Here is a 54471-nt window from a genome sequence, read left to right on the forward strand (position 1 = left end):
CGCGCTGGAGGCGCAGTGGGACGCGCTGATCGCCAGCGAAGGCCGGCATCGCACCGCGGTCGCGCCGGTGCCGGCCGCCACGCGCCGCATCCCACTGGCGCAGCACCCATGAGCGCGCAGGCGCCCGGCCAGGCGCAACGGCCCTGCTCCGCCGATGTCCCCGCCGCCACCCCTGCCGCGCAGCCGCCGCTGAAGCGGATCGGCGCCGGCTTGCGCCTGGCCACGGAAACCCTGGCGCAGGAACTGGCGCGTCCAGGCAACGCGATGCCGCAGTGGAGCCGGTTGCAATGGCAACTGGCCGCGGCGGCGACGGCCGCGCACGGCATCGCGCCGTTGCTGAGCCGCTTGTCGGTGTGGCCGGACCGCGACTGGAGCGCGTTCCTGGCCGAGCAACGCGCGCATGTGGGCGATCGCTACCGGCGCATCGCCGGCTTGCTCGAGCGCATCGATGCGCTGGCGCAGGATGCCGGCGTGGCGATCGTGCCGCTGAAGGGCGCGGCCCTGCACGCGAACGGCCTGTACCTGGCCGGCGACCGGCCGATGGCCGACATCGATCTGCTGGTGCGCGCCGAAGACGCCGCGCGGGTCGGCGCGTTGCTGCAGCAACTGGGCTACGTCGCCGAGTTCGCGCAGTGGAAGCACCAGACCTTCCGCCCACTGCACGCGCAAGCGGTGGCCGGCCTCGGCGAGCATCGCGATACGCCGATCAACATCGAACTGCATGCGCGCATCCAGGAGCGGCTGCCGCTGGCCACGGTCGATATCAGCGAGCGGGTCTTCCCGCGCGACAGCCGGCCTGGGTTGAACGCGTATCCGTCCAACGGCGCGCTGATGAGCCATCTGCTGTTGCACGCGGCCGGCGGCCTTTGCAGCCGCAGCCTGCGGTTGATGCATCTGCACGATATCGCGCTGCTGGCCACGCGCATGAGCGGCAAGGACTGGCAGGTGCTGTGCGACGACGCCGACGGCGCCCCATGGTGGGCGCTGCCGCCGCTGCGGCTGGTGCTGCGCTACTACCGCAACGCGATTCCGACGGCGGTGCTGGCGCGGCTGCGCGCGCATTGCCCGCCGCTGCTGCGACTGGCCTCGCGGCGATTCGATCTGACCCGGGTCTCCTGTTCGCAGCTGTGGCTGCCGGCATTGCCAGGGATCGAATGGGCGCGCTCGTTCGGCGAGGTGGCGCGCTACCTGCGGCAGCGGCTGCGGCCCTCGGCGGAGAGCCGGCAGGAGCGCGCCGACATGATCCGCACACAACTGTGGTTGCAGGGCCAGGCGTGGGTCACGCTGCCGCAACGGCGGCGTCTGCTGCTGCGCCTGCTGCGGCCGGTGCCACGGATGGATGCGCTGTATGCGGTGCGCAGCGCCTTGCAGGGGTATGCGGTGGAACCACGTAACCTCCTGTAGGAGCGGCTTCAGCCGCGACGCTTTCTCGGCAAGACCCGGTCGCGGCTGAAGCCGCTCCTACAGGGAATGCGTGCGTTCGAACGCCGCCGGGCACAGCCGCCGATATAGCGCGTTGAAGCTGCGTGCGGTGTGGTCTGCATCCTCGCGCACGGCAATGCACTGCGCCGACCAGGCCAGGCGCAGGCGCAGGCCGTCGTCGGCCAGCACCTGGCGCAAGGCCTCGGCCAGGCCGGCCCAGTCGCCGGTCGGCACCGCCAGCGCCGCCGACGGCGCCCACTCCTGCAGGTGTCCGACCGCGGTGCCGACGGTCGGTACGCCGGCCACTGCCGCTTCCAGCAGCACCATCGGCCCGGCTTCGTGCAGTGACGACAGCACCAGCAGGTCGGCGGCTTCCACCAGCGGACGCAGGTCGCGCTGGGTCTTGAAGCCCAGGAAGCGGATCCGCTGCGACAACCCCAGGTGCGCGGCCAGGCGTTGCATCTCGCCATCGAGGGTATCCACGCCGACGATATCGAGATCGAACGCCACCCCGGCCCGCGCCAGCGCCGCCAAGGCGCGCAGCAAGGTCGGCTGGTCCTTGACCCGGTTGAGGCTGGCGACGTGCAGCAGCCGTGCCGGGCCGCCGGTGCGCGGGCGCGGTGCGCGCTGCGGCCAGGCGCGCAGGTCCACGCCCAGCGGAACGCGGTCGGCGGCGATGCCCAGCGCCTGCAGCGAGGCGACGATCGGGGCGCTGGCCGCGGTGACCGCATCGGCCAGTCGCAGCACCAGCGCCTCGCGCAGCCGCCCCTGCCACTTGCGCCGTCCGCCATAGCCGATCGCGTGCAATGCGACCAGTTCGCCGCCGGCGATGTGCACCGCGCTCGGCCGCCGCAACAGGCGTGCCGCGGCCACCGCGATCAGGCTGCAATGGCCGGAAAAGATCGACTGCACCAGGTCGAACGGCGCCCGCCGGTGCTCGGCGCGAATCGCGGCGACGGCGCGTCGCCGGGTACGGCCGTCGCCGATGTTGTGGATGTGCGCGCCGAGCAGCGCCCAACGCGCCGGTACCGGTTCCTGGTGCAGGACGAAGACGTGCACCTCGTGCATGCGCGCCAGGCGTTCGATCAGGGTCAGCAACACCGGGATCACCCGGTACTCGCCGCTGCGATCGACCCCGCCGGGCACCACCAGCGCCAGCTTCATGCGCCGCTCCGCGCAGGCTGCTCCAGCAACTGCGCATAGGCGCGCGCCCAACGCCGGCCAACCGCCGCGAACGACAGTTGCGCGTCGAAATGGGCGCGAACCCGGGCCGGCGCCGGCAGTTCGCTGGCGGCGTGCACCAGTGCCTCGGCGAGCAGGCCGGCGTCGCCGCACGGCCACAGTTCGCCGATGCGGCCGCAGTCGGTGAGCGCGCGGAACGCCGGGATGTCGGTGAGTACCGGCGGCGTGCCGCAGGCCAACGCCTCCAGCGCCGCATAGCCGCAGCTCTCGGACAGGCTGCCGGACACGAACAGGTCCGCCGCGCGCATCAGCGTCTGGATCTGCGCATGCGCGACCTTGCCCAGCAGGTGCACACGGCCGCGCAGGCGTGGATCGCGCTGTATCCGGTCCTCTACCGTCTCCCGCATCGGGGCGCTGCCGAACGCGCAGAACAACTGCAGTCCGGGCAGCCGTGCGGCGGCGCGGGCCACGCCGTCGAGCACGGTCAAGGGATCCTTGCCGGCGCTGAGGTGCCCGACCCACAGCACGCAGGGTGCGCCGTGCAGGCCGCTGTCGCGCCGCGCCTGCGCCTGGTCGCCCGGCATGAAGCGGCAACTGGATTCGGGAATCGCGAACAGGCGCGTGGACGGCGCGAACAGGCCGGCCTGCACGAAGCCGCGCGCCAGCTCCAGCGAGGTGAAGGCGATCCCCGCGGCGGCCGCGTACCACTGCCGCCACTGCCCGCGGCGCCACCAGCGCGGCGGACGATTGGCGTGGTCCTGCAGCAGGATCGGCAGCCGCGGCAACCGCCGCGCCATCGCGCAGGCCTCGCGCGCGAACTCCAGGCCGTGCACGTGCACCACGTCGGCGCCCAGCGCCCGCACCATGCCGGCAACATTTCCCACGCGGCGGTCTTCGTCGTCGCCTGCATCGGCGAAGTGGTACTCCACGCCGTTGCGCAGCAACTGCTCCGTGCCGTGCGCGGCCTGGATCACCGACACGCGGGTGCCGGCGCTGGCCACCGCCTCGGAGATGTCGCCCAGGGATGGCCAGTGCGCGAACACCTGCGCCGGCGCCAGTCCAGGCGGCGTGCGGACGAAATTGATCTGTGCGACGTGCATGCTGTCGTGGTCGTGCGGCGGGCCTAGATGCCCGACACCTGCGGGCGGCGCAGCTTCACCAGCCAGTTGGCCAGGTTCAGTTCCCACGGCCGGTCGTAGCGCCGGTAGCGGTAGCGCCACGCCGCCATCGCGCTCAGCCCGCGCTTGGCCCAGCGCGGCGAACGCAGGTCCTGCGCGGTGGGATAGCGGCAGCCGAGCACGGTGACGAAGTCGCGGATGCGCTGGCGCAGGGCGTCGTCCAGCCAGGGCGCGTCGGCGTGGCAGGCGTAGTCCACCCACTGCGGCTGGGTCCATTCCTCGGGCGTGCGCGGGAACACCACCGGTGCGCCGTGCAGGTCCAGCAGCGGCATCGCCGCGCGCTTGCCGCGGTCCTTCTCGTGGCGGCTGGTCTCCGGCAGCGGCGTGTACACGTAGACAATGATTTCCGACTGGGGATTGATGCGCTTGAGTTCGCGGATGAACTCGAAGGTCTGCTCGGTCTCGCGCACGCTGTCCTGCGGCGGCGCGACCATGAACGACAGTTCCGGGATCACCCCGTTGCGCCGGCACAGCTCGGCCACCTGCAGGGTCTGGTCCGGGCGCGTGCCCTTGCGGATTTCCTTCAGCATCGCCCCGCTCGGCGATTCGGCGCCGATGTAGGCCATGCGCAGGCGGCTCTTGCGCACCAGCGCCCAGGTGCTCTCGGACAGGTTGAGCAGCGCGTCGGCGCGCGCATAGCACCACCAGGGCATCTCCAGCTTGGCCATCACCTCCAGCAGCGGGATCATGTCCGCCTCGCGGTCGAAGAAGTTGTGGTCGAAGAACTGGATCGAGTCGGCGCCCAGTTCCTCCTTCAGGTAGCGCAGTTCGCGCTCCAGCCGCGCCGCGGTGGGCAGCGCGGTGGCGCCGCCGAACATCGCCGCCACGCCGCAGAAGGTGCAGCGGAAGCGGCAGCCCAGCGCGGCCTGGTGCGAGGCGGTGCGGCGGCCGAGGAAGCTGCGGCCCAGGTACTGGCGCGGGTCGCCGAGCTTGGCGTACGGCAGCGCCGGCGCCGTCTCGCCGCGGCTGAAGCCGCGGTTGCGGTTGTGCACCACCTCCCCGTCGCGCTTCCACGACAGGCCGTCGATCCGCGCCAGTTCCGGACCCTCGCCGCGCAGCGCCGCGACCAGTTCCGGCAAGGTGTCCTCGCCCTGCGCGCGGATCGCGTAGTCCACGTAGGGCGCGCTCAGCGCGGTGTCGGTGTACAGCGTGGGGAAGTAGCCGCCCCAGACGATCGGCATCGCCGGAAAGCGCTCGCGGATCGCCGTGGACAGCGCGATCGACGGCGCGATCTGCGGCCCGCCCATGACGCTGATGCCGACCGCGTCGTAGCGCTGTTCCTGCAAGGCCCGCAGCGCGGTGTCGATGAAATCGCGATCGACGTTGCCGTCGATGATGCGGCTGTCGCCCTGGCGGTCCAGGGCCGCGGCCAGGTTCAGCAGCGCCAGCGGGAAGCGCGCGTTGCCGCGCGAGGTGATGGTCGGGTTGACCAGCAGCGTGTTCGGGGTGGAAGGCATGGTGGCGGACCGCAGGGCGAGGCTCACGGCAGGCGCCGCAGCCGGAACACCAGCGCCACCGGCACCTGCAACGCGGCAGGGTCGAAGTGCGCGCCGGCGGGAATGTCGACGGGATCGAGCATCGGTTCGTGCACCGCTTCGATCGCCAGCCCCAGCGCGGCGCAGGCCGCATGCCAGTGGCTGTAGAGGTGCTGGGTGTGGCGCACCGCGTAGTGGCGGCCGTCGGCCTTGAAATCGCGGCGCCAGCCCAGTGCATGGCCGATCGGGTGCACGTCGCTGCACAGCAGGCTGCCGCCCGGGCGGGTGGCGCGGCGCAGTTCGGCCAGCGCCGGCAGCAACTGCGGCAGGTGGCCCAGCACCAGTGCGCAGATGCTCAGGTCGGCGTCGGCATCGGCCACCGGCAGGGCCTCCACGCTGCCCTGGCGCAAGCTGTAGCGCGCGTGGCCGCCGGCGGTCTCCAGTTCCTGCGCGGCACGCGCGAGCATCTGCGGCGACAGGTCCACGCCGGTGGCATGGCCCGCGCCGCGCGCCAGCGCCTGCAGCAGGTAGCGGCCGCTGCCGCAGCCGGCATCGAGCACGCGCTGACCGTGCAGCGCCGGCGGCAGCAAGGCCAGCATGGCGCGCTGCTCGGCCTGCATCACCGGATTGTGCGCATGCGCGGGATAGCTCGCCGCCCACAGCGCGTAGGCGTCGAACGGGTCTAGGGTCGGTACGGCGCTCATGCGTTGCACGCCTGCATGGCCTCGGACGTCGCGGCGCGCGGTGCGTGGCGGCGCGGTTCCAGGCCGGGTTCGAGCGCGAGCAGCGCCGGGTCGGCCAGGTCGGCGGCCAGCAGCTTCGGCACGCCGTCCAGCGTGACCGGCACCGCCGCCACCCCGGTGGCGGCGAACCAGTCGACGAAATCCGGATCGGCGATGCGCGGGCGGCCATCTCGCACGACGGCGCGCAGTTCGCTGCGGCGCAGCCCGACCAGGCTCTGCGCCGGATCGCCGCCGCGGTCGCCGACGACCACCAGGTCCGCGGCGGCGCCGGGCGTCAGATGGCCACGCCCGCGCAGGCGCAGGATGCGCGCCGCCGCGGTGCTCGCCAGCGCCAGCGCCTGTCCGGCCTCCAGGCCGTGCTCGGTGGCCACGCGCAGTTCCTCGAGCAAGTCGCGCGCGCCGCTCAGCCGCGAGTCGCTGCCCAGCGCCAGGCGCCCGGCCGCGTGCAGTCGGCGTGGATCCAGGGTGCGGCCGAGCAGCGCCAGGTTGCTCGACGGGCACCACACCACCGCGGCGCCGCAGGCGAGGATGCGCGCGATGTCCCCCTCGCCCAGGCCGACGCCGTGGATCAGCACGCTGTTGGCAGCCAGGCAGCCAAGCCGCGCCAGGTCGTCCAGTTCGCCGGCGGCGACCGCATCGGTGCCTTCGGCCAGGTGGATCATCCACGGCTGCTCGGACGGCGTCGCGGCGAAGCTCTGCGTCACCGGTGGGCCGTAGGCGGGACCGTGCAGGGCGTAGCTCCAGCCGAACTCGCGCAACAGCGCGACCGGGAAGTCCGCCGCATCCAGTTCGGCGTGCCAGGGGTCGTGCTGGGCCACGCAGGTGACGCCGGCAAGCAGATTCTTCAGCGCGCCATGGCGCAGCCGCAGCGCCTTGGGCACTTGCAGGGCGGCCACCACCGCCGGGTCGCGAAAGTGCGCGGCGAAGGCGTCGATCCAGGCATAGCTGTTGGCGAACGGCGCGGTCTGCGGCAGCGGCGGCACCGCGTTGACCTGCAGGTGCTCGTGCGCATTGATCAGCCCGGGAAGCACCAGGTGCCCGTGCAAGGCGATCGGGATTGCGGCGGCGGACGGCGTCGCACCGATGCGCGCGCCGTGCACCGCCAACGGCGCGCGCACGGCCCCGGTCGGGGTGACGATGCGCGCGCCGCGCAGGCACAGATCGACGGCGGCGAATTCGGCGCGCATGGTCAGCGCTTGCGCATCACGATCAGGAAGTGGTCGCCCATGTCGCGCAGCAGCGGCCAGCCGCCGATGCGGTCGTCGAGGCGGCCCAGGCGCTCGCCCCAGCGCGGGTGGCGCCGGTAGTGGTCGACCAGGTACGGCGGCGGCAGGCACAGGCTGAGCGCGCGGTAGGAGTCGAGGTCGAAATGCGCGGCGAAGGCGCGGTAGAACTCGCGCGGCAGGTAGTACCAGGTCCAGATCGTGTGTCCGTTCATGCCCACCGCGGTGGCCCCGCGCGCGGCGCGCACCGCTGCGCGGCGGAAGCGGCCGCGCAGCGCGTAGTGGCCCAGTTCCCACGGGCACAGCCGCCCGATCACCGAGAACACCAGGCGCCCGTCGCGGCGCAGCAGGCGCGCGCATTCGGCGGCGACCGCCGGCAGGTCCGGGGCGCAGTTGAGCGGGCCGAAGTTGGAGTACATGCCGTCGAACTCGCCGTCCAGCCGATCCAGTTGCTGGATGCCGACGTGCGCGGCGCTGAGCCGGCCGTGCAGCGCCGGATCCTGCGCGCGTTGCCGGGTGCGCGCCACCATCTGCGGCGACCAGTCGGTGGCCAGCACGCGATAGCCGCGGCGGGCGAACTCGTGGGCGTCCAGGCCGGTGCCGCAGCCCAGGTCGATCAACCGCGCGCCGATCGGCAGTTGCGTGGCCACCGTGTTCCACAGCGTGCCGCGCATGCGCTGGATCAGTTCGTTGTTGCCGCGCGGGCCGTCGTAGTCGGCCGCGACGCTGTCGAAGGCGCGCTGGGTCTCCAGCAACTGCGCCGGGTCGATCGTCGCCGCGCGCGCCGCGGCGCCAGGTTTGCCATTCGCACTCACATCCACTCTCCACTCGCCAGCCGGCGTCGCCGGGAACCGCCGTGTCGGCCGCAAGCGCGGATCGCACGGTACCCCCGTGAGTGCGGACCGCGCCGCATTTGGTTGAATCGGCGACCGCGCCGGCGATGTGCCGCTGCGCTCAACCTTCGGCGCCAACCGGCACGGCCTGGACGGCGCCGCCGCGACCGCGCCGCCGCAGTGCGTCGCGCACGATCGCGGCGAACACGCCCAGGCCGCCCCCCAGCATCAGCGCCACCGCCAGCACCAGCAGCGGATTGGGGAACGCCGCACGCTCCGGCACGTAGGCCGGCCACGGCGCGGAGGTGTCGTAGGTAAAGCGTTCGCCGAGCCGCGCGAGCAGATCGTCGCACTCGGATTTGAGCCCACGGATCGCGGTGTTCTTCTCCGACAGCAGCAGGTTGCCGAGCAATTGCTGCTCGACGCCGCCCTTGCCCTGTTCCTGCAGCAGGCGCGCGCGGTCGGCCTGCGCGGCGGCCAGCTCGCTCTCGATGTCCTGCAGGCGCTCGCGCGCCTGCCGCAGCGGTGCGGCCTGGATACGGCGATGCAGCGTCTGCAGTTCCAGCGTCGTCGCCGTGGCCAGGGCGCGCGCCTGCTGCGCGGAGTCCGCGCGCAGGCTCAGCTGGATCAGGTTGGCGTAGGGATCGGGGTCCAACTTCAGACTGCTGCGGTACAGCGCGGCCGCGCGCCCGTCCAATGGCAGGCGCAGGCGCCGCAGCACCTGATCCTGGAACAGGCGGGTCTTGATCCGGTCGATCACGCGCTGGAACGGCTCCAGCTTGGGATCGCGTCCGGCCGGGGTCGGGCCGAATTCGCCGACCTGCACCCAGGCGGTGGCCTGCCACTGCCGCGTGGCGACGTGCAGGAACGCGAAACCCAGCGCCAGTGCGGCGAGCAGCGGCAGCAGGCACCAGCGCCATTCGCGGCGCAGGATCCGCCACAGGTCGATCAGGTAGATTTCGTCTTCTTTCATGGCAGCGTGGGTCCGGGGAGAAGGGGGAGCGCCCGCCCTGCCCCGCCCTGCGCCAGCGCGGCGCGGCGGTTCGGCAGCAGCGCGCTGCAGGCGTGCAGGACCAGGCACAGCGCGATGAAGCCGGCGTTGGTCCAGGTGAAGGCCTGCGGCGCGAACGGCGCCATCAGGCAGGCATAGGCGAGGCGCAGGAACACCAGCAGGTTGAACAGGCCGACCGTGGCGCCGAGCAGGCGCACGCTCCACAGCAAGGCCGCATACAACGCCAGCATCGACGCCAGCGCGGCGCCGGCGCCGCCGGCCAGCAGGAACGGGAAGAATTCGGTGCCGACATTGATGTTCGGCGCATCCAGCGGAATGCCGGTGCCGGCGGTGGCGATGGAGCCGCTCAGCGGCACCACCTGGTTGATCAGGAAGCTGGCGTTGACGTACGCCTTGGCCAGCATCGCGCCGAAGTTGTACGGCCCGGCGCCGATGTACAGCAGCAGCCACTTGATGCCCTCCGGCGCGGCGCGGTACAGGGCGCTGAAGGGCAACGTCACCGACTCCAGCGAGCCCGAGCGCAGACTGCCCAGCACCGAGAACACCGTGGCGCCGGCCACCAGCAAGGCGACGATGGGTTTCCACGGCAGCGGCCGTGCCGGGTCGCGGCGCAGCAGCAGGAGCAAGGCGAAGCTGAACAGGCCGGCGAAGATGCGGTTGCGGTCGATCACCAGGATCGGGAACACGAAGCCGGCGACGATCATGCCGTTGCGCAGCGTGCGGTTGCGCACGCACAGCAGCGCGATCGGCGGCAGGATCCAGCACATGTTCGACAGGTGCCGCACGTGCGACTGCGCCGGGCTCAGCGTGGCGTATGCGGACGGATCGGTGAACAGCGGGATCGGGAACAACGCCAGGTCCAGCACGCAGAACACGCCGACCAGCGCGGCCAGGCACAGGGCCACGAAGGATTCGCGCGTACCGGCATAGCGCCGCGCGCGGAACGCCGCCAGCGGCGGCAGGCGGATGCCGTGCAGCGCGTCCGACACCAGCATCGCGGCCGCGGCCGCCGCCAGCAGCGCAATGCCGGCCAGATAGCCCGGCGGCAGGTCGAAGCTGAGCAGGGTCAGCGCGCAACTGAACAGCAACGGCAGGCCGAAGTACGCCGACGGCACGCGCAGCAGCCGGTTCATGCGCGTTCCGCCACCGGCGCCTGCGTCGCGGGTTGCAGCCGCGCCAGCAGCGACAACCCGGCATGCGCCAGCAGGTGACCGCCCAGCGCCAGCGGCTGCCGCCGCAGGAACGCGATCTTGGCCGCGATGTAGTGCGCCTGCGCATGCAGCAGGGTGCGGCACGGCGCATCGAACAACGCGGCGCGGCGCAGCGCCACCCGGCGCGATTCGGCCAGGTTGGCCAGGCGGCTGGGCAGATGTCGGGTACGGCTGGCGTTGGCGCCGTGCAGGCGGTAGGCGCAGACGCCGACGTCGATGAAGCCCAGCGCGTCGCGCGCGACCAGGCGCAGGAAGAAGTCCCAGTCCTCGATGTGCAGTTCCTCGTCCCACGCCACCCGCGCCTGCAGCGCGCTGCGCCGGACCAGGGCCACCGCCCCGCTCACCGCCCAGTGGCGGATCACCGCGCGGCGGATGCCGGCATCGCTCAGGTACAGGCGTTTGTCCACGCCGTGCAGGTCGCGCATGCTGCTTTGGTGCAACAGGCGCCCGTCGGCGTCGACCACCACCGCATCGCCGATCACCGCCTGCTTGTTTGGCGACGCGCGCAGGTACGCGACCTGCGCCGCCAGGCCGCCGGGCAGCAGATAGTCGTCGCTGGCGCCCAGGCGCAGGAACTCGCCGCTGGCCATCGCCACCAGGTGGTTCAGGGTGGCGGCGATGCCGCGGTTCTCGCGCTGCCAGAACCGCACCGGCAGACGCTCTCCATGCTGCGCGATCCACTCGGCGATGCGCGCCGGGGTGGCGTCGCTGGAGCCGTCGTCGACGATCACGATCTCCTTGTTCGGGTACGGATCCTCCAGCACGCTGTCCAGGCAGCGCTGCACGAAGCGTTCGTGGTTGAACGCCGGGATCAGCACCGACACCCGCGGCAAATCGCCATGCACTGCGTGCGCGTCCATCAACGCAACCCTCCCAGATAGCGCCGCACCACCACGATGTTGAACGCCAGGTACAGCGCGTAGTTGACGGCGAACGCGTACGCGGCGCCGATCAGGCCCATGCGCGCGGTGAACAGGTAGACCAGCCCCAGATAGCTGGCGGCGAACACGCATTCGGAGACCACGAACAGCCGCGTCATCGCCTTGGCCAGCATCAGGTAGGACAGCACGAAGGCGGCGATCTTGATCACGTCGCCGACCAGTTGCGGCGCGTACAGCGGCGCGGCGGCGGCGAAGTCGGCGGCGAACAGCAGCCGGGTGACCCAATCGCGGCACAGGTAGATCGCAGCGGCCGCCGCGACCACCGCCGGCAGGACGTAGCGGTAGGCGGTGCGCAGTTCCCGCAGCAGGCCAGCGCGGGCGCGCAGCGCCGCCAGCTTGGGCAGGTAGTAGACGTTGATCGCGGTGGTGAAGAACAGCAGGTAGGCCTCGGAGACCTTGCTCACCGCCTGCCAGTAGCCCACCTGTTGCCAGCCGAACCTGCCGGCCAGGTGGTCGCGCACGCCGATGTTGACCAGCAGCGGCAGCAGCGCCGAGGTCAGCGTCATCACCGAGAACGCGGCCAGGCGCCGGGTCATTTCCGGGTCGAAGCGGATGCGCAGCATCTCGCGGCGGAAGTAGGCGCTGCGCCGCAGCGCCGGCACCGCGGCGCACAGCCACAGCACCTGCCCGGCGACCAGGCCCAGCAGCGCGCCATACAATTGCAGCCAGCGCGACAGCCACAGCACCACCAGCACGCTGAGCACCGCGCCGGCGACCTGGATGAAGGCCAGCCGGCGCACGTCCATGAAGCCGTTGACCACGGCCAGCACGTAGTTGACCAGGGCGATGCCGAGCTGGGCCACGGCCAGCACGCAGATCAGGCTCTGGTAGCGCGGATCGCCGAGCAGGCGCTGCGCGATCTGCTCGCTGAGCAGTAGCGCGACCACGCCCATCGCGCAGGCGGCGCAGCAGGCATAGCCCAGCGCCGTGCCCAGCAGCCGCGCCAGCGCCGGCGCGTCGTCGCGGTACTCGGCCACGTACTTGACGATGCCCGCGCCGATGCCGCCACCGGCCAGCACCGCCAGCAGCGACATCAGGCTGGTGAACTGGCCGAGCCGGGCCACGCCGGCCGGCCCGGCATAGACCGCGACCAGCTTCAGTACCAGCAGCGCGGCCAGCAGCTTGGCCGCGGTGGCCACGCCGCTGTACAGGCCGCTGCGCACGACGTTCATGCCGGCGTCGCCTCGAAGGCCAGGCAGGCGGCGATCACCCGCTCCACCGCCTCCGCGTCCAGGGTCGGCCCGATCGGCAGGCTCAGCACTTCGTCCTGCAACCGCTCGCACAGCGGCAGGCGGTGTCCGCTCAGGGCGGCATACGCCGGTTGCCGGTGCGGCGGCAGCGGATAGTGCACCAGGCACTGGATGCCGCTGGCCAGCAGGTGACGTTGCAGCGCATCGCGCCGCGCGCAGCGCACCACGAACAGGTGCCAGGCATGCCGCGCCTCGTCGCGTACCTGCGGCACCTGGATCCGCGGGTGGACGATGCCGGCGCGGTAGCGCTGCGCGATGGCGCGGCGCCGCGCAATGTCGGCATCCAGGTATTTCAGCTTGACCCGCAGCAGCGCCGCCTGCATCTCGTCCAGGCGCGAATTCACGCCTTGCACCAGGTGCCGGTACTTGATGTCCGAGCCGTAGTTGCGCAGCATCCGGATCCGCGCCGCCAGTTGCGCATCGTCGGTGACCACCGCGCCGCCGTCGCCCAGCGCGCCCAAGTTCTTGCCGGGAAAGAAGCTGAAGCCGGCGGCATCGCCGAAGCTGCCGGCGTGGTGTCCGTGCAGGCGCGCGCCATGCGCCTGCGCCGCGTCCTCGATCAGCAGCAAGCCGTGGCGCCGCGCCAGCGCCTGCAGTGCCTGCATGTCGGCCAGTTGCCCGTACAGATGCACGGCCATGATCGCCCGCGTGCGCGGCCCGATCGCGCGCTCCACGCAGTCCGGGTCCAGATTGAAGCTGTGCGGGTCCGGCTCCACCGGCACCGGCCGCAGGCGGTTCTCGCTGATCGCCAGGAAGCTGGCGATGAAGGTGTTGCCCGGCACGATCACTTCGTCGTCGTCGCGCAGCCGGCCCAGGTCGCGGTAGCCGCGCAGGATCAGGGTCAGCGCGTCCATGCCGTTGCCCACGCCGATCGCATGGCGGTTGCCGCAATACGCGGCGAACTCGCCCTCGAACGCCTCCAGCTCCTCGCCCAGCACGTACCAGCCGGAGTCGATCACTCGCGCCGCCGCCGCCTTCAGTTCGTCGGCGTAGCGGGCGTTGAGCGCGCGCAGGTCCAGGAACGGCACGCTCATCGGAGATCCCAGGCGTAGAAATCGTGGACCACGGCGCGCGCGCCGAAGCGCTCCTTCTGCTCGACCAGGCCGGCGTTGAGTCCCTGGCCCTGCCGTTCGGTGGAGATGCCGAGGCTGAAATAGTCGCGCTGCGCGTAGACGTGCTCGATCAGTTCGGCCAGCAGCAGGCTCAAGGCATCCACGCGGCGGCCCTGCTCGGCGCAGGCCAGGTACTGGGTGTGCACCACGCGGCCGAAGTCGTACAGCAGCGTAGCCGCCAGCAGGGTCTGGCCGTCGCGCACTTCGTACAGCACCAGGTGCTCGGGAAAGCGCCCGCACAGCAGGCGCAGTTCCTGCAGGCTATGCGTCGGGCTGGCGCCATGACGCTGCAGCACCTCGCTCAGCAGCGCATGGAACTGCGTCGGATCGTCGTTGCGCTGCACGCGCAGGCCGGCCTTGCGCGCCTTGCCGACCGAGCGCCGCCGTTCGGCGGCGAAGCGCAGCGGCTCGCGCAAGGCGATCGCCGAGGACAGGTCGCGCCGTTGCAGGCGTGCGCCGAGCCTGTGCAGGGCGTAGAGATCCTCTTCCGCGGGCGAGGCGTGGAACAGGTGCGGCACCGCCTTGTACAGCAGTTCGTGCGCGCCGCGGGCGCGGTAGTGCGCCGCGATCCGCTCGAACGCCTCCAGCGTCGCCGTCGCGCGCAGGCCGTGCGCCGACAACAGCCCGGCATAGCTCAGCCCGGCATGGCTGACCACGCGCGTGCCGTCCAGGTTGGCCGGGAACACCGCCACCAGCGCACCGTCGCGCTCGACCAGCAACGAGGCATCGACGAAGCGTTCGGCGTGGTAGTCCATGTAGCCGCGCCGGTGCAGCAGGTTGCCGTTGCGGGACTCGGCGACCAGGGCGTCCCAGGCCGGCGCGTCGGCGGGCGTGTAGGCTCTAACCGATAACATCGCCGCCCTCGCCTGCGCCGTGCGCGATGGGCGCCACCGCCACGCCGAAACCGTCGTGCCCCATGGCGTTGCCGTTGTAGAACAGCAAGGCGCTGTCGCCGTGCCGGATCAGCGCCGGGTAGCACAACGTGTGCGCGTCCCAGCCGTCGTCCGACAGGGTCAGGCCCAGGGCCGCGTCGCAGCGCTCCCATCGACGGCCGTCGTCGCTGCGCGCGACCCCGGGGAAATAGGCGCCGTCGCGATTGCCGCGGGTGAAGTACATCAGGTAGCCGCGGCCGTGGCGGTACACGCGTGGCCGGCCGATGCGGTATTCGCTGCCCTGCGGCTGCAGGCAGACCGTGTCCTGGCGCGGGATCGCCTGCAGGTCGTCGGTCTCGGCATAGCGGATGTGGTAGCGCGGGAACGGCGCGCCGTCGATCCATTCCCAGTCGTCGCCGACCGCGTACCACAGCCGCCAGCGGCCATCCTCGTAGCGCGCCGAATGCACCGCGGCGATGGTGCTGCGGCCGGGCGCGCGTTCCAGCAGCGGCGTGTCCTGGCGGCGCTGGAAGGTCTCGCCGCCATCGGTGGAGACCGCCAGGCCGGTAAAGGCCAGGAACTTGGCCTTGGCCACGCGCTGGAAGCCGACGTAGAACATGTACAGCCCATCCGGCGCGGCCACCACGTCGCCGAGGATCATGCCGTTGTCGTCGAAGCAGCCGTCGCGGCCGATGTCCAGCACCGGCTGCGCGCCGACCCGCACCACCTGGGTGGGATCGTCGCCGCGCACGTCGACGTAGCCGATGCGGCTGACCCCGGCCGCGTCGCGAAAGCCGGCGTAGACGCGGATCAGTGCGTCGTCCAGGCGGTACGGGGTCGGGGTCAGCGCCGAGTGCCGCATCCAGCCGCCGACGCCGTCGCGTGCGGTCGCGAACACCAGGCCGCGTTTCTTCCAATCGAACATGGACGTCTCAGAGGGTCACGTCGAAGCTGGACTTGCCGGCCACCGCGCGCGCCGGCGCGCCGACATACACCCGGCCCGGCTCGGTGTCGCGGGTGACCAGCGCGCCGGCGCCGATCACGTTGTCCGCGGCGACCTTGACCCCGTCGCTGAAGGTGGCATTGACCCCGACGAAGCTGCCCTGGCCGATCTCGCAGTAGCCGGAAATCACCGCATGCGAGGCGACGAACACATGGTCCTGGATCACCGTGCGGTGGCCCACGTGGTTGCCGCTCCACAGGATGCAGTTGTCGCCGATGCGGGTGAACGGCTGCACCACGTTGCCTTCGAACACGAAGCAGTTCTCGCCCAGCTGCGCGTTGCGCCAGACGAAGGCGCGCGAACTGACGTAGCTGGCCAGCCGGTAGCCGCGCCGCTTGGTCTCGGCATAGAAACGCATGCGCAGCCGGTTGAGGCCGGTGGCGGGAATCGCCACGAACGCCTCCACCTGCGCCGGCGGATACAGCCGCTCCAGGTCCTCGTAGGCCACTACCGGCCGCTCGGCCAGGGTCGGCGCGGCGAGGTAGTCGCGCTCGGCGCTGAACGCCAGCACCTCGTAGTCGCTGTCGTGGCTGAAGTATTCGCAGGCGATCTGCGCCAGCTCGCCCGCGCCGACGATCACCAAAGGCCGTGCCATGCGCCTACGCCTCCTGCCGGTGCACGCCGGCCGCTTCGCGCAGGAACTCGTCGTAGTCGAGGATGTAGTCGGCCGGGTCGTAGGCCTGGTCGGCCAGCACCATCAGCACGCAGTCGTCGCTGAAATCGTACAGGTCGCGCCACACCATGCTGCCCAGCAGCAGGCCCTGGCTGGGATCGTCCAGCACCACCTGCGTCGGCCCGTTGCCGTCGTCGAGCAGGAACGACACCGAGCCGTGCAGGGCCACCGCCAACTGGTTGAGCCGGCGGTGCGCGTGCTGGCCGCGATGCACGCCGTGCTTGGTCGCGAACAGGTAGTAGACGCGGCGGATGTCGAAAGGCACGTCGCGTTGCTGTTCAAGGGCGACCAGCAAGCCGCGCTCGTCGCCATGCGTACGCAACTGGATTCGTTCGATTGCCATGAGTGTGCCCGACACGGACTCCGACGCGGAGTTACCAGGCTGAGTGCCGGCGTACCGCGGAAAGGTTGCGCCCCACCACAGGCCGCGCCGCCGCGCGGCACGCGACGCCACCCACGCAACCTTTTGCCGCGCACCCGGCACCCATCTGCGACCGCTGCCGTGTCGCCGCACCTCGATAGCGGCGACACGCATTCCACCGAGACGACCTGGACAAGGACCCGCCACCATGACTTCCTCCACGCAGGCCGACGACGCCACCGCCCGTGCCGCGGCATCCGCGCCCGAACCGCGCAGGTCCGCCGGCGCCGCGTTGCCGCGGCCGCTGGTGCTGCTGCATTGGCTCACCGTGCTGTGCCTGGTGCTGGCGGCGGGCCTGATCCTGCTGCGCGAGGAAGTGGACGGCCGCGCCGTGCGCCAGTGGTTGCTGGAGGGGCACCGCCATTTCGGCCTGTTCGTGCTCGGCCTGTTCTTCCTGCGCGCGGCGTTGCGGCTGCGCCTGGGCAAGCGCGACGACGCCGAGGCCGGCTCGCGGCTGCTGCGCGCGCTCGCCGGACTCACCCACCTGGCGATGTACGCCTTGCTGTTGACCCTGCCGGTGCTGGGCTGGGCGCTGAGCCAGTCGATGGGCAAGCCGGTGCATCTGTTCGCCGCCACCTTGCCGGAGCTGGTCGCCCCCGATCCGGACCTGGCCGACACCCTCGGCGCCTGGCACGTGTATGCCGCCTGGGTGCTGCTGGGGTTGATCGTGCTGCACATCGGTGCGGCGCTGTGGCACCACTTCGTGCGCCGCGACGATCTGCTGCGGCGAATGCTGCGCTTCCGCCGCGGCTGAGCCGCGCTTCCACGCCCTTCCCTCGTCCGCCGCCGCGCCGACCCGTTCAAGGACCCCTCGCATGCAGACCGCCCAGTCTCCCTCTTCCTTCTTCCGTCCCGGCCCGCTGCGTGGCGCCGAACAGGTCCTGCTGTGGACAACGCTTGGCTCCCTGTTGCTGCTGGTCAGCCCGCGCGCCGCGGCGGTGCCGGCGTTCGCGCGGCAGACCGGTTCCTCCTGCGCGGACTGCCACATCGGCGCCTACGGCCCGGCGCTCACGCCCTACGGCATGCGCTTCAAGCTCAACGGCTACACCGACAGCGACGGCAACGGCACCAAGATCCCGGCCTCGGCGCAGCTCACCGGCACCCGCAGCGTGCCGGTGCGCGGCAAGACCAACAACCAGCTCAGCGCGGCCGACCTGTACCTGGCCGGCCGGGTCACCGACAACATCGGCGGCTACATCAAGGTGTCCACCACCAACAACGGCAAGGACAAGTTCACCACCAAGCTGGACAACGTGGACCTGCGCTTCGTCGCCAAGACCTTCAAGCTCGGCGGCAAGGACGCGCTGGTCGGGGTCAGCGTCAACAACAACCCGGGCAGCCAGGATCCGATCGGCGTGCTGCCCAACGCCTCCGGCCTGGGTCCGGCGTCGGCCTATGCCAGCAGCACCACCCTGCTCAACCAGTCCTCGCTGTCCAACCGGGTGATCGGCACCAGCGTCTACGGCGTGTACGACCGCAACTGGTACGGCGAGATCGGCACCTACAACGCGCTGCCGGTCTCCACCCAGGACGACCTCGGCTACGCGGTCGGCGGCGACCCGGGCAAGCTCAGCGATACCGGCTACCTGCGCCTGAGCTACATGAAGGACATGAAGAAGCAATTCTTCTCAGCCGGCGTGGTGGCCCTGACCACGCGCCGCCAGCTGCCGCGCAGCACCGGCCCGCGCGACGACTTCACCGACCTGGGCTACGACCTGAACTACCAGTTCCTGGGCACCCGCGAGCACATCGTCAAGCTCGGCTATCTGAACATCTACGAGCGCCGCCGCTACGGCAGCGCGGCGATCGACCCGGACGACCCGAGCGTGGCCGGCCTGCGCCGCGGCAGCATCCGCGACCAGTCGATCAACCTCAGCTACACCTACAGGCAGACCTATGGCCTGCTGCTGGCGCACTTCATCAACACCGGCTCGGACGATGCGTTCCGCTACCGCCCGTACGGCGCGCCGGATACCACCAGCAACCTGATCAGCGCCTCGTGGGCGCCGTTCGGCAAGGACGACAGCTACTCGTCGATCTCCAACCTGCGCCTGTCCGCCACCTGGTTCCGTTTCAGCAAGTTCAACGGCACCACCGGCAACGTGTTCGGCGCCCTGCCGGTGACGCGCCCGCACGACCTCAACCAGTTCTCGCTGGCGCTGAGCCTCGCGTTCTGACCCCGCCCTTCCCCCACGCACGGATCGTCATGAAACCAGCCAATCTCCCCTTGTGGTGCACCCTGATGGCCAGCCTGCTGCCGCTCGGCGCCGCGCTCGCCCCGGCCGCGCAGGCCGCCGGCGGCCTGTCCGGCGCCGGCGTGTTCGCCACCGAATGCGCCGAATGCCATAGCGCGTCGCCCGGCAAGAACAAGAAGGGGCCGACCCTGTTCGGCGTGGTCGGCCGCAGCGCCGGCAGCGTGCCGGACTACCGCTACTCGGAGGCGATGAAGAAGACCCAGTGGACCTGGACCGACGACAAGCTGCGCACCTACCTGTCGCAGCCCGCGTCCAAGGGCATTCCCGGCGCCAACATGAAGTACGACGGGCTGGACGACAGCAAGCAGCTCGAGGAGCTGATCGCCTATCTCAAGACCCTGCATTGAGCCTGGCGCTCGGCCGCCGCGGCGTCGAAGCTGAACCCGGCGTCCGTCGCCGCGCGGGCGGCCTGTCGCCGCCGCGCCGCGGTGCCGATAATGGCGGCCCACCGCGGGGCGGGCGGCATCCGACCGCCGCCCCGTCCCCGCGCCCACCCTGCGATCCGATCCGCGAGTATCGAGCGACCGTGCACCAGCGCCCTTCCGCCGATTTCCTGCGCGCTTCCGCCGCCGCGGCGGTCGCCCCCCGGCACCGCCGCGCATGGGCGTTTCCGGCGGCATGACCGGGACCGTGGGCGACGTGGCGGCAGTGGCCGCGCGCAGGGCGCCGCGCCTGGGCGCGGTGGCGTTGGCGGTCGCGCTGTGCCTGCCCGGCGCGACCCTGGCCGCCAGCGTCGGCGGCGCGGTCGGCGTCAGTTCGCAATTGGTCGATCGTGGCATCGCGGTGACCGCCGACACCCCCAGCCTGCAACTGTCCGGCTACTGGCTGCCGGCGGCGGGCTGGGCGGTGGGCGCCTCCGCCAGCACCGCGCTGGACGCGCCGGGCCACCAGATGCTGACCACGGTCGAACTGTCGCGCAGCTGGACCCTGTCCGACAGCTGGCAGATGCAGGCCGGGCTGCTGCGCTACAGCTACCCCGGCAACCGCATCAACCGCCTGCTCAACCGCGACGAGGTCAGCCTCGGCTGGTCCTACCGCGACCGGCTGAGCGCGTCGGTGGCCGCGTTCACGCTGTCCGACAGCTATCCCGGGCGCTGGTACGGCGCCGCCGACCTCACCGTGCACCAGCCGTTGCTGGCGCAGGTCTCGCTGTCGGCCGGGATCGGCATCAGCCGGGCGCCCTCGGCCCTGTACGGGCTGGGCTACGAGAACCACTACAGCTACGGCCACGCCGGCCTGATCTGGAACAAGGGCGCCTGGAGCGCGGAGATCGACCGCGTGTTCAGCGATGGGCATAGCATCTACGCCAGGGGCGGCCGCGGCCTGTGGCCGTGGGTGGTGACCGTCTCCCGCGCGTTCTGATCCGGATGCAACCTTTCCGTGCCGACCCGGCACATACCGGTGCCCGTTGCCAAGCCAGCCTTCCATGAACGACACCGATCCCCTCGGCGATGCCACCGACCGCATGCTGCTCCGGCGCATGGCCGGCGGCGACCGCGACGCGCTCGCCACCCTGTACCGCAATTACCACGGCCGCCTGTGCCGGTTCCTGTCGCGGCTGACCCGGCGCCCGGACATCATCGAGGAGGCGATCAACGACTGCTTCTGGATCGCCTGGCAGAAGGCCGGCGATTTCCGCGGGGACTCGCAGGTCTCGACCTGGATCATGGGCATCGCCTACCGCTGCGGGCTCAAGGCCATCCGCCACCACAGCGACGAGGCGATCGAGGACGGCGTCACCGCCGAGGAGCACTTCTCCTCCAGCGCCGACCCGGACGAGGACCGCGAGCTGCGCGACTGGCTCGGCAAGGGCCTGGAGCGGCTGTCGGCCGACCAGCGCCTGGTGGTCGAACTGGTCTACGGCCTGGGCCACAAGCTGGAGGAAGTGGCGGCGATCATGCAGTGCCCGGTGGGCACGATCAAGGCGCGACTGTTCCACGCCCGGGTCAAGCTGCGCAACGTGCTGCCGGGCTTGGCCGGCGGCGCTTCCCCCCTGATGGAGAGCATGTCATGAAGACAGGCTTCAACGAGCCGGGCAACGAATGCGCGCACGCCTGGGATCTGATGCCGTGGGTGCTGCAGGCCAGCGCCACGGATGAGCAACACGAGTGGCTGATCGCGCATCTGGCCAAGTGCCCGCACTGCAGCGCCGAGTTCGCGCAGCAGAGCCGGCTGCGCATGGCGATGTCGCTGCCCAGCGACGTGCCGGTGGATGCCGAGGCCGGACTGCAGCGCCTGCTCGGCCGCCTCGACGCGCCGGTCGAGCCGCAGCGGCCGGCGGCGCGTCCCCGCGCCAGCTGGACCACGCGGGCGCTGGTCGCCGCCGCGCTGGTGCAGGCGGTGGGCCTGGGCGTGCTCGGCGCCAGGCTGCCGCATGACGACCGCAGCGGCAGCTACCGCACCCTCAGCGACACTCCGGCGGCGACGCCGGCGGCCGGCGCGATCCGCGTGGTGCCCGACGCGCACATGACCCTGGCCGAGTGGGATGCCCTGCTGCGCAAGCTGCACCTGCGCGTGGTCGGCGGCCCCAACGGCGCCGGCGCCTACACCGTGGTCCCGGAACCCGGCGCGGCGACGCAGTCGCAGCGCAGCGTGCAGTCGCTGCGCGCCGCGCCGGGCATTCGGTTGGCGGAGCCGATTTCCGCGCCATGAGCCCGACCCGCGTCTGCCTGCTGCTCGCCTGCCTCGCCCTCGGCGGCTGCGCCCATGGCGCGCGCGGCGCTGCCGACGCCACGCCGGCGGCGCCGGCGCCGACCGTCGATGCCTCGCCGGCCTTGGACAGCCAGCGCCAGATCGTGCTTGCGGTGGCCAACCCGATGGCCGCGCCGGGCCGCCACGCCGGCTCCAACCTGATCGGCTACGCCTCCTCCCGGTACTACGGCGCCGGCACCCAGGCCGTCGCCACGCTCGACGCGCTGACCGAGCGCTACGGCCTGCGCCAGGTGACCGGCTGGCCGATCAAGCCGCTGGGCCTGTACTGCGTGGTGCTGGAGCCGCAACCGGGCGTGGAGCGCGACGCGCTGCTGGCGGCGCTGGCCAAGGACGAGCGCGTGGCCCTGTCGCAGCCGCTGCAGGACTTCGCCACCTACGCCGATCCGGCGCCGGCCCCCGCGGCACCACCGTCGCCGCCCGCCAAGCCCGCGCAACCGCTGCGCTACAACGATCCCTACGTGGACATGCAGCGCGGCTTCGTCGCGACCAACGCCGCCACCGCGCAGACGCTGAGCCAGGGCCAGGGCGTGGGCGTGGCGATCGTCGACACCGGCGTGGACACCGCGCATCCGGATCTGCGCGGGCGCCTGCGCGAGGTGCGCGACCTGGTCGCCGCCGATCCCGGCGCCTTCAACCGCGATCACCACGGCACCGAAGTGGCCGGCATCATCGCCGCCGGCAGCAACAACCATCTGGGCATCGTCGGCATGGCGCCCAAGGCCACGCTCGACGTGTACAAGGCCTGCTGGTATCCGCCACGCGCCGGTGCCGGCGCCGGCTGCAATTCCTTCACCCTGGCCAAGGCGCTGGTGGCGATCGGCGACACCCGCACCCGTATCGTCAACCTGAGCCTGGGCGGCCCGGCCGATCCGCTGCTGCGCAAGCTGCTCGAACAGTTGCTGCGGCAGGGCCGCATCGTGGTCGCGGCGATGCCGCCGGACGGACGCCTGGACGGCTTTCCCGACGGCACTCCGGGGGTGATCGTGGTCAGGAGCAGCAGCCCCACCGCGGCGCCGCCAGGCGTGCTCAGCGCCCCCGGCGAGGACATCCTCACCACCCAGCCCAACGGCAGCTACGACTTCACCTCCGGCTCGTCGATGGCCACCGCCCACGTCAGCGGCGTGGTCGCGCTGGTGCTGGCGCTGGCGCCGCAACTGGACGCGCGCAGCGTGCACGACCTGCTGCAGCGGACCAGCCGCGCGCGCGACGGCCTGCTGCAGGTCGATGCCGCCGCCGCGGTGCAGGCGCTGCCGCGCACCGCCACGCTCGCGCGCTGAGCGACGCCATGGCCAACTGGATCCCGCACTGGATGCATCGGCTGAGTTCGCCGCCGACGTTCTACCGCGTCGCCGGCGCGCTCCGCCCGTGGGCGCTGGGCGCGGCCCTGCTGCTGGGCGCGGTGGCGTTCTACGGCGGCCTGGTGCTGGCGCCGCCGGACTACCAGCAACACGACGCCTACCGGATCCTCTTCATCCACGTGCCCAGCGCCTGGATGAGCCTGTTCGTCTATGCGGCGATGGGCGTGGCCGGGCTGATCGCCCTGGTATGGCGGGTGAAACTGGCGGAAGTGGCGTGCATGGCGTCCGCGCCGATCGGCGCGGCGTTCACCGTCATCACCCTGTGCACCGGTTCGCTGTGGGGCAAGCCGATGTGGGGCACCTGGTGGACCTGGGACGCGCGGCTGACGTCGGAACTGGTGCTGCTGTTCCTGTACCTGGGCGTGATCGGCCTGTACCGCGCAATCGAGGATCCGCGCCAGGGCGCGCGCGCCGCCGCGCTGCTGGCCCTGGTCGGGCTGATCAACCTGCCGATCGTGCATTTCTCGGTGGTCTGGTGGAACACCTTGCACCAGGGCTCCACGGTGCGCGTGCTGGGGCCGTCGAAGATGCCGCTGTCGATGCTGTGGCCGCTGCTGACCGCGGTGCTGGCCAGCAAGTGCTATTACGTCGCCAGCCTGCTCGGGCGCATGCGCACCGACGTGCTGGCGCTGGAGCGCGGCAAGGCCTGGGTGCGCGCGATCGCGCTGGCCGCGCCGGCGCCGGCATCGCCAACGCGCGCGCCACGGGCAACGGAGCGTGCGGCATGAGCGGCTTCTGGGCGATGGGCGGCTACGCGGCCTACGTATGGAGCGCCTACGCACTGTTCCTGCTGGTGCTGCTGGCGGACACGCTGCTGCCGCGCTGGCGGCAGCGCCGCCTTCTCGCCCAGACCCGCGCGCAGGTGCTGCGCGAACAGGCGCGGCGCCAGCGCGGCGCATCCTCTCCCCTGTCCGATCCCGACCATGCATCCCACCCGTAAGCGCCGCCTGCTGCTGGCGCTGCTGCTGCTCGGCGCCGCGGCGCTGGCCACCGGCCTGTTCGTACTCGCCCTGCAGCACAACATCAGCTACCTGTTCACGCCCAGCCAGGTACGTGCCGGCCAGGCCGACGGCTATCGCGTGTTCCGCCTCGGCGGCATGGTCAAGGCCGGCTCGATCCGGCGCAGCGCCGATGCGCTGCGCGTGGAGTTCACCGTGATCGACCAGGCCGGCGCCACCGAGGTGGCCTACAGCGGGATCCTGCCGGACCTGTTCCGCGACAACCAGGCGGTGATCGCCACCGGCTCGCTGCACGGCGCCGAGTTCGTCGCCACCGAAGTGCTGGCCAAGCACGACGAAACCTACATGCCGCAGGAACTGAAGGACGCGATGGCGCAGGCGCATGCCGCGCGCACCGCCACAAACGGCGCCGCGGCCGCCGCCGCGCCGGCGCGGCCATGAGCCCGATCGCGCGCGCCGCGCAAGCCTCGGCGCTGGTACGGCGATGATTCCCGAACTGGCCCAGCTCGCGCTGATCCTCGCCCTGCTGCTGGCACTGGCGCAGGGCGTGCTGCCGCTGCTTGGCGCCTGGCGCGGCGACCGCGCGCTGATGGCGGTGGCGCGCCCGGCCGCCTACGCGCAGGCGCTGTTCGCCTGGCTCGCCTTCGCCCTGCTCGCCCTGGCGCTGCTGCGCCTGGATTTCTCGGTGCGCTACGTGGCGGCCAACGCCAACCTGGCGCAGCCCTGGTACTACCGCCTGGCCGCGGTGTGGGGCGCGCACGAAGGCTCGCTGCTGCTATGGATCGCCATCCTCAACCTGTGGACGGTGCTGCTGGCGCGCCGCAGCCGGCACCTGCCGGAGGCGTTCGCCGCGCGCGTGCTCGGTGTGCTCGGCCTGATCGCCGTCGGCTTCCTGGCGTTCGTGCTGTTCACCTCCAATCCGTTCGCGCGGCTGTCGCCGATGCCGCTGGACGGCAACGAACTCAACCCGGTGCTGCAGGACCCGGACATGGTGTTCCACCCGCCGGTGCTCTACACCGGCTACGTCGGCTTCTCTGTGGCCTTCGCCTTCGCCGTCGCCGCCCTGCTCGGCGGCGAACAGCAACAGGCCTGGGTGCGCTGGGCGCGGCCCTGGACCAACATCGCCTGGGGCTTCCTCAGCGCCGGCATCGTCGCCGGCAGCTGGTGGGCCTACGCCGAGCTGGGCTGGGGCGGCTGGTGGTTCTGGGACCCGGTGGAGAACGCCAGCTTCATGCCCTGGCTGGTGGGCGCGGCGCTGATCCACACCCAGGCGGTCACCGAAAAGCGCGGCGCGCTGGGCGCCTGGACCTTGCTGCTGTCGATCCTGGCCTTCTCGCTGTCGCTGCTCGGCACCTTCCTGGTGCGCTCGGGCGTGCTGACCTCGGTGCACGCCTTCGCCGCCGACCCGCGCCGCGGCCTGTACATCCTCGGCTTCCTGATCGTGGCGGTCGGCGGCGCGCTGCTGTTGTACGCGCTGCGCGCGCCGCGGCTGCCCGCCGGCAAGCCCTTCGCCACGCTGTCGCGGGAGACCGCGATCCTGGTCTGCAACCTGATGCTGACCGTGGCCGCGGCGATGGTGCTGCTCGGCACGCTGTTCCCGCTGCTGGGCGATGCGCTGAAGCTGGGCAAGGTCTCGGTCGGGCCGCCCTACTTCGGCTTGCTGTTTCCGCTGCTGATGCTGCCGGTGGTACTGCTGCTGCCGTTCGGCCCCTACCTGCGCTGGGGCCGCACCGAAGCCGGCGCGCTGCGCGCGGTGGCGGTGCGCGCCGGCCTGGCCGCGCTGGCCTGCGCGCTGCTCGCCACGGCACTGACCGACGGCGCCGCGCGCGCGGTGGCCGGCGTCGCCGCCGCGGCCTGGATCGGCGTCGGCACCGCGCTGTACGCATACAAACGCCTGCGCGAAGCGCCACGCGGGCGCCGCTTCCCCGCGGAGATGGCCGGCATGCTGTTGGCGCATGCCGGCGTGGCGGTGTTCGTGGCCGGCGTGCTGCTGTCGCAGAGCCTGTCGATCGAGCGCGACGTGCGCCTGGCGCCCGGACAGAGCGCGCGCATCGGCGGGTATGCGTTCCGCTTCGATGGCGTGCGCCTGGTCGATGGTCCCAACTGGAAGGCCGAACAGGGCACGCTGACGGTGAGCCGCGACGGCGTCGTGGTGGCGGTGCTGCATCCGCAAAAGCGCCTGTATTCCAGCGAGCGCATCCAGACCGAGGCGGCGATCGATGCCGGTGCGCTGCGCGACCTGTACGTGGCGCTGGGCGAACCGCTGGACGACCAGCACATCGAAGACGCCTGGACCCTGCGCCTGTACTACAAGCCGTTCATCCGCTGGATCTGGTGCGGCGGCCTGCTGATGATGCTGGGCGGCTTCGTCAGCGCCGGCGCGAAGCGCTTGCGCGCGCCGCAGCCGGCCGCGCACGACGCCGGGCTGGCCGTTGCGGCGGCGGGTGCGCCATGAACCGGCTGCTGCCATTGCTCGGCTTCCTGCTGCTGGCCGCGCTGTTCGGCTTCGGCATCTACTGGAGCCGCGCGCACGATCCGCGCGACGTGCCGTCGCCGTTGATCGGCAAGCCGGCGCCGGCGTTCGCGCTGCCGCGCCTGGACGATCCGGCGCAACGCGCCGGCAGCGCCGACCTGCGTGGCCGCCCGTACCTGCTCAACGTGTTCGGCAGCTGGTGCCTGGCCTGCGGCGAGGAACATCCGGTGCTGATGGCGCATGCCCGCACCCTCGGCGTGGCGCTGGTCGGCTATGCCTACAAGGACGATCCGCGCGACACCCGCGCCTGGCTGGCGCGGCATGGCAATCCCTACACGCTGGTGGTGGTCGACGCGGATGGACAGCGCGCGATCGACTTCGGCGTCTATGGCGCCCCGGAGACCTTCCTGATCGATGCCCAGGGCGTGATCCGCTACAAGCACGTCGGCGTGCTGACGCCGGCGGTGATCGCCGACGAACTGCGCCCGGCCATCGCCGCGCTGGACGCGGCGCCATGATCGCGCGCGCGCCACACTCGCCGCGGCGTCATCCGCGGCCCATGCCGTGGCAACGGCTGCTGCTGTTGCTGCTGTTCGTGCAAGCACTGCCGGCGACGGCGCAGGCGGTGGACCCGCTGCCGTTCCGGGACCGGCAGCAGGAACTGCGCTTCCAGCACCTGACCGCGCAATTGCGCTGCCTGGTCTGCCAGAACGAGAACCTGGCCGACTCCAACGCCCCGCTGGCACGCGACCTGCGCCACCAGGTGTTCGCGCAGGTGCAGGCCGGCCGCAGCGACGCGCAGATCAAGCAGTACATGGTCGATCGCTATTCCCAGTTCGTGCTCTACGACCCGCCGCTGGCGCCCGGCACCTGGCTGCTGTGGTTCGGCCCACTGCTGTTCCTGCTGGTCGGTGCGGCGATGGTGGCGGCCACGTTGCGGCAGCGGCGCCGCGCCGGCGCGGCGGCGACCGCGGACGTGGAGGCGGAAGACGCATGGTGACCGCCGGCTTCTGCATCGCCGCCGTGGCCATGGTCGGCGTCGCCCTGGGTGCGTTGCTGTGGCCGCTGCTGCGCCGGCAGCGGAACGCGGGCGGACCACGCCGCGCCGTGGCGGCACTGCTGGCGGTGGCGCTGCCGCTGGCCAGCGCGGGCCTGTATCGGCTGGTCGGCGATCCCGCCGCGCTCGCCGGCGTCCCCGTGCAGGCCGCGCCGGCGCCCGACCCGGACGCGACGGCGCTCGCCCTGCAGCGATGGCTGGATCAAGCCGATGCCGCGTTGCAGGCAAAGCGCAGCGCCGAAGCGCGCGATGCCTACGCACAGGCGCTGCGGATCGCACCGGACGATAGCGACGCGACGCTCGGCTGGGTCGAGGCGGACATGGCCCAGCAGCCCGGGCTCGCCGTCGGCGCGACCGCGCGCGGCATGCTCGAACGCCTCCTCGCGCAGCAGCCGGACAACCAGCGTGCGCTGTGGATGCTGGGCATCGGCGAGTTCCAGCAACACCGCTACGCCGAAGCCTCGGCGCACTGGCGGCACCTGCAATCCCTGCTGCCCGCTGCGTCCCCGCTGCGCGAAGCGGTGGCGCAGAAGATCTCCGCGGCCGAGACGATGGCCGCGGCGCCCGCCACGCCGACGCTGCCGGTGAAGCATTGAATCGCGCTTGTCGCCAGCGGCCGCATCAGCGCGGCGCGCGGCGATTGCGCTTGCCCATTGCGGACCCTGCCGCGACCGGCGTATGCAGGCGAAGCCGATCGCATCCTGCCGCACGGGGCAACGCCGAACACCGTTCAGAGCACGGCCTGGATCTTGCGCTGCAATGTCTCGCCGTTGAAGGGCTTCTCGATGTAGCCATCCGCCCCCGCTTCCTTGAGGGCGATGATGTCATCGCGCCTGTCGTCGGCGACCACCATGATGAATCGGGTGCGGTACAGCGCGCGGTCCGCGCGGATTTCGCGCAGCAGCTGCAATCCGGTCATCGGCTGCATGTTCCAGTCGCACAGCACCAGGCCGATCCTGTCCGCCCGCAACGCGGCCAGCGCCGACGCGCCGTCGGCGGCCTCGGCCACGTCGTCGTAGCCGAGCCGGTTCAGCAGGTTCTGGATGACCCGCCGCATGGTGCGGTAATCATCGACGATCAGAATCTTCATCCATCGCGTCTCCGTTGCCGTTGTGCCGCAGCCAGCGAAACGCGCATCCGACTCGGATGCACGCCGTAGGGTGCCACAAGCGACGGCAGCGGCGTAGACGCATCTGCGATCGTGCGGCCGCCGTGCACGGCGGCCGATCCCGCTTTCCTTCCCCCGCGACCATCTGCGCCGGGTAGCCCTGCCGGCCAACGGCTAGTAGCAGGTGCCTTTCACCGTGTTGCTCCACAGCGTGCCGGTCACGTCGCTGCCGGACTTGCGCCCGTCGTTGGCCGAAATCGCCACCGGCCCGGGATAGACGCAGATCGGGCCGGTATAGAAATCGAAGCCGCCGGCCGCGTTGGAGCTGCCCTGGCCGAAGACGTTCTTCAGCTTGTCGTCGACATAGCGGAAATACACCGCATGATTGGGCAGGAAGCAGCTGCCGTGCACGGTGAAGCCCTTGTTCGCCGGCGCGACCGAGATGCTCGGCGTGCATGCCGGTGCGGTGGCGGAGCACGACAGCTTGCCGTCGTTGTTCTCCGCCGACAGGCACTGCCCTTGCAGGAACAGCGCATTGGTCCGGTAGCCACCGCTCTTCTTGCGGCACATCGCATAGAGCACGCCCTGGGCGCGGAACACGTCGTCGCAAGTCTTGTTGGCCGATGCCGGCAAGCTCGACGCATAGGGTCCGCGATTGCATTTCAGCCGACCATGATCGTTGCTGAGATCGCCATAGCACAGGTCGGTGCGCTGGATGATGGTGTAGCGCCAGCTCTGGCTGGTGGCGCCGAAGAAGGTGAAGCCGCCGGTCTTGCAGTCGGCGCCCAACTGGGTACCGCTCATGTTCGCGTTCTTGCACGACTTCTGCCACGAACCGCCGGGCACCGGCGCCGCCTGGCTGTGGAAGGAAAGCAACAGCGCAAGGCACAGTGCGATGAGCGCGATGCAGGCACGCCGATGGAATGCACGACGGAACGTGACGGCGAAACATGTGTTCATGTGGAACGTCCTTGTGTTCGAGATGAGAGATTAGACGCGGGCACTGCTGCACGCGTTGGAGTCGCGGCAAGGCCGATCCCTGCTCGCAGCATCGGAAACGGCACCACCGCCGAGAACCGGCCATTCGATCTTCCGCATCCGCCGGCAGCGCGCGCACGCGGCATTGCGCGTCGCCGGGTTGCGAGCGCAGCGGCATGCCTGCATGCGCCGGCGCGGCGCAAGCGTTGCGCCGCAAAGATAGGAATGCGTATCATTAACTCGCTCGGCAGGCTCACTGCCGCCACGCTCCGCCTAGCCTGACGCCAAGCCGGTGCTTTCCAGACAGGCTTCCATGCATCCAGTCCCGCCAGCGCCTTTGCGCGATCCCCACCACGCAGATACGCCTGCCGCGCCGCGCCGTCCGCTGCCGCCGTGGCTGGGCGTGCTGTCGCGCAGCCTGGCGGCGATCCTCGGCGGCTACGCGCTGGCCGCGGCCACGTCCGCGCTGCTGCCGCTGCTGTGGCCGACGCTGCGTGCGCAGGCGGTGCTCAGCGGCATGATGCTGGGCATCCTGGTCTGTGCCTGCACCGCGCTGTGGGCGTTCGCCACGCGCAGCGCCGCGCGCGCCTGGCTCGGCATCCTGGGGCTGTTGACCCCGATGGCCCTGGCCATCGCCTGGCTGCAGCACCACGCGCCATGAAACAGGGATTCCGTCAATCGATGGCCTGGCTGCACACCTGGAGCGGCCTGCTGGTGTCGTGGGTGCTGCTGCTGATCTTCATGGCCGGCACCGCCAGCTACTTCCGCAACGAGATCAGCCGCTGGATGCGGCCGGAACTGCCACGCGCGCAACTCGCCACCGACGTGGTGGCCGCGCGCGCGGTGGCGCTGTTGCAACGCGAAGCCCCGCGGTCGCCGCAATGGTTCGTGTCGCTGGCCAACCCGCGCGCGCCGTTCACCGATCTGTTCTGGCGCAACCCGCCGCCGGCCGACGGCGCCCGCCAGAGCCGCAAGCAGATGTTCGGCAGCGCGCTGCTGGACCCGCTCAGCGGCGAGGCCAGCCAGACCCGCGACACCCGCGGCGGCGATTTCTTCTACCGCCTGCACTTCGACCTGCACTACATGCCGGCACTGTGGGCGCGCTATATCGTCGGTTTCTGCGCCATGTTCATGCTGGTGGCGATCATCAGCGGGGTGATCACCCACAAGAAGATCTTCAAGGACTTCTTCACCTTCCGTCCGGCCAAGGGCCAGCGCTCGTGGCTGGATTTCCATAACGCCAGCGCGGTGCTGGCCCTGCCCTACCACGCGATGATCACCTATACCGGGCTGCTCACGCTGATGCTGATGTACCTGCCCTGGAGTATCCGGACCGCCTACCCGGACGCCGAGCAGGCGTTCTATGCCGAGGCCTTCCAGGAGCCGCAGAACCTGCGCGAGGCCAGCGGCACGCCCGGACACATGCTGCCGATCGCGCAACTGCTGGACGTGGCGCGCCGCGAATGGGGCGCGCAGGCGCCCATCGCCGGCTTCACCGTGTACAACGCCGGCGACGCCGCCGCGGCCATCCAGATCCGCCAGGGCGACGGCCAACGCCTGGGCTACACCACGCCCTCGCTGCTGCTGGACGCGGCCAGCGGCCAGATCCTTGGCCGCAGCGGCGCGCTCGGCGCCGCCGCGCAAACCCGCAGCACCCTGTACGGCCTGCACCTGGCGCACTTCGCCGGGCCCTGGCTGCGTTGGCTGTTCTTCGGTTGCGGCCTGCTCGGCTGCCTGATGGTGGCCAGCGGCGCAATCCTGTGGGCGGTCAAGGAGCGGCCCAAGCACGCCAAGGCCGGCCGGATCGGCTTCGGCCTGCGCCTGGTCGACGCGCTCAACATCGGCACCGTGGCCGGGCTACCAATCGCCTTCGCCGCCTATTTCTGGGGCAACCGGCTGCTGCCGTTGCACCTGGAGGCGCGCCCGGAGCGCGAAGCGGCCGTGTTCTTCCTCGCCTGGGCGGCGGCCCTGGTTGCCGCCCAGGTGTGGCCGAAGCGAGCGATGTGGTCCTGGCAACTGTATGCCGGCGCGGCGCTGTTCGGCTTGCTGCCGCTGCTCAATGCCGTCACCACCGATGCGCATCTGGGCGTGAGCCTGCTGGCCGGCGACTGGGCGCTGGCCGGGTTCGACCTGGTCTGCCTCGCGTTGGGCCTGGCCCTGGCACTGGCCGCGCGGCGCATGCAACGCTGGCAGCCGCCGTTGTCGGCGGCCGAACGCCGCGCCCGCGAGCGCGGCGGGTCGACCAAGCCGGTCCTGGCCACGGAGGGCGCATGACCCTGCTCGGCCTGTGCCTGGCCTTCTCCGGCTTCGTCGCCCTGTGCCTGGGCATGGAAAAGCACCAGCTCGACCTGTACGGCGCACGCCGCGCCACCGCGCCGCGCCTGCGGCAACTGCAGGCGGCCGGCTGGCTGCTGCTGGGCGCGGCGCTCGCCTGCTGCGTGGCCGCGCGCGGCTGGGGCATCGGCCCGGTGCTGTGGGTGGGTTCGCTCAGCGCCAGCGCGGCCCTGCTGACCCTGGGCCTGTTGCCGTACCGGCCGCGGCTGATCGTGCCCCTGGCGCTGCTGGCGCCGCCGCTGGGCGTGGGCGCCGCCCTGCTGGGCTAAGCGCCCGCCCGGCCGCTCAGCGGGCGGCGGTCACCGCCGGCGGCCGCAGTTCCGCGGCGGTGCGCGCGCCGGCGAACACCAATGCCAGCCCCGCCACCAGGGTGATCGCCAGGTACAGCGGCACCATGCCGCCGCGCCCGTTGCGCAGGAACACCAGGCTTTCCATCATCAGCGAGGAGAACGTGGTCAGGCCGCCGAGCAGGCCGACGATCAGCAGCGCCCGCCAGTACGGCGCGCTGGCGCCCTTGCCTTCGATCCACACCAGCAGGAAGCCGCCGAAGAACGCGCCGACCAGGTTCACCGTCAGCGTGCCCCACGGGAAGCCGGCGCCGTAGCGCTGCAGCAGCGCGCTGCCGATGGCGAAGCGCAGTCCGGAACCGACCGCGCCGCCGGCCATGGCCAGCAGCAACTGCTGCCACCACATCGCGAAATTCATGGCTGCCTCCACGCGCTGGCGGGGTGACGTTGGCGGGCGAAACAGGCGGACATCGGCATCGTGGTCTCCAAAATGGGCGATGCCGGGGCACAGGCCTGCCGCCCCGGCGGGGGTGGGCAGGCATCATCAGCGCGCAGGTGCTGCGGGCGGTTCGAGGAGGAATGCCATCTCCTGAAACGCGATTATGCGCGGGGCGGCTTGGCCTTGTCAGCCCGCGCCTGCTCGCGCGCGGCGCGCAGGCGGTCGAGCTTGTCCTTGAGCTTGATCTCCAGGCCACGCTCCACCGGCCGGTAGTACACCCGCTCGCCCATCGCATCGGGAAAGCCGGTCTGGTCCAGCGCGATGCCGCCTTCGGCGTCGTGGTCGTACTGGTAGTCGGCGCCGTAGCCCAGGCTCTTCATCAGCTTGGTCGGCGCGTTGCGCAGGTGCAGCGGTACCTCCTGGGTGCCGCTCTCGCGCACCTCGGCCTTGGCCTGGTTGAACGCGGCATAGCCGGCATTGGACTTGGCGGTGCTGGCCAGGTACAGCACCAGTTGCGCGAACGCCAGTTCGCCTTCCGGGCTGCCCAGGCGCTCGTAGATGTCCCAGGCTTCCAGCGCCATGGACTGCGCGCGCGGGTCGGCCAGGCCGATGTCCTCGATCGCCATGCGGGTCAGCCGCCGCGCCAGGTAGGCCGGGTCGCAACCGCCGTCGAGCATGCGCGTGAGCCAGTACAGCGCCGCGTCCGGGTTGGAACTGCGCACCGACTTGTGCAGCGCCGAGATCTGGTCGTAGAACTGCTCGCCGCCCTTGTCGAAGCGGCGGGTGCGGTCGGCCAGCACCTGCTGCAGCGTCTGCGCGGTGATCTCGCCACCCTCGTCCTGGGCCAGTTCGGCGGCGATCTCCAGCAAGGTCAGCGCACGCCGCACGTCGCCATCGGCGGCACTGGCGATCTCCAGCAGTGCCGCGTCGGAGACCCGCAGCGCCTCCTCGCCCAGGCCGCGCTCGCTGTCGTGCAACGCCCGCTGCAGCGCCTCGACGATGTCCTGCGGCGACACCGACTCCAGCACATGCACGCGGCAGCGCGACAGCAGCGCCGAGTTCAGCTCGAACGAGGGATTCTCGGTGGTGGCGCCGACGAACAGGATGGTGCCGCGCTCGATATGCGGCAGGAACGCGTCCTGCTGCGCCTTGTTGAAGCGGTGCACCTCGTCGACGAACAGCACGGTGCGGCGCCCGTCGGCGAAACGCTGCGCGGCCTCGGCCAGCACCAGCCGCACCTCCGGCAGGCCGGACAGCACCGCCGAGATCGCCTTGAACTCGGCCTCGGCGTACTGCGCCAGCAGCAGCGCCAGCGTGGTCTTGCCGCAGCCCGGCGGCCCCCACAGGATCATCGAATGCACCCGCCCGGAGGCGACCGCGCGGCGCAGCGCGCTGGTCGGGGCCAGCAGGCGCTTCTGCCCGACCATCTCGTCGAGCGTGCGCGGGCGCATGCGCTCGGCCAGCGGGCGCATGGCCTCGCGATCCACGCTCAGCAGATCGGGAGTATCGGAAGCGAGGGGTCTGCGTTTGGCCATGCGCACATTCTACCGTCGCCGCCCGTGCACGCCGTGCCGCCGGGCGCGGCGGCCAAGGCGCCGATGCCGCCGCCGCCGCGCTTCGCGGTGCCGCCGCCGACGCTAGAATCGCGGCATCCCCTCCCCGCCCGGCCGACGCCGCCATGAGCCACCACGACACGCTGGACGCGTTCACCCATCACCACGATTTCCTCGGCGCACGCCATGAGCGCAATGCGCGTCGCACCTGGTCGGTGGTCGCGCTGACCGCGGCGATGATGCTCGTGGAGATCGTCGCCGGCTGGTGGACCGGTTCGATGGCGCTGCTGGCCGACGGCCTGCACATGGCCACCCACGCCGGCGCGCTGTCGCTGGCCGGCTTCGCGTACTGGTTCGCGCGGCGGCATCGGCACGATCCGCGTTTCAGTTTCGGCACCGGCAAGGTCGGCGACCTGGCGGGCTTTTCCAGTGCGTTGATCCTGGCCCTGATCGCGCTGGGCATCGGCGTGGAGTCGGCGCTGCGGCTGGCGCAGCCGGTGCGGATCGCCTACGACGAGGCCTTGTGGATCGCGGCGCTGGGCCTGCTGGTGAACCTGCTCAGCGCCTGGATGCTCGGCGCCGACCACCACCATGACCACCACCACGGTCATGGGCACGGACATGGTCACGGCCATGGCCATGGCCATGGCCATCACCACGATCGCCCGCATGGCCATGCGCATGCCGCCCCTACCGCGCATCGACATGGCCAACACGCGCACGGACACGGCGATGCGCATGACCACGATCACGGCGATCACGACGATCATGGGCACGGCCACACGCATGCGCACGCACACGTCGCCCCCGTGCAGGCGGGCGGCCACGACGGCCATGCCCACGCCGACCACAATCTGCGGTCGGCCTACATGCACGTGCTGGCCGACGCGCTGACCTCGGTGCTGGCGATCGTCGCGCTGCTGCTGGCCAAGTACCTGGGCTGGGCGTGGACCGATGCGCTGATGGGCATTGTCGGCGCCATCGTCATAGCGCGCTGGTCGCTGGCGCTGCTGCGCGACACCGGCGCGGTCTTGCTCGACGCCTCGGCACCGGCCGCCTTGCAGGCGCAGATCCGGGAACGCCTGGAACAGGACGACGAGCGCATCGCCGACCTGCACGTATGGCGGGTCGGCCCCGGCCAGCATGCGGCAATCGTGTCGTTGGTGACGCACCGGCCGCGCCCGGCGGCGTTCTACCACGCGCGGCTGCACGGCGTGGCCACGCTGGGGCATGTCAGCATCGAAGTGCAGGCCTGCCCGGACTGATACGCCGGCCGGCGCCGACGGCCAGGCGCCGGCGCGAGACCGCTCCGCCGCGGCCGAAGCCCGCGGCGGTTAGTGCCGGGTCAGTTGTCGCCGACCACGTCCACGCCCTTGTCCGGCACGTAGCGGAAGGTGCCGGCGGCGAAGCTCGGGTTGCGCTGCCAGCCGCTGAAGCGGATCTCGGTGCGCTGGCCGACCGCATCGACCACTTCCATCCGCGCCAGGCCGTTGCCGTCGAAGCCGAGCTTGGCGATCTGGAAGCTGGCCTCGGTGTCCACCTTCGGCGTCAGCGACAGCCATTGCAGGCCGTCGCGGGCCACCGCCTCCTCGCTGACGTCGTACTGGCGGTCCAGCTTGCCCGGATCGATCAAGGCGGTCAGCGGGCTGCTCTGCTCCTCGGCGCCCTGGGTGCGCACGGTGACCTGCTTGAGGTCCGGATCGTAGACCCAGACCTTGGCGCCGTCGGCGACGATCAGTTGCTCGTAGGGCTTGCGGTACTCCCAGCGGAACAGGCGCGGCGCCGACAGCGCGACGCGGCCGCTGGCGCTTTCCTTCAGCGTGCCCTTGCCGTCGTAGACCTTCTGCGCGAACTGGCCGTCCAGCCCCTTGAGCCCGCGGGTGAAGCTGGTGAGGTCCTCGCGGGCGCCGGCGAAGGCGCTGCCGGCCAGCAACGCGGTGGCGAGGACGGTATAGCGAAGTGTGCGAAGCATGCCGATGAGGTTCCGGATGGGATGGAGGAAGTGTGCCGGGGTCTTGCTGAATAGGCGATCAGACCCGCGCCGCTCAGTGACCGGTCTGCATGCGGCCGAGGTCGCCGTACAGGATCTGCCCGCGGAAGCCGCGCCGCACCTGCTGGTACAGCTCGCGGAACGCCGCGTAATCCTGCGGCTGGCACAGCGCCGCCGGGCCGTGGATCGCGCGCCGGTGCAGCGTGTGCGTGGCGGTCACCGTCTGCCCGTCGCGGACCCAGGTGGCGGTGTACTCGCCGGCCGCGTTGCGGAAGCGGGTGTCGGTCGGGATCGCGATGATCGGCACGCTGTCCGGGAAGGTCAGCCGGTAGGTCTCGCTGCGCGCGTTGTCGTTGCAGTAGAACGGGGTCAGGTTGCGCTCGGCCGAGGCGGTGCTGTAGACGCCGCGCACCGAATCGGCGCCGGGCATCAGCGGCAGGCTCATGCCGCCGACCACGCCGAAGTCGACGTAGTCGTCGGCGCGGAAGCGGTAGGCGTAGCCGAACGGCCGGCTCAGGTCCTGCGGCGCGCCCTGCAGCACCAGTTCGCCGCTGCCGTCGAAGCCGGACGTGGCGAGGATCGATTCCTCGATGCGGGTGCGGTTCTGCGCGTTGAGCTGCACGAACATCGTGCGCAGGCCGATCTCGCCGATCTGGCCGCTGTCCAGCCGGGTGGTGCCGCTCAGGCTGCCGTTGGCGGCGAAGCGGTAATCCGCCTCGGCCCGGTACAGGTTGACCCGCGCGTCGTTGGGCGTCGTGCGCGCCACCGTGCCGTCCGCGGTGTGCAGCACCGGCACGCCGAGATCGCCGGCCGGCAACTGGCCGAAGCGCGCATAGGGATTGGTCGAGTCCACGTACAGCTTGAACTCGGGCAGATAGGTGATGGCGTGGTTGAAGCGGCCAAGCACCGGCACGTCGGGCAGGGTCGGCCCGCCCTCGGCGCCGATCAGCACCGGCGTGCTGGCGATGCCCTTGGCCGCCAGCAGCGCTTCCAGCACCACGGTGTGGTCCTTGCAGTCGCCGTAATGGTTGTCGAGGATGCTGTCGGCGCTGTTCGGCTCCAGCCCGCCGTTGCCCAGGTAGACCGCGACGTAGCGGATGTTGCGCGCCACCCACTCGTACAGCGCCGCGGCCTGCGCGCGGCGGTCGCCGATGCCGGCGGTGATCTGCTCGGCGCGGGCGCGGACCTTGGGCGTGACCTGCGCGGCCACGCCGCTGCTGCGCTGGTAGGCCTGGCCCATCTGCGACCAGCGGCGGAAGCTGCTGGCCATGATGGTCGGGCTGAACTCCCAGGTCGCCGCCGCCCAGTTCTGGCTCTTCATCGGCTCGCGGCGGCTGTAGCGCCATTCCCAGCGCGCCTGGCCGCCGTCGATCGTCGGCGTGTCGCTGCCCTGCACGCCGCGCGTGTACAGGTGCATCGGCATGCGCCGCGGCGCGACCAGGGTGACCGTGGCGTCGTCGTACTGGGAGAACACGCTGAAGGTTTCCCACAGGCTGAAATAGCCGGGGAAATACGGCACGTTCTGGGTGCGCCGCACCCGGTACACCAGCCGCGTGCCCGGCATCAGGTTCGGGAACACCACCACCTTGACCTTGCGGTCGGCGTACATCGCCGCCGAGGCGCTGGAATAGCTTTCCTGGGTGTAGATCTTGTCGGCCGGCACGTCGTGGCGCAGCCCGTCCGGGGTGATCGCGTAGGCGGCCAGCACCTCCAGCGTCTCCAGCTTTTCGCTGTAGCTCAGCCGCACCTGGCTGAACTTGTCCACGCCGGCCTTGGTCTTGAGCAGCAGTTCGTACTCGTCGGTCTCCACGCTGCTGGCGTCGTCGCGCACTTCGTAGTCGGCGCGATAGCGCACGTAGCTGTAGTTGTTGGCGACCTCGGGCGTGGCGGTCGCCGCGCCCTGCGCCGCGGCGGCGGGCGCCGGCTGCGCCATGGCGGGGCCGCAGATCGCCGCCAGCAGCACGCCCCACCCCCACGCGGCGGTGCGGGGCGACGGCGACGCACGCCGGTGGTCGCCGGTCTCGCGCCCGCGGCCGCGCCGGGCGGCCGGCGCGGAGGCGAAGCGCACTGCGGGCGGCGACGGACGCGTCACTTCGGCGGCGGCGGCGCCAGCACGCTGCGGTCGCCGTTGTGTTCGGGCGGGCTGACCACGCCGGCGGCTTCCATCGCCTCGATCAGCCGCGCGGCGCGGTTGTAGCCGATCTTCAGCCGCCGCTGCACGCCGGAGATCGAGGCGCGGCGGGTCTCGGTGACGATGCGCAGGGCCTCGTCGTACAGCGGGTCGGATTCGTCGCCGCCGCCGCCGGCTTCGGGCAGGCCGGTGGCGCCGATCACGGTGCCGTCGCCCATGGTCTGCACCTCGTCCAGCACACCTTCGATGTAGTCGGCCGGGCCGCTGGCCTTGAGGTGCTCGACCACCCGGTGCACTTCCTCGTCGCTGACGAAGGCGCCGTGCACACGGTCGGGCATCGCCGTGCCCGGCGGCAGGTACAGCATGTCGCCGTGGCCGAGCAGGGTCTCGGCGCCGGACTGGTCGAGGATGGTGCGCGAGTCGATCTTGGAGCTGACCTGGAACGCGATGCGGGTCGGGATGTTGGCCTTGATCAGGCCGGTGATCACGTCCACCGACGGGCGCTGCGTGGCCAGGATCAGGTGGATGCCGGCGGCGCGGGCCTTCTGCGCCAGGCGCGCGATCAGCTCCTCGACCTTCTTGCCGACGATCATCATCATGTCGGCGAATTCGTCGATGAAGATGACGATGAACGGCAGCGTGTCCAGCGGCCGCGGCGCCTCGGCCAGGTCCGGGTTGGGCTTGAACAGCGGATCCATCAGCGGCTGCCCGGCGTCCTGCGCGTCCTTGACCTTCTTGTTGAAGCCGGCCAGGTTGCGCACGCCCACCGCGCTCATCAGCTTGTAGCGGCGCTCCATCTCCGCCACGCACCAGCGCAGGCCGTTGGCGGCCTCCTTCATGTCGGTGACCACCGGCGCCAGCAGATGCGGGATGCCCTGGTAGACACTCAGTTCGAGCATCTTCGGGTCGATCATCAGCATCCGCAGGTCCTTGGCCGAGGCCTTGTACAGCAGGCTCAGCACCATCGCGTTGACCGCCACCGACTTGCCCGAGCCGGTGGTGCCGGCGACCAGCAGATGCGGCATGCGCGCCAGGTCGGCCACGGTCGGGCGCCCGGCGATGTCCTTGCCCAGGGCCAGGGTCAGGTGGCTGGCGGACTTGTCGTACTCCTTGGAGCGCAGCAGCTCGCTAAGGTAGATCATCTCGCGGCTGACGTTGGGGATTTCCAGGCCGATCACCGACTTGCCCGGGATCACGTCGACCACGCGCACCGACTTCACCGACAGGCCGCGGGCGATGTCCTTGTCCAGCGAGCTGATCTGGCTGACCTTGATGCCCGGCGCCGGCTCGATCTCGAAGCGGGTGATCACCGGGCCCGGATAGGCGCCGACCACCTGCGCCTCGATGCGGAAGTCCTTGAGCTTGAACTCGATCTGCCGCGACAGGGTTTCCAGGGTCTCCTCGGAGTAGCCCTTGGCCTGCGGCTTGGGATCGTCCAGCAGCGCCAGCGGCGGCACCCCGGACGGATCGCCGCCGGTGCCGTGGAACAGCGGGATCTGCTGCTCGCGCTTGGCGCGCTCGCTCTTCTCTACCACCGGCGCCGGCGGCGGTTCGATCTTGACCGGCTCGCGCTTGGCGCGCACCTCGGCATCGACCTTGCGCACTTCCTGGCGTTCCTCGCGCAGCGCGCGGGTCTGCTGCCATTCGTTGGCCTGCTGGCTGCCGCGCCGGGCCAGCGCCGGCAGGGTCATCACCGCCTTGCCGATGCGCTCCATCACCGCGAACCAGGACAACCCGGTGGCCAGGGTGATCGACACCAGCAGCAGCACCAGCACGAACAGGTTGGCGCCGAGCGCGCCGAAGCCGGCGCCGACCGAGTTGCCGACCAGCTTGCCGAGGATGCCGCCGGCCGCGGCGACGTCGCCGGCGAACAGGCGCAGATGCAGCAGCCCGGTGGCGGCGATCAGGAAACCGACGATGCCGACCAGGCGCAACGCCGGGCCCAGGTCGGCCTCGCCGTCGCCGTCCTGATCCATGCCGAACAGCGCGATCCAGGAGATCGCACCGATCACCAGCGGCAGCAGGAACGCCACGTAGCCGAACAGTTGCAACAGCACGTCGGCGATCCAGGCGCCGAACTTGCCGCCCATGTTGTGCACCGGCGCGACCACGCTGCCGGTATGCGACCAGCCCGGGTCGGTCGCCGAATAGGTGGCCAGACTGGCCAGCAGGTACAGCAGCAGCGGCGCGATCGCGATCAGCGCCAGGTCGCGCCACAGCTTCTGCCGGCGCGGATTGGCCGCGGCGGCCTGCTTGCGTGCGGCCGCGTTGGCGCCCTGGGATTTGCCGCGTTCCGGAACCTGCTTCGCCACGCTCTGACCAGACCTTAGGAATACACCGTTAGTGATTGATAATAAACGAATCGGCCCGGCATTTCAGTAGGCGACGCCTGAACCGCTCCGGCGTCTTGCTCCAGGCACGTCGCGCCATGCGCGCGAACCTGTCGCAGCGGCATCGGGGACCCGCAGGCGTGGGCCGCGGGCCGCAGCGTTCTCGCCGCGCGGCTTGATTCATCCCAGGCCGGCCGCCACTCTATGCGACTTCGCCGGAGACCGCGCAATGCCGCGATCGGCCGCCATTTTCCCCTCTTCGCGAGTATACATGAGCCCCTCTGCCGCCAATTCCGCCAAGCATTCCCGCCTGCTGATCCTGGGCTCCGGCCCGGCCGGCTGGACGGCCGCGGTGTACGCCGCGCGCGCCAACCTCAAGCCGGTGGTGATCACCGGCCTGCAGCAGGGCGGGCAGCTGATGACCACCACCGAGGTCGACAACTGGCCCGGCGACGCCCACGGCCTGATGGGGCCGGACCTGATGGCGCGGATGCAGGCGCATGCCGAGCGCTTCGACACCGAAGTGATCTTCGACCACATCCACACCGCCGACCTCTCGCAGCGCCCGTTCAAGCTCAGCGGCGACAGCGCCGAATACACCTGCGACGCGCTGATCATCGCCACCGGCGCCACCGCCAAGTACCTGGGCATTCCCTCGGAAGAGGCGTTCAAGGGCCGCGGCGTGTCCGCCTGCGCCACCTGCGACGGCTTCTTCTACAAGGACCAGGACGTGGTCGTGGTCGGCGGCGGCAACACCGCCGTGGAAGAGGCGCTGTACCTGTCCAACATCGCCCGCAAGGTCTATCTGGTGCACCGCCGCGACACCCTGCGCGCGGAAAAGATCATGCAGGACAAGCTGTTCGCCAAGGTCGCCGCCGGCAAGATCGAGACTGTCTGGCACCACGCGGTGGACGAGGTGCTGGGCAACGAGGCCGGCGTGACCGGCGTGCGGGTCAAGTCCACCCTCGACGGCAGCACCCGCGACTTGGAGGCGCACGGCTTCTTCGTCGCCATCGGCCACCACCCCAACACCCAGTTGTTCGACGGCCAGCTGGCGATGAACAACGGCTACTTGGAGATCCGCTCCGGCCTCGGCGGCGCCGCCACCGAAACCTCGGTGCCGGGCGTGTTCGCCGCCGGCGACGTCGCCGACCAGCACTATCGCCAGGCGATCACCTCCGCCGGCTTCGGCTGCATGGCCGCGCTGGACGCCGAGCGGTATCTGGACAAGGGTGCCTGAGTCGATGACGAACCGCGCCGGCCGCTGCGTAGCTCTGGCGGCCGCCAGCCTGCTGCTTGCGGCCGGGCCGGCGCGCGCCGAACCCGCAGCCGCGCCGCCGTTGCGGTATGGCACGGTGGAAACGGCCCATATGACGTTGTGCATGCCGCCAGAGCAGGCCGACGTTCTGAGCGCACAGTTTGCTTCATCGCTGCTGTCTGGCGGCACCGTGGTGGATGCGCGCAGCATGGAGCTGGGGCGCATGATCAACAAGCAGTTGCGACAGGAAAGCGAAGGCACGCTGGTGAGCGCTGCGGCCGGGGATGCGCAGTCGCGCGCATACCTGGTGGGCATGCTCAGTGACTGCCTGCTGGCTGGTATCGACGTGATCCCTTCACGTCGCGAGCAAGCCCTGGCTTGGCTGCGGGAGGACGCCGCACGTGGCGACCCCGACGCGTCCGACACACTGGCGGTGCTCACCGCATTGGGCGCCGTCCCCGGCGGCGAGGCACAGGTGCGGAGCTTGCTGGCCGCGCGAGCCGGAGCCCCGTCGCCGTTCCCTGACGCAACGCCGACACTGGCAACCGCCTCTCCGCAGGCGCGAGCAGCGGCCCTGCAGCACATGACCCTGGCCTCGGCGCTGCTACGGCGGACGATGCGCACGTTCTCCACCGAATTGAGAACGAGCACATCCGACGAGGACGACACCCTGCACGTCGCCTACCGCCCCTGCCCCGGCCTGCTGGAACAGCGCGATCCGCCCCGTGCCGCCGTCTCGGAGCCTGCGCCCGGCATCGTGCGCTTGCGCGCACGCCTGGCCGTATTGCCGAGAGCAGGCCTGGACTGCGCCGAGCCGGCGGTCGCCGCGATCGTCCTGCCGCTGTCCTACTCGGCTCCCTCGCTCGTCACGCAGCCTTATTGATGACGACGATCCGTTGGCTGGACAGGCTCGACACGGTGCCCGCGATGGCCTGGGACGCGCTTCACGACGGCGGCAACCCGTTCGTCGCCCATGCCTTCCTCGCAGGCCTGGAACGCCATGGCTGCCTGCGCCCGGACTGGGGCTGGACGCCGCTGCATCTCACGCTATGGGACGGCGACGCCCTAGTCGCCGCCGCCCCCGGCTACCTGAAGACCAATTCCCACGGCGAATTCGTGTTCGACCATGCCTGGGCACACGCCTACGCGCGCTACGGCCAGGACTACTTCCCCAAGTGGCTGTGCGCGGTGCCCTACTCGCCGGTGACCGGACCGCGGCTGCTGGCGCGCGATGACGCGGGCCGGCAACGGCTGTTGGCCGCGATGCGGGCGCTGACCGAGGCTAGCGGCCTGTCCTCGGCGCACGTCAATTTCCACCGTGCCGAGGAGGATGCCGCGTTCGGCGCCGACTGGCTGGAACGCAACGACGTGCAGTACCAGTGGCACAACGACGCCGGCTGGGCCTGTTTCGACGATTACCTGGGCGCGATGGACCACAAGCACCGCAAGAACATCCGCCAGGAGCGGGCCAAGGTGCAGCGCGCCGGCATCGGCTTCCGGGTGGTGCACGGCGACGAGGCCAGCGCGCAGGACCTGCAGGCGATGTACGGCTTCTATCTGCGCACCTTCGACGACTACGGCAATTCGCCGGCACTGACCCTGGACTTCTTCTCGCATCTTGCACGAGAAATGGCCCGCAACTTTCTGATATTCCTTGCTATCAAGGATGGCGAGCCGGTCGCGGGCGCGCTCTGCCTGCGCGGCACCGACACCTTGTACGGCCGCTACTGGGGCGGCGAGCCCCTGCCCGGCCTGCACTTCGAGACCTGCTACTACCAGGGCATCGACTACTGTCTGCGCGAGGGCCTGACCCGCTTCGAGCCGGGGGCGCAGGGCCAGCACAAGATCGCCCGCGGCTTCCTGCCGCGGCTGGTGCGCAGCCGCCACTGGATCGCCGATCCCGGCTTCCGCGTGCCGCTGGCCGAGTGGTGCGCGCAGGAACGCGCCGAGGTCGAACAGCACGCCACCGCGCTGCTGCGACATTCGCCGTTCCGGCAGGATTGATCGCCTTTACGGCCGGTATCGCGCCGTGCCCTAGCCGAGTGCCGGCACGCTGCGGCGCCGGCCAGCGCTGTCCGGCCAGGCGCGCCTGGACGCGCCAATCTCAGTCGAGTACGAAGAACAGCCCATCCTGCAGGCACCAGCCCTCGCGCCGCACCAGGGCCTGCATATGCCTGCCGATCCGGTAGCGCGGCGTCTTGTAGGGCACTCCGTTCACCAGGCGATGGCACTTCACCGGCGCGGTGACGCTGTTCAACACCTTCCAGACCTGCGCGACCTGGCTGCTGATCGCGGTGCAAAGCGCCTCATCCTGATCCGTGGTGTTCCAGCGGATGGCCAGCGATGAAGCGCTCACTGACAGGAAGCGCGCGGGATAGGCGGAGGTGTCGACCGGACCGAAATCCCGTTCCGGGACGATCTCTTCCGGATACTTGGTGACGTAGTTGAACAGCAGCAGCCCCAGGGTGCGTTCTTGGCCGAAGGGAAGCAGGCTGCCGGCCTGCGCGACGAAGCCGTGTTGCTCGCCCAACGGGCAGGCCAGGGCTGAGTTCAGGTCCGCATACGGATGCATGGCGGCGCGGTCCTTCCCGACATGGCTGCACTGCCATTGGATGTCGGGAGAGGCCACAGCCAGCGCCTGGCTGAACGCCTGCACGTCCTCGGCTGCAAGCCACAGTTGCGAACCCTTGGTTTTCTGCCCTCCTTCCCAGCTCATTCCCAGCGCACTCCGATATTGGTAGACGATGCCGCACGCGCAGTCGCGCGTGGCGGACGATTGCCGCCCGCCACTCCGGACGCGGCTGGCAGGCGGCGACCGGTGGTGCGGCCGTGGATCAGGTGCATTGCCATTGATGCGCACTGATGGCGCAGGCATCGCACCAGAACGCGTACAGCATGCCCCCGCTGCCCCAGTACTGCGTATTGCCGCCCACGGTCGGCAGGATCGTGTCCAGTTGCAGCACGAAGCGCATCGGCGTCTTGCAGTCGCGACACTGCGGATAGCCCGCCCCCTGCACCCAACTCGGCGCGCCGCCCACCCGCGACAGGTTCTGCCGATTGTTGGCTTCGCCCCAGTCCTGCTGCTGCCAACGCAGGCTGTGCATGGCCGCCAGGCCGACCTCGGCCTCCATCAGGGGATCGTCCAGCGTGTCGAGCGCCGCCACGTCCTGGGCGGACGAGGCGCTTGCGGACGCGGGCAGGCCGTCCGCGCCGTGCCGGACGTAGTACACGTCCGGGCCATCGCCGCCATCGGTGCAGGCCTGGCAGAGACAGAGCGTGACCGTGCCGCTCGCGCCCTCCTGCAGGAAGCGGCGATCCAGTTCCAGCAGGCGTTGCAGCGGCGCATCGCAGTAGCCGCAGGCGATCCCGAGCGCGCCACCGATCCGCGCGCTGCCTTGCAGCGTCCCGCCCTGCCAGGTCGGGTGCAGGCGCCAGATCTCGCGCCGCCATTCCGGCTCGGCGTCCAGCTGTGCGCGCCATTGCGCCTGGCCGAAGCGCAGGTGCAACGGCTGCAGGCCATGCAGCAATCGCGGCGGCTCGGTGTCGCTGAGGCCCGCCCAGGGGATCCAGTTGTGCGCATTCAGACCATCCCGGTCCAGCAGATAGCGGCGGGCGATGGCCACGGTGTCGGCCTGCGCGGCCAGCAGCAGCGCCTGGCCGCGCGACACCTCGCCGGCATCGTCGGCGGCGCGCAGGATCTCGGCCCAGCGCGCCGCGACGGCGGCCGGTAACGCGCGCCAGACCGAAGGTGCCAACTGCGCCTCGCCGTCCGCGAACGCCTCCAGCAGCGCCTCCCAATCGTCTTGCAGCGTCTGCGGCGCCTGATAGCTGGCGAACTCCACCACGCGCACCACCAGCGGCGCCGACTCGCCCTCGCGATAGCGGCGCCAGGCCTCGGCGCAGACCGGCGCCAGCGCCGCATCCGGCAGCAGATCCAGGGCCACGTCCAGGTACGCAGTGGTCGGCGAGCCACGCTGCAAGGCGAGCAACAGCAGCGCGCCCAGTTGATCGGGATGGTCGGCGGCCAGCGCCAGGATCGCCGCCAGGCTCCGATCCTGGCTATGCCGCGCGTCGTGCAGATCGAGAATGGCGGAAACGGACGTGCTCACGGGACTCCTTGTCGGCGACGGCGCGCTAGTGTGCGCGAGCGGCGCGGCGGACTCCAAGCGCCGCGCGGCGCCGCCTACAATGCGCGCATGACCCGCCCGTTGCCGTGGCGCCTGGCCGCCGCGCCCGACGCGCCCTTCCCGCCCGCAGAAACCGCGCTGCGCGACCCGGACGGGCTGCTCGCCGTCGGCGGCGACCTGCATCCGCAGCGCCTGCTCAATGCCTACGCCGGCGGCATCTTTCCGTGGTTCAGCGAGGGCGAGCCGATCCTGTGGTGGTCGCCGGACCCGCGCATGGTGTTCCGCACCGATGGCGTACGCCTGTCCAGCCGTTTCCGCCGGCAGTTGCGCCACAGCGCCTGGGAGGTCAGCGCAGATACCGCGTTCGTCGAGGTGATGCAGGCCTGCGCCGCCGCGCCGCGTCCGGGCCAGGACGGGACCTGGATCATCCCGGCGATGGTGGACGCCTACAGCCGCCTGCACGCGATGGGGCATGCCCATTCCATCGAAGTGTGGGACGGGGCGGACCTGGTCGGCGGCATCTATGGCGTCGCCCTCGGCACGATGTTCTTCGGCGAGAGCATGTTCAGCGGCGCCAGCGGCGGCTCCAAGGTCGCGCTGGCGGCACTGGCCGCCCTTCTGCGCGGCTGGGGCTGGACGCTGATCGATGCCCAGGTGGAAAACCCGCATCTGTTGCGGATGGGCGCCAGCCACCTGCCCCGTGAGGACTTCATGGCGCACGTGCGCCAGGCGGTGCGCCAGCCCGGCCGTCCCGGCCCATGGACGGCTGCGGCGGGACGCCTGGCAGCGGCCAGTCTGGCCGGGTCCTAACGCAAACTTTGCATGCGGCCGCGCGGGCGAGTAAAATCCCCGCTCTTAGGCCTCCGTGGCCGCACGCGAATCGCACAGGAATACATGTCGAAAGACGACTCCATCGAATTCGAAGGCACCGTCAGCGAGACGTTGCCCAACACCACCTTCCGGGTCAAGCTGGAAAACGGGCACGAGATCATCGCCCACATCTCCGGCCGCATGCGCAAGAACTACATCCGCATCCTGACCGGCGACCGGGTGAAGGTCGAAATGACCCCGTACGACCTGACCAAGGGCCGTATCACCTACCGCATGAAGTGATCGCCCCACGGCGGTCATAGGAAAGGCGGCCATCGGCCGCCTTTTCGTCTTCATCCTCGGTGCCATCGCCAGGCGACTGCAGGGAACTGCAGCCGCCTTTCGTCGTGCCTGACGCCCTGGCGCGTCGCCCGGCTCACTCCACCGTCGCCGGCAGCAGCCGCTCCGGCTCGGCCTGGGTCTCCACCACCAGCTCGCCGTCGCGCACGTCGATGGTGACGCGGCCGCCGCCGACCAGCTTGCCGAACAGCAGTTCGTCGGCCAGCGGACGCTTGACCTTGTCCTGGATCACCCGCGCCATCGGCCGCGCGCCCATCAGCGGGTCGAAACCGTGCTGGGCCAGCCAGTCGCGCGCGGTCGGGGTCGCCGACAGCGACACGTGCTTCTCCTGCAGCAGCATCTCCAGTTCGATGATGAACTTGTCGACCACGCGCAGGATGTGCTCGAACGCCAGCGGCTGGAACTGCACCACCGCGTCCAGGCGGTTGCGGAACTCCGGGGTGAAGCTGCGACGGATGGTCTCCATCGCGTCGGTGGAATGATCCTGCTTGGTGAAGCCGATCGAGCGCCGCGAGGCCTGGGTGGCACCGGCATTGGTGGTCATCACCAGGATCACGTTCTTGAAGTTGGCCTCGCGCCCGTTGGTGTCGGTGAGCACGCCGCGGTCCATGACCTGCAACAGGATGTTGAAGATGTCCGGGTGCGCCTTCTCCACCTCGTCCAGCAGCAGCACGCAGTGCGGGGTCTTGACGATCTTCTCGGTCAGCAGGCCGCCCTGGTCGAAGCCGACGTAGCCCGGGGGGGCGCCGATCAGGCGGCTGATCGAATGCGGCTCCATGTACTCGGACATGTCGAAGCGCACCAGTTCGATGCCCAGTTGCAGCGCCAGTTGCTTGGTCACCTCGGTCTTGCCGACGCCGGTGGGGCCGGAGAACAAGAAGTTGCCGATCGGCTTTTCCGGATTGGCCAGGCCCGAGCGCGCCAGCTTGATCGACGACGCCAGGGTCTCGATCGCCGGATCCTGGCCGAAGATCACCATCTTCAGGTTGCGCTCCAGATGCTGCAGCACGTCCTTGTCGGTGGCGCTGACCTGCTTGGCCGGGATCCGCGCCATCTTGGCGACGATGGTCTCGATCTCCTCGATGTCGATCAGCTCCTTGCGCTGGCCTTCCGGCAGCAGCCGCTGGCGCGCGCCGGCCTCGTCGATCACATCGATCGCCTTGTCCGGCAGCAACCGGTCGCCGATGTGCTTGACCGACAGGTCCACCGCCGCCTGCAACGCGTCGTCGGCGTAGGTCACGCCGTGGTGCGCCTCGTACTTGGGCTTGAGGCCCTGCAGGATCTCGAAGGTCTCGCCCACGGTCGGCTCGACGATATCGATCTTCTGGAAACGCCGCGCCAGCGCCCGGTCCTTCTCGAAGATGCCGCGGTATTCCTGGAAGGTGGTCGAGCCGATGCAGCGCAGCTCGCCCGAGGACAGCGCCGGCTTGATCAGGTTGGACGCGTCCATGGTGCCGCCCGACGCCGAGCCGGCACCGATGATGGTGTGGATCTCGTCGATGAACAGCACCGCGTTGGGTACCTTCTTCAGCGCGGTCAGCACTCCCTTGAGACGCTTCTCGAAATCGCCGCGGTACTTGGTGCCGGCGACCAGCGCGCCCAGGTCCAGCGAGAAGATCACCGCGTCGGCCAGCACCTCGGGCACGCTGCCCTCGACGATGCGCTTGGCCAGGCCTTCGGCGATCGCGGTCTTGCCGACGCCGGCCTCGCCCACGTACAGCGGATTGTTCTTGCGACGGCGGCACAGCACCTGGATGGTGCGCTCGATCTCGTCGGCGCGCCCGACCAGCGGGTCGATGCGGCCGTTGCGTGCCTGTTCGTTCAGATTGGTGGCGTACTCGGCCAGGGCGTCGCCCTTGGGTTCGCCGTCGCCGCCCTCGCCCTTCGGCTCGCCTTCCGGCGGGGCCGGGTGCTCGCCCTCCTCGCCCAGCTTGGCGATGCCGTGCGAGAGATAGTTGACGATGTCGAGCCGGGTGATGTCCTGCTGGTTCAGGAAATACACCGCATGCGAGTCCTTTTCGCCGAAGATCGCGACCAGCACGTTGGCGCCGGTGACTTCCTTCTTGCCCGAGGACTGCACGTGGTAGACGGCCCGCTGCAGCACCCGCTGGAAGCCCAGGGTCGGCTGCGTGTCGCGGCCGTCGTCCTCGGCCAGGCGCGACACCGAGGCTTCGATCGCCTGCTCCAGTTCGCTGCGCAAGCGCTCGGCATCGGCACCGCAGGCCTTGAGCACCGCCTGCGCCGAAGGATTGTCGAGCAATGCCAACAACAGGTGTTCGACCGTCATGAATTCATGGCGGGCTTCCCGGGCGCGCTTGTAGCACTGGCCGATGGTTTGCTCGAGATCTTTGCTGAACATGGTTCACTCCGACGTCTGATGCCAACAATATGCGGCTTGAGTTGCGAATTTCCACAACCCTATCGGATCAGTGTGTTCAGACCGCGTTAGTCCGGGCAGACCGGATACCGACGCTTCCCACTATCAGGCTTTTTCCATCGTGCACAACAGGGGATGCTGGTTCATTCGCGAAAACTCGTTCACCTGAGCTACCTTGGATTCAGCCACCTCGCGGGTATACACCCCGCACACGCCGCGGCCGCGGGTATGCACGTGCAGCATCACCTGCGTGGCGCGCTCCAGGTCCAGGGAGAAGAACTGCTGCAACACGGTCACCACGAAATCCATCGGGGTGTAGTCGTCGTTCAGCAGCAGCACCTGGTATAGCGGCGGGCGGGCGACCTCCGGCTTGCCGGTCTCCACCATGACGCCGTGATCGTGTTCTGAGGAATTCTTGCGAGGCATGCGTTCAATTATATACGGCCGCTGTCGGACCGGATTGGACGATCGCCGGTCCTGCCCGCACAATTCCCCTTCTTTGATGGCGCAACGCATGCATTCGACGACTTTCCGCACCGCCGCCCTGCTCGCCGCGCTCCTGGCCGGCGTCGCCGCGCCGGCGCTGGCGGCGCCGGACCAGGCACTGGGCAAGCGCCTGCGGGCGATGGGCTACGACGTCCAGGCCGATGCCGACGGCGACTACCAGGTGCTGTTCGGGCTGCGCGAGCAGGGCCGCGAACGCCAGCAGCTGATCTACGTGCGCTCGCCGGTGGAGACCTTCGGCAGCCACCGGATCCGCGAGATCTGGTCGCCGGCCTACCAGGCCAAGGGCGACACGCTGCCGGCCGCCGTCGCCAACCGGCTGCTGGAGGATGCGCAGTCCGCCATCCTCGGCGGCTGGGTGCGCCAGGGCGGGACCGCGGTGTTCGTGGTCAAGCTGGCCGCCGATGCCGACGACACCGCCCTGCGCGAGGCGCTGGAAGCGGCCGCGCGCGGCGCCGACGCGATGGACGCCGAGCTCAACGCCGGCAAGGACGCGTTCTGATGGCGCTGGCGCCTGGCCCCTGGCAGCCGGACGTGACCGTGGCCACGGTGGTGGTGCGCGACGGGCGCCTGCTGCAGGTCGAGGAAGCGATCGGCGGCGCGCTGGTGCTGAACCAGCCGGCCGGCCACCTGGAACCGGACGAGAGCCTGATCGAGGCCGCGGTGCGCGAGACGCTGGAGGAGACCGGCTGGCAGGTGCGGCCGACCGCGTTCATCGGCGCCTATCAGTGGAAGGCCGACAACGGCCGCCACTACCTGCGCTTCGCCTTCGCCGCCGAGCCGGTCGCGCACGACCCGCAGCGTCCGCTGGACGAGGGCATCGTGCGCGCGCTGTGGATGACCCCGGCCGAACTGGAAGCCGCCGCGCCGCGCTGGCGCAGCCCGCTGGTGTGGCAGGTGGTCGCCGATTTCCTGGCCGGCAGGCGCTACCCGCTGGATCTGCTGCGGCAGTTGGCATGAACGGCGAGCGGATCATGGTCGGCGTCTCCGGCGGCGTCGATTCGTCGGTGGCGGCCTGGCAACTGGTGCAACAGGGCGCGGACGCGTCCGGCCTGTTCATGCAGAACTGGGCCGACGATGGCAGCGGCGATTGCCGCGCCGAGGACGACCGCCGCGACGCGGTGGCGGTCTGCGGCCGGCTCGGCATGCCGTTCCACTTCCGCGACTTCTCGCGGGAATACTGGCAAGGCGTGTTCGCCCACTTCCTGGCCGAGTACGCCGCCGGGCGCACGCCCAACCCGGACGTGCTGTGCAACCGCGAGGTCAAGTTCAAGCATTTCCTGGACGCGGCGCGCGAACTGGGCGCCGACCGCATCGCCACCGGCCACTACGCCCGAGTGGCCTTCGCCGAGGGGCGCTGGCGGCTGCTGCGCGGCGTGGACCGCAACAAGGACCAGAGCTACTTCCTACACCAGCTCGGCCAGGCGCAACTGGCCGCGACCCTGTTCCCGGTCGGCGAGCTGCCCAAGGAGCAGGTGCGGCGCATCGCCCGCGACGCCGGCCTGCCGACCCACGCGAAGAAGGATTCCACCGGCATCTGCTTCATCGGCGAGCGCGACTTCCGAGAGTTCCTCGGCCGCTACCTGCCGGCGCGGCGCGGCGAGATCCGCGACCCGCACGAGCAGGCGGTGGCCGAACATCCAGGCGTGTTCTATTTCACCCTGGGCCAGCGCGAGGGCCTGAACATCGGCGGCGTGCGCGGCCGCGCCGCCGCGCCGTGGTACGTGATCGGCAAGGACGTGGCGCGCAACGTGCTGTACGTCGACCAGGACCGCGACAGCCCCTACCTGATGTCCACCCGGCTGCACTCGGAAACCGCGCACTGGATCGCCGGATCGGCGCCGGCGCGGCGCTTCGACTGCACCGCGCAGACCCGCTACCGCCAGGCCGACGAGGCCTGCACGGTCGAGGTCGGCGACGACGGCACGCTGGCGGTGCGCTTCGCCCGCCCGCAGCGCGCGGTCACCCCCGGCCAGTCGCTGGTGCTGTACCAGGGCGAGGAATGCCTGGGCGGCGCCGTGATCGCCACCACCGATGCCCCGCTGGAACGCCGCCTGGCGACGCAGCAAAACTCCGCAGCACACGAGGAAACGATTCGATGACCGATCCCATGGACGCGCGCGTGCTGGCGCTGGCTGGCGTGGCCCAGGCCCTGCAGCAGGTCCGCCGCATCGCCGAGACCGGGCAGTCGGAAGCGTCGCAAGTGCGCACCCTGCTCGACAGCGTGTTCCGCACCGACGCCGCCACCCCGGAGGCGGTCTACGGCCGCGCCGGCGACCTCGCCCCCGGGCTGCGCCTGCTGCACAACTATTTCCGCAACCAGGGCCAGGACGAGGCGCTGCCGCGACTGGCGCTGGCGGTGCTGCAGCTGGAGCGGCGTTTCATCCGCGACGCCGACACCGGCGCCAAGGTCACCGCCGGCATCGCCCGGGTCGCGCCGCTGCTGGAGCGGCACGGCGACAGCGCGCACCCGGAGGTGATCGGCGCGCTGGGCCAGCTGTATGCCGACACCATCAGCCACCTGCGCCCGCGGGTCATGGTGCAGGGCAACCCGCACTACCTGGGCCAGGCCGGGGTGGTGGCGGAGATCCGCGCGCTGCTGCTGGCGGCGATGCGCTCGGCGGTGCTGTGGCGGCAGATGGGCGGCAGCCTGTGGGATTTCCTGCTGGCCAAGCGGCGCATGATCGAGGCGGCCGACCGCGCCCTGCGCTGAGCGCGGGCGCCGGCGGGCGCGCTTCTCGACGCAGGGCACGTTTCGCCATGCCGATGCGATCGATGCCACGCGGCGGCTAAAGACCGGGGGGGGACGGCCGATACAGCAATCGTGAATCTGCCGAGAACGTCCATGTACTCACGCCTCCTGATCCGTCTGGCCGCCCCGCTCGCCCTGACGTTGCTGTTCCCCATCGCCGCCGGCTTCGATTGGCCGGCCCCGGTCCGTTGGGCCATCCTCACCACGATGACGTTGAGCTGGCTGGGCTTCGCCGCCTGGACGGCCTACAGCCAGAGCCGGCGCTCGCCGGAGCAGTCCAAGATCATGCGCGAGCAGGATCAGCTGCTGTCGGAGCTGCGCAATTTCGTCGGCAACGAGATCGACGGCTCGCGCAGCGAGATCGAACGCGCCCGCGAACTGATCCGTCAGGCGGTCAGCGGCCTGGGCGGCAGCTTCGAGGCGATGAACCGCAAGTCGCGGCAGCAGAGCGTCGCGCTGGCCCGGATCGTGGACCGCGCCGGCGAAGACGGCGGCGCCGGCGTGGACGTGGCCCGCTTCGCCCAGCATGCCAGCCAGCGCATGGAGCAACTGGTGGAGGCGCTGGAGCAGGTCAGCGGCCAGAGCAGCGCCACGGTGCACTACATCGACGACATGTCGCAGCACCTGGACGGCATCTTCGCCCTGCTGGAGGACGTCAAGTCGATCGCCGACCAGACCAACCTGCTGGCGCTGAACGCGGCGATCGAGGCGGCGCGCGCCGGCGAGGCCGGTCGCGGCTTCGCGGTGGTGGCCGACGAAGTACGCAACCTGTCCGAGCGCTCGACCACCTTCAACGAGCAGATCCGCAAGCTGGCGCACAGCTCCAAGGACGCCATCGCCAAGGTCCGCGAGACGGTCTCGCACATGGCCTCGCGCGACATGGACCGCTCCCGCGAGGCGCGCGCCGAGGCCGCGGCGATGCTGGACAACGTGGCGGCGATCAACCACTCGCTGGGCGACGGCATGCGCGAGATCTCCGAATGCGGCCGCGCCATCGACAGCAGCGTCGCCGAAGCGGTGCGCGCCCTGCAGTTCGAGGACATCGCGACCCAGGCCCTGGGCGGCGTGCACACCCACCTGGACCGCCTGACCGCGATCAACCGCGAGGCCGTGGCGCTGCAGGAACTGCTGCATCGCAATGGCGGGGTGTTCGACAGCGAACTGGTCGAGGCCCTGCAGCGTGTCGGCAGCCGCCTGCGCGAGATGCGCGTGGAGTGGGAACGCCCGCCGCACAAGCCGGTCGCGCAGCAGAGCATGGGCGCGGGCACGGTCGAACTGTTCTGATCGGCACCGTGTTCTCCCCCGCCCCATGACACGACACGTCCCCGGTCCCGTCCGGGGCTTGTCGTTGCTGCCCCTCCCCGTTCGGCCGAGTCGATGCCTCTCCAGTCCCTGTCCCGAGTCGAGGCCATGTCCTGCGACGACCTGACCTCCGCGTGCCCCGCCCTGCCCGCTGCCACGCCGATCGCGGTGCGGCGCCAGCCGGGCAGCGCGTTGCGGCGGCTGGAACTGTTGGCCCAGGCGGAACTGCGACAGATGCTGGGCGCGCGCGCGCAGGCCGGGGCCACCGGCATCGCCGATCCGGTCTGGGCCGGCCTGGCCTGGGACATGGGCCTGAACGGCAGCGCCATCGCCGCGGCCGGCACGGCGGCGCCGTTGCCCGCCTACGCGGCGCTGTCCGATCACGACTGAGCCGCGCCGTCCGCCGCTGCGCCGTTCGATGCGGCAATGGATTTTGATTGCGATCGCGGCGCGCGGATCGCTTAGA

General features: G+C 70.7%; 57 protein-coding genes and 1 riboswitch (1 of these 58 only partly in view). Of the genes, 31 read left to right on the forward strand and 26 right to left on the reverse strand.

What is annotated here, in order from left to right; all coding sequences use genetic code 11:
• Both AB3X07_RS11165 and AB3X07_RS11170 read left to right on the forward strand, forming a co-directional pair.
• Positions 1-112, forward strand: partial view of a radical SAM protein gene (locus tag AB3X07_RS11165; RefSeq protein ID WP_369944559.1) — the 3' portion only. Its footprint begins 1376 nt before the window's first position; the window shows 112 of its 1488 coding nt (coding positions 1377-1488); the start codon falls outside the window, past its left edge; it ends in the stop codon at positions 110-112.
• The gene (locus AB3X07_RS11170; RefSeq protein ID WP_369944560.1) at positions 109-1404 is read left to right on the forward strand and encodes a nucleotidyltransferase family protein; all 1296 of its coding nucleotides are present in this window, start codon (positions 109-111) and stop codon (positions 1402-1404) included. The genes AB3X07_RS11165 and AB3X07_RS11170 overlap by 4 nt, the downstream gene beginning before the upstream one ends.
• A 57-nt stretch (positions 1405-1461) precedes the next feature.
• Here the strand turns inward: AB3X07_RS11170 and AB3X07_RS11175 are convergent, their stop codons facing one another.
• The 15 genes from AB3X07_RS11175 to AB3X07_RS11245 form a co-directional block, all read right to left on the reverse strand.
• On the reverse strand, positions 1462-2586 hold the full coding sequence (locus AB3X07_RS11175; protein WP_369944561.1) for a glycosyltransferase family 4 protein: 1125 nt from the start codon (positions 2584-2586) through the stop codon (positions 1462-1464).
• The gene (locus tag AB3X07_RS11180; RefSeq protein WP_369944562.1) at positions 2583-3704 is read right to left on the reverse strand and encodes a glycosyltransferase family 4 protein; all 1122 of its coding nucleotides are present in this window, start codon (positions 3702-3704) and stop codon (positions 2583-2585) included. The genes AB3X07_RS11175 and AB3X07_RS11180 overlap by 4 nt, the downstream gene beginning before the upstream one ends.
• A 23-nt stretch (positions 3705-3727) precedes the next feature.
• On the reverse strand, positions 3728-5239 hold the full coding sequence (locus AB3X07_RS11185) for a B12-binding domain-containing radical SAM protein (RefSeq protein WP_369944563.1): 1512 nt from the start codon (positions 5237-5239) through the stop codon (positions 3728-3730).
• Between the two features lie 23 nt (positions 5240-5262).
• Entirely contained in the window at positions 5263-5961 is a 699-nt protein-coding gene (locus AB3X07_RS11190) for a class I SAM-dependent methyltransferase (RefSeq protein ID WP_369944564.1), read from the reverse strand.
• A complete protein-coding gene (locus AB3X07_RS11195; RefSeq protein ID WP_369944565.1) occupies positions 5958-7187 on the reverse strand; it encodes an amidohydrolase family protein in 1230 nt (409 codons plus the stop codon). The genes AB3X07_RS11190 and AB3X07_RS11195 overlap by 4 nt, the downstream gene beginning before the upstream one ends.
• 2 nt (positions 7188-7189) lie before the next feature.
• Complete coding sequence (locus tag AB3X07_RS11200; RefSeq protein WP_369944566.1) at positions 7190-8038, reverse strand: class I SAM-dependent methyltransferase; 849 nt, start codon at positions 8036-8038, stop codon at positions 7190-7192.
• A 139-nt stretch (positions 8039-8177) separates the two neighbouring features.
• On the reverse strand, positions 8178-9029 hold the full coding sequence (locus AB3X07_RS11205) for a Wzz/FepE/Etk N-terminal domain-containing protein (RefSeq protein WP_369944567.1): 852 nt from the start codon (positions 9027-9029) through the stop codon (positions 8178-8180).
• The gene (locus AB3X07_RS11210; protein ID WP_369944568.1) at positions 9026-10201 is read right to left on the reverse strand and encodes a hypothetical protein; all 1176 of its coding nucleotides are present in this window, start codon (positions 10199-10201) and stop codon (positions 9026-9028) included. Before AB3X07_RS11210 ends, AB3X07_RS11205 begins: the two co-directional genes overlap by 4 nt.
• Complete coding sequence (locus AB3X07_RS11215) at positions 10198-11139, reverse strand: glycosyltransferase (RefSeq protein WP_369944569.1); 942 nt, start codon at positions 11137-11139, stop codon at positions 10198-10200. Before AB3X07_RS11215 ends, AB3X07_RS11210 begins: the two co-directional genes overlap by 4 nt.
• A complete protein-coding gene (locus tag AB3X07_RS11220) occupies positions 11139-12392 on the reverse strand; it encodes an O-antigen translocase (RefSeq protein ID WP_369944570.1) in 1254 nt (417 codons plus the stop codon). Before AB3X07_RS11220 ends, AB3X07_RS11215 begins: the two co-directional genes overlap by 1 nt.
• On the reverse strand, positions 12389-13504 hold the full coding sequence (locus AB3X07_RS11225; RefSeq protein WP_369944571.1) for a DegT/DnrJ/EryC1/StrS family aminotransferase: 1116 nt from the start codon (positions 13502-13504) through the stop codon (positions 12389-12391). Before AB3X07_RS11225 ends, AB3X07_RS11220 begins: the two co-directional genes overlap by 4 nt.
• Positions 13501-14436 (reverse strand): GNAT family N-acetyltransferase, encoded by a 936-nt coding sequence (locus AB3X07_RS11230; protein WP_369944572.1) that lies wholly within the window; start codon positions 14434-14436, stop codon positions 13501-13503. Before AB3X07_RS11230 ends, AB3X07_RS11225 begins: the two co-directional genes overlap by 4 nt.
• Complete coding sequence (locus tag AB3X07_RS11235; RefSeq protein WP_369944573.1) at positions 14423-15379, reverse strand: hypothetical protein; 957 nt, start codon at positions 15377-15379, stop codon at positions 14423-14425. Before AB3X07_RS11235 ends, AB3X07_RS11230 begins: the two co-directional genes overlap by 14 nt.
• A 7-nt stretch (positions 15380-15386) precedes the next feature.
• Positions 15387-16052 carry an acetyltransferase gene (locus AB3X07_RS11240; protein WP_369944574.1) on the reverse strand — a complete coding sequence of 222 codons (666 nt, stop codon included), beginning with the start codon at positions 16050-16052 and terminating at the stop codon, positions 15387-15389.
• Positions 16053-16056: 4 nt separating this feature from the next.
• Positions 16057-16473: a sugar 3,4-ketoisomerase gene (locus AB3X07_RS11245; RefSeq protein ID WP_369944575.1), complete on the reverse strand. Its 417-nt coding sequence runs from the start codon at positions 16471-16473 to the stop codon at positions 16057-16059.
• Between the two features lie 322 nt (positions 16474-16795).
• Between AB3X07_RS11245 and AB3X07_RS11250 the strand changes: the two genes are divergently transcribed.
• The 14 genes from AB3X07_RS11250 (at position 16796) to AB3X07_RS11315 (ending at position 27961) form a co-directional block, all read left to right on the forward strand.
• The gene (locus AB3X07_RS11250) at positions 16796-17305 is read left to right on the forward strand and encodes a cytochrome b (protein WP_369944730.1); all 510 of its coding nucleotides are present in this window, start codon (positions 16796-16798) and stop codon (positions 17303-17305) included.
• Positions 17306-17366: 61 nt separating this feature from the next.
• Positions 17367-18728, forward strand: a complete 1362-nt coding sequence (locus tag AB3X07_RS11255) for a cytochrome C (protein ID WP_369944576.1) — start codon at positions 17367-17369, stop codon at positions 18726-18728.
• A 29-nt stretch (positions 18729-18757) separates the two neighbouring features.
• Positions 18758-19153, forward strand: coding sequence for a c-type cytochrome (locus tag AB3X07_RS11260; RefSeq protein WP_369944577.1), 396 nt, complete (start codon positions 18758-18760; stop codon positions 19151-19153).
• Positions 19154-19424: 271 nt separating this feature from the next.
• Positions 19425-20168, forward strand: coding sequence for a hypothetical protein (locus AB3X07_RS11265; protein WP_369944578.1), 744 nt, complete (start codon positions 19425-19427; stop codon positions 20166-20168).
• 64 nt (positions 20169-20232) lie between these two features.
• Positions 20233-20820, forward strand: a complete 588-nt coding sequence (locus tag AB3X07_RS11270; protein ID WP_369944579.1) for an RNA polymerase sigma factor — start codon at positions 20233-20235, stop codon at positions 20818-20820.
• Entirely contained in the window at positions 20817-21458 is a 642-nt protein-coding gene (locus AB3X07_RS11275) for a zf-HC2 domain-containing protein (RefSeq protein WP_369944580.1), read from the forward strand. The genes AB3X07_RS11270 and AB3X07_RS11275 overlap by 4 nt, the downstream gene beginning before the upstream one ends.
• On the forward strand, positions 21455-22795 hold the full coding sequence (locus AB3X07_RS11280) for a S8 family serine peptidase (protein ID WP_369944581.1): 1341 nt from the start codon (positions 21455-21457) through the stop codon (positions 22793-22795). Before AB3X07_RS11275 ends, AB3X07_RS11280 begins: the two co-directional genes overlap by 4 nt.
• Positions 22796-22803: 8 nt before the next feature.
• On the forward strand, positions 22804-23604 hold the full coding sequence (locus AB3X07_RS11285; RefSeq protein ID WP_369944583.1) for a heme ABC transporter permease: 801 nt from the start codon (positions 22804-22806) through the stop codon (positions 23602-23604).
• Positions 23601-23816, forward strand: a complete 216-nt coding sequence (gene ccmD / locus AB3X07_RS11290; protein WP_369944584.1) for a heme exporter protein CcmD — start codon at positions 23601-23603, stop codon at positions 23814-23816. Before AB3X07_RS11285 ends, ccmD begins: the two co-directional genes overlap by 4 nt.
• Positions 23800-24276: a cytochrome c maturation protein CcmE gene (gene ccmE / locus AB3X07_RS11295; protein ID WP_369944586.1), complete on the forward strand. Its 477-nt coding sequence runs from the start codon at positions 23800-23802 to the stop codon at positions 24274-24276. The genes ccmD and ccmE overlap by 17 nt, the downstream gene beginning before the upstream one ends.
• A 43-nt stretch (positions 24277-24319) precedes the next feature.
• Positions 24320-26290 carry a heme lyase CcmF/NrfE family subunit gene (locus AB3X07_RS11300; protein ID WP_369944587.1) on the forward strand — a complete coding sequence of 657 codons (1971 nt, stop codon included), beginning with the start codon at positions 24320-24322 and terminating at the stop codon, positions 26288-26290.
• Positions 26287-26826, forward strand: a complete 540-nt coding sequence (locus AB3X07_RS11305; protein ID WP_369944588.1) for a DsbE family thiol:disulfide interchange protein — start codon at positions 26287-26289, stop codon at positions 26824-26826. The genes AB3X07_RS11300 and AB3X07_RS11305 overlap by 4 nt, the downstream gene beginning before the upstream one ends.
• Before the next feature lie 41 nt (positions 26827-26867).
• A complete protein-coding gene (locus AB3X07_RS11310; RefSeq protein WP_369944589.1) occupies positions 26868-27308 on the forward strand; it encodes a cytochrome c-type biogenesis protein in 441 nt (146 codons plus the stop codon).
• A complete protein-coding gene (locus AB3X07_RS11315; protein WP_369944590.1) occupies positions 27302-27961 on the forward strand; it encodes a tetratricopeptide repeat protein in 660 nt (219 codons plus the stop codon). The genes AB3X07_RS11310 and AB3X07_RS11315 overlap by 7 nt, the downstream gene beginning before the upstream one ends.
• A gap of 134 nt (positions 27962-28095) precedes the next feature.
• Here the strand turns inward: AB3X07_RS11315 and AB3X07_RS11320 are convergent, their stop codons facing one another.
• Complete coding sequence (locus AB3X07_RS11320) at positions 28096-28455, reverse strand: response regulator (protein WP_369944591.1); 360 nt, start codon at positions 28453-28455, stop codon at positions 28096-28098.
• A gap of 192 nt (positions 28456-28647) precedes the next feature.
• Entirely contained in the window at positions 28648-29433 is a 786-nt protein-coding gene (locus AB3X07_RS11325; protein ID WP_369944592.1) for a hypothetical protein, read from the reverse strand.
• Positions 29434-29764: 331 nt separating this feature from the next.
• On the opposite strand from AB3X07_RS11325, the gene AB3X07_RS11330 reads away from it, so the two are divergent.
• The 3 genes from AB3X07_RS11330 to AB3X07_RS11340 are packed head-to-tail and all read left to right on the forward strand — an operon-like array spanning position 29765 to position 32054.
• Positions 29765-30112: a DUF3649 domain-containing protein gene (locus tag AB3X07_RS11330; protein ID WP_369944593.1), complete on the forward strand. Its 348-nt coding sequence runs from the start codon at positions 29765-29767 to the stop codon at positions 30110-30112.
• On the forward strand, positions 30109-31725 hold the full coding sequence (locus AB3X07_RS11335; protein WP_369944594.1) for a PepSY-associated TM helix domain-containing protein: 1617 nt from the start codon (positions 30109-30111) through the stop codon (positions 31723-31725). Before AB3X07_RS11330 ends, AB3X07_RS11335 begins: the two co-directional genes overlap by 4 nt.
• Positions 31722-32054, forward strand: a complete 333-nt coding sequence (locus AB3X07_RS11340) for a DUF3325 domain-containing protein (protein WP_369944595.1) — start codon at positions 31722-31724, stop codon at positions 32052-32054. The genes AB3X07_RS11335 and AB3X07_RS11340 overlap by 4 nt, the downstream gene beginning before the upstream one ends.
• Before the next feature lie 16 nt (positions 32055-32070).
• Here AB3X07_RS11340 and crcB read toward each other — a convergent pair whose 3' ends face one another.
• Together crcB and AB3X07_RS11350 are read right to left on the reverse strand one after the other, a co-directional pair.
• Positions 32071-32490: a fluoride efflux transporter CrcB gene (crcB, locus tag AB3X07_RS11345; RefSeq protein ID WP_369944598.1), complete on the reverse strand. Its 420-nt coding sequence runs from the start codon at positions 32488-32490 to the stop codon at positions 32071-32073.
• A 110-nt stretch (positions 32491-32600) separates the two neighbouring features.
• A riboswitch (Fluoride riboswitch) is annotated at positions 32601-32671 on the reverse strand.
• A gap of 1 nt (position 32672) precedes the next feature.
• Positions 32673-34046 (reverse strand): replication-associated recombination protein A, encoded by a 1374-nt coding sequence (locus AB3X07_RS11350; RefSeq protein ID WP_369944599.1) that lies wholly within the window; start codon positions 34044-34046, stop codon positions 32673-32675.
• 143 nt (positions 34047-34189) lie between these two features.
• Between AB3X07_RS11350 and dmeF the strand changes: the two genes are divergently transcribed.
• Entirely contained in the window at positions 34190-35329 is a 1140-nt protein-coding gene (gene dmeF / locus AB3X07_RS11355; RefSeq protein ID WP_369944600.1) for a CDF family Co(II)/Ni(II) efflux transporter DmeF, read from the forward strand.
• 80 nt (positions 35330-35409) lie between these two features.
• On the opposite strand, the gene lolA is transcribed toward dmeF, so the two are convergent.
• The 3 genes from lolA to AB3X07_RS11370 all read right to left on the reverse strand — a co-directional run bounded on the left by lolA (position 35410) and on the right by AB3X07_RS11370 (position 40497).
• A complete protein-coding gene (lolA, locus tag AB3X07_RS11360; protein WP_369944601.1) occupies positions 35410-36036 on the reverse strand; it encodes an outer membrane lipoprotein chaperone LolA in 627 nt (208 codons plus the stop codon).
• 73 nt (positions 36037-36109) lie between these two features.
• Positions 36110-37987, reverse strand: coding sequence for a DUF3857 domain-containing transglutaminase family protein (locus AB3X07_RS11365; protein ID WP_369944732.1), 1878 nt, complete (start codon positions 37985-37987; stop codon positions 36110-36112).
• 155 nt (positions 37988-38142) lie between these two features.
• The gene (locus AB3X07_RS11370; RefSeq protein WP_369944602.1) at positions 38143-40497 is read right to left on the reverse strand and encodes a DNA translocase FtsK; all 2355 of its coding nucleotides are present in this window, start codon (positions 40495-40497) and stop codon (positions 38143-38145) included.
• Between the two features lie 289 nt (positions 40498-40786).
• Between AB3X07_RS11370 and trxB the strand changes: the two genes are divergently transcribed.
• The 3 genes from trxB to AB3X07_RS11385 are packed head-to-tail and all read left to right on the forward strand — an operon-like array spanning position 40787 to position 43777.
• Positions 40787-41755 (forward strand): thioredoxin-disulfide reductase, encoded by a 969-nt coding sequence (trxB, locus tag AB3X07_RS11375; RefSeq protein ID WP_369944603.1) that lies wholly within the window; start codon positions 40787-40789, stop codon positions 41753-41755.
• A 4-nt stretch (positions 41756-41759) separates the two neighbouring features.
• The gene (locus tag AB3X07_RS11380) at positions 41760-42656 is read left to right on the forward strand and encodes a hypothetical protein (RefSeq protein WP_369944604.1); all 897 of its coding nucleotides are present in this window, start codon (positions 41760-41762) and stop codon (positions 42654-42656) included.
• Positions 42656-43777: a GNAT family N-acetyltransferase gene (locus AB3X07_RS11385; RefSeq protein WP_369944605.1), complete on the forward strand. Its 1122-nt coding sequence runs from the start codon at positions 42656-42658 to the stop codon at positions 43775-43777. The genes AB3X07_RS11380 and AB3X07_RS11385 overlap by 1 nt, the downstream gene beginning before the upstream one ends.
• 100 nt (positions 43778-43877) lie before the next feature.
• Here the strand turns inward: AB3X07_RS11385 and AB3X07_RS11390 are convergent, their stop codons facing one another.
• Positions 43878-44489 carry a hypothetical protein gene (locus tag AB3X07_RS11390; RefSeq protein WP_369944606.1) on the reverse strand — a complete coding sequence of 204 codons (612 nt, stop codon included), beginning with the start codon at positions 44487-44489 and terminating at the stop codon, positions 43878-43880.
• Between the two features lie 118 nt (positions 44490-44607).
• Positions 44608-45882 (reverse strand): DsbA family protein, encoded by a 1275-nt coding sequence (locus tag AB3X07_RS11395; RefSeq protein ID WP_369944607.1) that lies wholly within the window; start codon positions 45880-45882, stop codon positions 44608-44610.
• 87 nt (positions 45883-45969) lie between these two features.
• Between AB3X07_RS11395 and aat the strand changes: the two genes are divergently transcribed.
• A complete protein-coding gene (gene aat / locus AB3X07_RS11400) occupies positions 45970-46710 on the forward strand; it encodes a leucyl/phenylalanyl-tRNA--protein transferase (RefSeq protein ID WP_369944608.1) in 741 nt (246 codons plus the stop codon).
• A gap of 84 nt (positions 46711-46794) precedes the next feature.
• Complete coding sequence (gene infA / locus AB3X07_RS11405; protein ID WP_004425677.1) at positions 46795-47013, forward strand: translation initiation factor IF-1; 219 nt, start codon at positions 46795-46797, stop codon at positions 47011-47013.
• A gap of 133 nt (positions 47014-47146) precedes the next feature.
• On the opposite strand, the gene clpA is transcribed toward infA, so the two are convergent.
• Together clpA and clpS are read right to left on the reverse strand one after the other, a co-directional pair.
• Entirely contained in the window at positions 47147-49429 is a 2283-nt protein-coding gene (gene clpA / locus AB3X07_RS11410) for an ATP-dependent Clp protease ATP-binding subunit ClpA (protein WP_369944609.1), read from the reverse strand.
• 123 nt (positions 49430-49552) lie between these two features.
• Positions 49553-49873 (reverse strand): ATP-dependent Clp protease adapter ClpS, encoded by a 321-nt coding sequence (gene clpS, locus AB3X07_RS11415; protein ID WP_369938735.1) that lies wholly within the window; start codon positions 49871-49873, stop codon positions 49553-49555.
• Positions 49874-49949: 76 nt separating this feature from the next.
• Between clpS and AB3X07_RS11420 the strand changes: the two genes are divergently transcribed.
• From AB3X07_RS11420 to AB3X07_RS11445, 6 genes are all read left to right on the forward strand, one after another.
• Positions 49950-50453, forward strand: a complete 504-nt coding sequence (locus AB3X07_RS11420; protein ID WP_369938736.1) for a hypothetical protein — start codon at positions 49950-49952, stop codon at positions 50451-50453.
• Positions 50453-50911, forward strand: coding sequence for an NUDIX hydrolase (locus AB3X07_RS11425; protein ID WP_369938737.1), 459 nt, complete (start codon positions 50453-50455; stop codon positions 50909-50911). Before AB3X07_RS11420 ends, AB3X07_RS11425 begins: the two co-directional genes overlap by 1 nt.
• Positions 50908-52053 carry a tRNA 2-thiouridine(34) synthase MnmA gene (mnmA, locus tag AB3X07_RS11430; RefSeq protein WP_369938738.1) on the forward strand — a complete coding sequence of 382 codons (1146 nt, stop codon included), beginning with the start codon at positions 50908-50910 and terminating at the stop codon, positions 52051-52053. The genes AB3X07_RS11425 and mnmA overlap by 4 nt, the downstream gene beginning before the upstream one ends.
• Positions 52050-52664 carry a high frequency lysogenization protein HflD gene (hflD, locus tag AB3X07_RS11435; protein ID WP_369938739.1) on the forward strand — a complete coding sequence of 205 codons (615 nt, stop codon included), beginning with the start codon at positions 52050-52052 and terminating at the stop codon, positions 52662-52664. The genes mnmA and hflD overlap by 4 nt, the downstream gene beginning before the upstream one ends.
• Before the next feature lie 132 nt (positions 52665-52796).
• Positions 52797-53987, forward strand: coding sequence for a methyl-accepting chemotaxis protein (locus tag AB3X07_RS11440; RefSeq protein WP_369938740.1), 1191 nt, complete (start codon positions 52797-52799; stop codon positions 53985-53987).
• A gap of 126 nt (positions 53988-54113) precedes the next feature.
• Positions 54114-54395 (forward strand): hypothetical protein, encoded by a 282-nt coding sequence (locus AB3X07_RS11445; RefSeq protein WP_369938741.1) that lies wholly within the window; start codon positions 54114-54116, stop codon positions 54393-54395.
• Positions 54396-54471: the final 76 nt, after the last annotated feature.

Source organism: Xanthomonas sp. DAR 35659 (genome assembly GCF_041242975.1).
Taxonomy (GTDB): domain Bacteria; phylum Pseudomonadota; class Gammaproteobacteria; order Xanthomonadales; family Xanthomonadaceae; genus Xanthomonas_A; species Xanthomonas_A medicagonis.

Coding starts and splice junctions, on each gene's coding strand:
- AB3X07_RS11270 (WP_369944579.1), top strand. CDS start 20,233: ATGAACGACACCGATCCCCTCGGCGATGCCACCGACCGCATGCTGCTC.
- dmeF (WP_369944600.1), top strand. CDS start 34,190: ATGAGCCACCACGACACGCTGGACGCGTTCACCCATCACCACGATTTC.
- AB3X07_RS11380 (WP_369944604.1), top strand. CDS start 41,760: ATGACGAACCGCGCCGGCCGCTGCGTAGCTCTGGCGGCCGCCAGCCTG.
- AB3X07_RS11340 (WP_369944595.1), top strand. CDS start 31,722: ATGACCCTGCTCGGCCTGTGCCTGGCCTTCTCCGGCTTCGTCGCCCTG.
- AB3X07_RS11215 (WP_369944569.1), bottom strand. CDS start 11,139: ATGGACGCGCACGCAGTGCATGGCGATTTGCCGCGGGTGTCGGTGCTG.
- AB3X07_RS11365 (WP_369944732.1), bottom strand. CDS start 37,987: ATGGCGCAGCCGGCGCCCGCCGCCGCGGCGCAGGGCGCGGCGACCGCC.
- AB3X07_RS11390 (WP_369944606.1), bottom strand. CDS start 44,489: ATGAGCTGGGAAGGAGGGCAGAAAACCAAGGGTTCGCAACTGTGGCTT.
- AB3X07_RS11235 (WP_369944573.1), bottom strand. CDS start 15,379: ATGTTCGATTGGAAGAAACGCGGCCTGGTGTTCGCGACCGCACGCGAC.
- AB3X07_RS11330 (WP_369944593.1), top strand. CDS start 29,765: ATGCATCCAGTCCCGCCAGCGCCTTTGCGCGATCCCCACCACGCAGAT.
- trxB (WP_369944603.1), top strand. CDS start 40,787: ATGAGCCCCTCTGCCGCCAATTCCGCCAAGCATTCCCGCCTGCTGATC.
- AB3X07_RS11225 (WP_369944571.1), bottom strand. CDS start 13,504: ATGAGCGTGCCGTTCCTGGACCTGCGCGCGCTCAACGCCCGCTACGCC.
- AB3X07_RS11185 (WP_369944563.1), bottom strand. CDS start 5,239: ATGCCTTCCACCCCGAACACGCTGCTGGTCAACCCGACCATCACCTCG.
- AB3X07_RS11190 (WP_369944564.1), bottom strand. CDS start 5,961: ATGAGCGCCGTACCGACCCTAGACCCGTTCGACGCCTACGCGCTGTGG.
- AB3X07_RS11195 (WP_369944565.1), bottom strand. CDS start 7,187: ATGCGCGCCGAATTCGCCGCCGTCGATCTGTGCCTGCGCGGCGCGCGC.
- crcB (WP_369944598.1), bottom strand. CDS start 32,490: ATGAATTTCGCGATGTGGTGGCAGCAGTTGCTGCTGGCCATGGCCGGC.
- AB3X07_RS11265 (WP_369944578.1), top strand. CDS start 19,425: ATGACCGGGACCGTGGGCGACGTGGCGGCAGTGGCCGCGCGCAGGGCG.
- ccmD (WP_369944584.1), top strand. CDS start 23,601: ATGAGCGGCTTCTGGGCGATGGGCGGCTACGCGGCCTACGTATGGAGC.
- AB3X07_RS11275 (WP_369944580.1), top strand. CDS start 20,817: ATGAAGACAGGCTTCAACGAGCCGGGCAACGAATGCGCGCACGCCTGG.
- AB3X07_RS11175 (WP_369944561.1), bottom strand. CDS start 2,586: ATGAAGCTGGCGCTGGTGGTGCCCGGCGGGGTCGATCGCAGCGGCGAG.
- AB3X07_RS11305 (WP_369944588.1), top strand. CDS start 26,287: ATGAACCGGCTGCTGCCATTGCTCGGCTTCCTGCTGCTGGCCGCGCTG.
- AB3X07_RS11315 (WP_369944590.1), top strand. CDS start 27,302: ATGGTGACCGCCGGCTTCTGCATCGCCGCCGTGGCCATGGTCGGCGTC.
- AB3X07_RS11350 (WP_369944599.1), bottom strand. CDS start 34,046: ATGGCCAAACGCAGACCCCTCGCTTCCGATACTCCCGATCTGCTGAGC.
- AB3X07_RS11335 (WP_369944594.1), top strand. CDS start 30,109: ATGAAACAGGGATTCCGTCAATCGATGGCCTGGCTGCACACCTGGAGC.
- ccmE (WP_369944586.1), top strand. CDS start 23,800: ATGCATCCCACCCGTAAGCGCCGCCTGCTGCTGGCGCTGCTGCTGCTC.
- AB3X07_RS11255 (WP_369944576.1), top strand. CDS start 17,367: ATGCAGACCGCCCAGTCTCCCTCTTCCTTCTTCCGTCCCGGCCCGCTG.
- aat (WP_369944608.1), top strand. CDS start 45,970: ATGACCCGCCCGTTGCCGTGGCGCCTGGCCGCCGCGCCCGACGCGCCC.
- AB3X07_RS11210 (WP_369944568.1), bottom strand. CDS start 10,201: ATGAACCGGCTGCTGCGCGTGCCGTCGGCGTACTTCGGCCTGCCGTTG.
- AB3X07_RS11320 (WP_369944591.1), bottom strand. CDS start 28,455: ATGAAGATTCTGATCGTCGATGATTACCGCACCATGCGGCGGGTCATC.
- clpS (WP_369938735.1), bottom strand. CDS start 49,873: ATGCCTCGCAAGAATTCCTCAGAACACGATCACGGCGTCATGGTGGAG.
- AB3X07_RS11180 (WP_369944562.1), bottom strand. CDS start 3,704: ATGCACGTCGCACAGATCAATTTCGTCCGCACGCCGCCTGGACTGGCG.
- AB3X07_RS11245 (WP_369944575.1), bottom strand. CDS start 16,473: ATGGCAATCGAACGAATCCAGTTGCGTACGCATGGCGACGAGCGCGGC.
- AB3X07_RS11230 (WP_369944572.1), bottom strand. CDS start 14,436: ATGTTATCGGTTAGAGCCTACACGCCCGCCGACGCGCCGGCCTGGGAC.
- AB3X07_RS11240 (WP_369944574.1), bottom strand. CDS start 16,052: ATGGCACGGCCTTTGGTGATCGTCGGCGCGGGCGAGCTGGCGCAGATC.
- AB3X07_RS11310 (WP_369944589.1), top strand. CDS start 26,868: ATGCCGTGGCAACGGCTGCTGCTGTTGCTGCTGTTCGTGCAAGCACTG.
- AB3X07_RS11205 (WP_369944567.1), bottom strand. CDS start 9,029: ATGAAAGAAGACGAAATCTACCTGATCGACCTGTGGCGGATCCTGCGC.
- AB3X07_RS11300 (WP_369944587.1), top strand. CDS start 24,320: ATGATTCCCGAACTGGCCCAGCTCGCGCTGATCCTCGCCCTGCTGCTG.
- AB3X07_RS11445 (WP_369938741.1), top strand. CDS start 54,114: ATGTCCTGCGACGACCTGACCTCCGCGTGCCCCGCCCTGCCCGCTGCC.
- AB3X07_RS11420 (WP_369938736.1), top strand. CDS start 49,950: ATGGCGCAACGCATGCATTCGACGACTTTCCGCACCGCCGCCCTGCTC.
- AB3X07_RS11220 (WP_369944570.1), bottom strand. CDS start 12,392: ATGAACGTCGTGCGCAGCGGCCTGTACAGCGGCGTGGCCACCGCGGCC.
- AB3X07_RS11170 (WP_369944560.1), top strand. CDS start 109: ATGAGCGCGCAGGCGCCCGGCCAGGCGCAACGGCCCTGCTCCGCCGAT.
- clpA (WP_369944609.1), bottom strand. CDS start 49,429: ATGTTCAGCAAAGATCTCGAGCAAACCATCGGCCAGTGCTACAAGCGC.
- AB3X07_RS11385 (WP_369944605.1), top strand. CDS start 42,656: ATGACGACGATCCGTTGGCTGGACAGGCTCGACACGGTGCCCGCGATG.
- mnmA (WP_369938738.1), top strand. CDS start 50,908: ATGAACGGCGAGCGGATCATGGTCGGCGTCTCCGGCGGCGTCGATTCG.
- AB3X07_RS11425 (WP_369938737.1), top strand. CDS start 50,453: ATGGCGCTGGCGCCTGGCCCCTGGCAGCCGGACGTGACCGTGGCCACG.
- AB3X07_RS11260 (WP_369944577.1), top strand. CDS start 18,758: ATGAAACCAGCCAATCTCCCCTTGTGGTGCACCCTGATGGCCAGCCTG.
- AB3X07_RS11285 (WP_369944583.1), top strand. CDS start 22,804: ATGGCCAACTGGATCCCGCACTGGATGCATCGGCTGAGTTCGCCGCCG.
- infA (WP_004425677.1), top strand. CDS start 46,795: ATGTCGAAAGACGACTCCATCGAATTCGAAGGCACCGTCAGCGAGACG.
- AB3X07_RS11280 (WP_369944581.1), top strand. CDS start 21,455: ATGAGCCCGACCCGCGTCTGCCTGCTGCTCGCCTGCCTCGCCCTCGGC.
- AB3X07_RS11325 (WP_369944592.1), bottom strand. CDS start 29,433: ATGAACACATGTTTCGCCGTCACGTTCCGTCGTGCATTCCATCGGCGT.
- lolA (WP_369944601.1), bottom strand. CDS start 36,036: ATGCTTCGCACACTTCGCTATACCGTCCTCGCCACCGCGTTGCTGGCC.
- hflD (WP_369938739.1), top strand. CDS start 52,050: ATGACCGATCCCATGGACGCGCGCGTGCTGGCGCTGGCTGGCGTGGCC.
- AB3X07_RS11440 (WP_369938740.1), top strand. CDS start 52,797: ATGTACTCACGCCTCCTGATCCGTCTGGCCGCCCCGCTCGCCCTGACG.